Source organism: Streptomyces sp. NPDC058646 (genome assembly GCF_042716875.1).
GTDB lineage: Bacteria > Actinomycetota > Actinomycetes > Streptomycetales > Streptomycetaceae > Streptomyces.
On record NZ_JBHXRK010000003.1, the window covers coordinates 57,359 to 114,473 of the forward strand.

At 72.9% G+C, this 57,115-nt stretch carries 44 protein-coding genes, 2 tRNA genes and 1 riboswitch (2 of these 47 cut by a window edge); of the genes, 19 read left to right on the top strand and 27 right to left on the bottom strand.

All coding sequences use genetic code 11. From position 1 onward, the window contains the following. A protein-coding gene (locus ACFWUZ_RS05350; protein ID WP_384367407.1) for a diaminopimelate decarboxylase crosses the window boundary here: on the top strand, positions 1-412 show its 3' end. 941 nt of this gene lie to the left of the window's left edge; the window shows 412 of its 1,353 coding nt (coding positions 942-1,353); the start codon falls outside the window, past its left edge; it ends in the stop codon at positions 410-412. A gap of 156 nt (positions 413-568) precedes the next feature. Here the strand turns inward: ACFWUZ_RS05350 and ACFWUZ_RS05355 are convergent, their stop codons facing one another. Continuing rightward, complete coding sequence (locus tag ACFWUZ_RS05355) at positions 569-1,414, bottom strand: MurR/RpiR family transcriptional regulator (RefSeq protein ID WP_384367410.1); 846 nt, start codon at positions 1,412-1,414, stop codon at positions 569-571. Between the two features lie 159 nt (positions 1,415-1,573). Here ACFWUZ_RS05355 and ACFWUZ_RS05360 point away from each other — a divergent pair, with 159 nt between their 5' ends. Then, positions 1,574-1,957, top strand: coding sequence for a hypothetical protein (locus tag ACFWUZ_RS05360; protein ID WP_384367412.1), 384 nt, complete (start codon positions 1,574-1,576; stop codon positions 1,955-1,957). Positions 1,958-2,272: 315 nt separating this feature from the next. Here ACFWUZ_RS05360 and ACFWUZ_RS05365 read toward each other — a convergent pair whose 3' ends face one another. Beyond that, on the bottom strand, positions 2,273-3,658 hold the full coding sequence (locus ACFWUZ_RS05365) for a cystathionine beta-synthase (RefSeq protein WP_384368062.1): 1,386 nt from the start codon (positions 3,656-3,658) through the stop codon (positions 2,273-2,275). Between the two features lie 135 nt (positions 3,659-3,793). Between ACFWUZ_RS05365 and ACFWUZ_RS05370 the strand changes: the two genes are divergently transcribed. The 3 genes from ACFWUZ_RS05370 to ACFWUZ_RS05380 all read left to right on the top strand — a co-directional run bounded on the left by ACFWUZ_RS05370 (position 3,794) and on the right by ACFWUZ_RS05380 (position 7,504). Continuing rightward, on the top strand, positions 3,794-4,834 hold the full coding sequence (locus tag ACFWUZ_RS05370) for an SGNH/GDSL hydrolase family protein (protein WP_384367415.1): 1,041 nt from the start codon (positions 3,794-3,796) through the stop codon (positions 4,832-4,834). Positions 4,835-5,084: 250 nt separating this feature from the next. Then, positions 5,085-6,305: an acetyl-CoA C-acetyltransferase gene (locus ACFWUZ_RS05375; protein ID WP_384367418.1), complete on the top strand. Its 1,221-nt coding sequence runs from the start codon at positions 5,085-5,087 to the stop codon at positions 6,303-6,305. 383 nt (positions 6,306-6,688) lie between these two features. Next, positions 6,689-7,504 (top strand): hypothetical protein, encoded by an 816-nt coding sequence (locus ACFWUZ_RS05380; RefSeq protein WP_384368065.1) that lies wholly within the window; start codon positions 6,689-6,691, stop codon positions 7,502-7,504. Here the strand turns inward: ACFWUZ_RS05380 and ACFWUZ_RS05385 are convergent. Then, a complete protein-coding gene (locus ACFWUZ_RS05385; protein WP_384367420.1) occupies positions 7,488-7,829 on the bottom strand; it encodes a hypothetical protein in 342 nt (113 codons plus the stop codon). The genes ACFWUZ_RS05380 and ACFWUZ_RS05385 overlap by 17 nt on opposite strands. Positions 7,830-7,930: 101 nt before the next feature. Here ACFWUZ_RS05385 and ACFWUZ_RS05390 point away from each other — a divergent pair, with 101 nt between their 5' ends. Next, positions 7,931-8,161, top strand: a complete 231-nt coding sequence (locus ACFWUZ_RS05390; RefSeq protein ID WP_384367423.1) for a DUF4287 domain-containing protein — start codon at positions 7,931-7,933, stop codon at positions 8,159-8,161. Between the two features lie 133 nt (positions 8,162-8,294). Here the strand turns inward: ACFWUZ_RS05390 and ACFWUZ_RS05395 are convergent, their stop codons facing one another. Together ACFWUZ_RS05395 and ACFWUZ_RS05400 are read right to left on the bottom strand one after the other, a co-directional pair. Then, positions 8,295-9,149, bottom strand: coding sequence for a Bax inhibitor-1/YccA family protein (locus ACFWUZ_RS05395; protein ID WP_384367426.1), 855 nt, complete (start codon positions 9,147-9,149; stop codon positions 8,295-8,297). Between the two features lie 145 nt (positions 9,150-9,294). Further along, a tRNA-Leu gene (locus ACFWUZ_RS05400) sits at positions 9,295-9,376 on the bottom strand. A 427-nt stretch (positions 9,377-9,803) separates the two neighbouring features. On the opposite strand from ACFWUZ_RS05400, the gene ACFWUZ_RS05405 reads away from it, so the two are divergent. Then, complete coding sequence (locus ACFWUZ_RS05405; RefSeq protein ID WP_384368068.1) at positions 9,804-10,568, top strand: ABC transporter ATP-binding protein; 765 nt, start codon at positions 9,804-9,806, stop codon at positions 10,566-10,568. A gap of 86 nt (positions 10,569-10,654) precedes the next feature. Continuing rightward, positions 10,655-13,198, top strand: a complete 2,544-nt coding sequence (locus ACFWUZ_RS05410; protein ID WP_384367429.1) for an ABC transporter permease — start codon at positions 10,655-10,657, stop codon at positions 13,196-13,198. Here the strand turns inward: ACFWUZ_RS05410 and ACFWUZ_RS05415 are convergent. From ACFWUZ_RS05415 to ACFWUZ_RS05460, 10 genes are all read right to left on the bottom strand, one after another. Next, positions 13,185-13,343: a zinc ribbon domain-containing protein gene (locus tag ACFWUZ_RS05415; protein WP_384367432.1), complete on the bottom strand. Its 159-nt coding sequence runs from the start codon at positions 13,341-13,343 to the stop codon at positions 13,185-13,187. The two genes, ACFWUZ_RS05410 and ACFWUZ_RS05415, sit on opposite strands and share 14 nt — an antisense overlap. Positions 13,344-13,430: 87 nt before the next feature. Next, on the bottom strand, positions 13,431-14,762 hold the full coding sequence (locus ACFWUZ_RS05420) for a class I SAM-dependent methyltransferase (protein WP_384367435.1): 1,332 nt from the start codon (positions 14,760-14,762) through the stop codon (positions 13,431-13,433). Between the two features lie 191 nt (positions 14,763-14,953). Next, complete coding sequence (locus ACFWUZ_RS05425) at positions 14,954-16,339, bottom strand: NAD(P)/FAD-dependent oxidoreductase (protein WP_384367438.1); 1,386 nt, start codon at positions 16,337-16,339, stop codon at positions 14,954-14,956. Between the two features lie 639 nt (positions 16,340-16,978). Beyond that, a complete protein-coding gene (locus ACFWUZ_RS05430) occupies positions 16,979-17,950 on the bottom strand; it encodes an exopolyphosphatase (RefSeq protein ID WP_384367440.1) in 972 nt (323 codons plus the stop codon). Further along, on the bottom strand, positions 17,947-18,489 hold the full coding sequence (locus tag ACFWUZ_RS05435; RefSeq protein WP_384367443.1) for a DUF501 domain-containing protein: 543 nt from the start codon (positions 18,487-18,489) through the stop codon (positions 17,947-17,949). Before ACFWUZ_RS05435 ends, ACFWUZ_RS05430 begins: the two co-directional genes overlap by 4 nt. Before the next feature lie 53 nt (positions 18,490-18,542). After that, on the bottom strand, positions 18,543-19,031 hold the full coding sequence (locus ACFWUZ_RS05440; RefSeq protein WP_384367446.1) for a septum formation initiator family protein: 489 nt from the start codon (positions 19,029-19,031) through the stop codon (positions 18,543-18,545). Between the two features lie 106 nt (positions 19,032-19,137). Then, positions 19,138-20,424, bottom strand: coding sequence for a phosphopyruvate hydratase (gene eno, locus ACFWUZ_RS05445; protein ID WP_384367449.1), 1,287 nt, complete (start codon positions 20,422-20,424; stop codon positions 19,138-19,140). Positions 20,425-20,719: 295 nt separating this feature from the next. Continuing rightward, positions 20,720-21,469, bottom strand: coding sequence for a transglycosylase family protein (locus ACFWUZ_RS05450; RefSeq protein WP_384367452.1), 750 nt, complete (start codon positions 21,467-21,469; stop codon positions 20,720-20,722). Positions 21,470-21,472: 3 nt separating this feature from the next. Next, a riboswitch (cyclic di-AMP (ydaO/yuaA leader) is annotated at positions 21,473-21,644 on the bottom strand. Between the two features lie 279 nt (positions 21,645-21,923). Further along, positions 21,924-23,009, bottom strand: a complete 1,086-nt coding sequence (locus ACFWUZ_RS05455) for a transglycosylase family protein (protein WP_384367455.1) — start codon at positions 23,007-23,009, stop codon at positions 21,924-21,926. A 101-nt stretch (positions 23,010-23,110) separates the two neighbouring features. Then, positions 23,111-24,385, bottom strand: a complete 1,275-nt coding sequence (locus ACFWUZ_RS05460; RefSeq protein ID WP_384367458.1) for a cytochrome P450 — start codon at positions 24,383-24,385, stop codon at positions 23,111-23,113. A 115-nt stretch (positions 24,386-24,500) separates the two neighbouring features. Between ACFWUZ_RS05460 and ACFWUZ_RS05465 the strand changes: the two genes are divergently transcribed. Beyond that, positions 24,501-25,718, top strand: a complete 1,218-nt coding sequence (locus ACFWUZ_RS05465) for a globin domain-containing protein (RefSeq protein ID WP_384367461.1) — start codon at positions 24,501-24,503, stop codon at positions 25,716-25,718. 30 nt (positions 25,719-25,748) lie between these two features. Here the strand turns inward: ACFWUZ_RS05465 and ACFWUZ_RS05470 are convergent, their stop codons facing one another. Further along, the gene (locus ACFWUZ_RS05470; protein ID WP_384367463.1) at positions 25,749-26,750 is read right to left on the bottom strand and encodes a nucleoside triphosphate pyrophosphohydrolase; all 1,002 of its coding nucleotides are present in this window, start codon (positions 26,748-26,750) and stop codon (positions 25,749-25,751) included. A 28-nt stretch (positions 26,751-26,778) separates the two neighbouring features. Next, positions 26,779-27,405 carry a SurA N-terminal domain-containing protein gene (locus ACFWUZ_RS05475; protein ID WP_384367465.1) on the bottom strand — a complete coding sequence of 209 codons (627 nt, stop codon included), beginning with the start codon at positions 27,403-27,405 and terminating at the stop codon, positions 26,779-26,781. A 176-nt stretch (positions 27,406-27,581) separates the two neighbouring features. Here ACFWUZ_RS05475 and ACFWUZ_RS05480 point away from each other — a divergent pair, with 176 nt between their 5' ends. Beyond that, on the top strand, positions 27,582-29,924 hold the full coding sequence (locus ACFWUZ_RS05480) for a YfhO family protein (protein ID WP_384367468.1): 2,343 nt from the start codon (positions 27,582-27,584) through the stop codon (positions 29,922-29,924). Here the strand turns inward: ACFWUZ_RS05480 and ACFWUZ_RS05485 are convergent. From ACFWUZ_RS05485 to ACFWUZ_RS05495, 3 genes are all read right to left on the bottom strand, one after another. Next, on the bottom strand, positions 29,912-31,420 hold the full coding sequence (locus ACFWUZ_RS05485) for a protein kinase (protein WP_384367471.1): 1,509 nt from the start codon (positions 31,418-31,420) through the stop codon (positions 29,912-29,914). The two genes, ACFWUZ_RS05480 and ACFWUZ_RS05485, sit on opposite strands and share 13 nt — an antisense overlap. Continuing rightward, positions 31,417-32,022: a hypothetical protein gene (locus ACFWUZ_RS05490; protein ID WP_384367474.1), complete on the bottom strand. Its 606-nt coding sequence runs from the start codon at positions 32,020-32,022 to the stop codon at positions 31,417-31,419. Before ACFWUZ_RS05490 ends, ACFWUZ_RS05485 begins: the two co-directional genes overlap by 4 nt. A gap of 112 nt (positions 32,023-32,134) precedes the next feature. Continuing rightward, positions 32,135-34,375, bottom strand: a complete 2,241-nt coding sequence (locus tag ACFWUZ_RS05495) for an N-6 DNA methylase (protein ID WP_384367476.1) — start codon at positions 34,373-34,375, stop codon at positions 32,135-32,137. A gap of 195 nt (positions 34,376-34,570) precedes the next feature. Here ACFWUZ_RS05495 and ACFWUZ_RS05500 point away from each other — a divergent pair, with 195 nt between their 5' ends. Continuing rightward, complete coding sequence (locus tag ACFWUZ_RS05500; RefSeq protein ID WP_384367479.1) at positions 34,571-35,425, top strand: hypothetical protein; 855 nt, start codon at positions 34,571-34,573, stop codon at positions 35,423-35,425. 70 nt (positions 35,426-35,495) lie between these two features. Here ACFWUZ_RS05500 and mfd read toward each other — a convergent pair whose 3' ends face one another. Continuing rightward, positions 35,496-39,026, bottom strand: coding sequence for a transcription-repair coupling factor (mfd, locus tag ACFWUZ_RS05505; RefSeq protein ID WP_384367482.1), 3,531 nt, complete (start codon positions 39,024-39,026; stop codon positions 35,496-35,498). A 406-nt stretch (positions 39,027-39,432) separates the two neighbouring features. Between mfd and ACFWUZ_RS05510 the strand changes: the two genes are divergently transcribed. Then, complete coding sequence (locus tag ACFWUZ_RS05510) at positions 39,433-40,839, top strand: DUF2079 domain-containing protein (RefSeq protein ID WP_384367485.1); 1,407 nt, start codon at positions 39,433-39,435, stop codon at positions 40,837-40,839. Positions 40,840-40,956: 117 nt separating this feature from the next. Here ACFWUZ_RS05510 and ACFWUZ_RS05515 read toward each other — a convergent pair whose 3' ends face one another. Beyond that, positions 40,957-43,545, bottom strand: coding sequence for an ABC transporter permease (locus tag ACFWUZ_RS05515; RefSeq protein ID WP_384367488.1), 2,589 nt, complete (start codon positions 43,543-43,545; stop codon positions 40,957-40,959). Beyond that, entirely contained in the window at positions 43,542-44,318 is a 777-nt protein-coding gene (locus tag ACFWUZ_RS05520) for an ABC transporter ATP-binding protein (protein ID WP_384367491.1), read from the bottom strand. Before ACFWUZ_RS05520 ends, ACFWUZ_RS05515 begins: the two co-directional genes overlap by 4 nt. 363 nt (positions 44,319-44,681) lie before the next feature. On the opposite strand from ACFWUZ_RS05520, the gene ACFWUZ_RS05525 reads away from it, so the two are divergent. Both ACFWUZ_RS05525 and ACFWUZ_RS05530 read left to right on the top strand, forming a co-directional pair. Beyond that, on the top strand, positions 44,682-46,277 hold the full coding sequence (locus ACFWUZ_RS05525) for an MFS transporter (RefSeq protein ID WP_384367494.1): 1,596 nt from the start codon (positions 44,682-44,684) through the stop codon (positions 46,275-46,277). Positions 46,278-46,371: 94 nt separating this feature from the next. After that, positions 46,372-46,602 (top strand): hypothetical protein, encoded by a 231-nt coding sequence (locus ACFWUZ_RS05530; protein WP_384367497.1) that lies wholly within the window; start codon positions 46,372-46,374, stop codon positions 46,600-46,602. A 422-nt stretch (positions 46,603-47,024) separates the two neighbouring features. On the opposite strand, the gene ACFWUZ_RS05535 is transcribed toward ACFWUZ_RS05530, so the two are convergent. From ACFWUZ_RS05535 to ACFWUZ_RS05545, 3 genes are all read right to left on the bottom strand, one after another. Next, on the bottom strand, positions 47,025-47,897 hold the full coding sequence (locus ACFWUZ_RS05535) for a cellulose-binding protein (protein WP_384367500.1): 873 nt from the start codon (positions 47,895-47,897) through the stop codon (positions 47,025-47,027). Positions 47,898-48,032: 135 nt separating this feature from the next. Then, entirely contained in the window at positions 48,033-50,561 is a 2,529-nt protein-coding gene (locus ACFWUZ_RS05540; RefSeq protein ID WP_384367503.1) for an SUKH-4 family immunity protein, read from the bottom strand. Between the two features lie 7 nt (positions 50,562-50,568). Then, positions 50,569-51,564, bottom strand: coding sequence for an SMI1/KNR4 family protein (locus ACFWUZ_RS05545; RefSeq protein ID WP_384367506.1), 996 nt, complete (start codon positions 51,562-51,564; stop codon positions 50,569-50,571). Positions 51,565-51,793: 229 nt separating this feature from the next. On the opposite strand from ACFWUZ_RS05545, the gene ACFWUZ_RS05550 reads away from it, so the two are divergent. Together ACFWUZ_RS05550 and ACFWUZ_RS05555 are read left to right on the top strand one after the other, a co-directional pair. Further along, complete coding sequence (locus ACFWUZ_RS05550) at positions 51,794-52,420, top strand: YwqJ-related putative deaminase (protein ID WP_384367509.1); 627 nt, start codon at positions 51,794-51,796, stop codon at positions 52,418-52,420. A gap of 2 nt (positions 52,421-52,422) precedes the next feature. Then, complete coding sequence (locus ACFWUZ_RS05555) at positions 52,423-52,932, top strand: SUKH-3 domain-containing protein (RefSeq protein WP_384367512.1); 510 nt, start codon at positions 52,423-52,425, stop codon at positions 52,930-52,932. 20 nt (positions 52,933-52,952) lie between these two features. On the opposite strand, the gene ACFWUZ_RS05560 is transcribed toward ACFWUZ_RS05555, so the two are convergent. Then, on the bottom strand, positions 52,953-54,281 hold the full coding sequence (locus ACFWUZ_RS05560; protein WP_384367515.1) for a histidine kinase: 1,329 nt from the start codon (positions 54,279-54,281) through the stop codon (positions 52,953-52,955). A 180-nt stretch (positions 54,282-54,461) separates the two neighbouring features. Between ACFWUZ_RS05560 and ACFWUZ_RS05565 the strand changes: the two genes are divergently transcribed. The 3 genes from ACFWUZ_RS05565 to ACFWUZ_RS05575 form a co-directional block, all read left to right on the top strand. Then, positions 54,462-54,533, top strand: a tRNA-Gln gene (locus tag ACFWUZ_RS05565). 110 nt (positions 54,534-54,643) lie between these two features. Then, positions 54,644-56,089, top strand: a complete 1,446-nt coding sequence (gene glmU, locus ACFWUZ_RS05570) for a bifunctional UDP-N-acetylglucosamine diphosphorylase/glucosamine-1-phosphate N-acetyltransferase GlmU (protein ID WP_384367518.1) — start codon at positions 54,644-54,646, stop codon at positions 56,087-56,089. Positions 56,090-56,223: 134 nt separating this feature from the next. Then, positions 56,224-57,115, top strand: partial view of a ribose-phosphate diphosphokinase gene (locus ACFWUZ_RS05575; RefSeq protein ID WP_031138975.1) — the 5' portion only. Its footprint extends 86 nt past the window's final position; 892 of the gene's 978 nt are visible here — the first part of the coding sequence; it begins with the start codon at positions 56,224-56,226; the stop codon falls past the right edge of the window.

The following is a 57,115-nucleotide window of genomic DNA, read 5'->3' on the forward strand; positions in this document are numbered from 1 at the left end:
CGGGGCCCGCCCCATCGCCCTCACCCACGCCGGGGTCCAGCTGGCGACCCGCACGGTCTACGCCCCGGCGGCCTGGCCTCTGCGGATCCTGCCGTACGACGCGAAGGGCGCCCCGAAGACCGGTGCCCCGGTCGCCCAGGACATCGCGGGCCCGGCCTGTTTCGCCGGGGACCTGCTCGCCACCGGCCGGGAGCTGCCCCTGCTGGTCCCGGGCGACCTGATCGCCGTCCCCGACACCGGGGCGTACTTCTTCACCGCCCACTACGCCTACAACAGCCTCCCGCGGCCTGCGGTGCACGGCTTCGCCGTGACCGCGCGGGGCGGGGTCGGCTTCCGCCTCGCCCGTCCGGCGCAGAGCCTCGCGGAGATCGTCGCGGAGGCGGGCGGCGGCTTCCGGGACGCCCTGCGGTGACCGCTGCGCGGGGCCGACGCCGCCGAAGGCGTCCTCGGCCGTCCGCACGGCCCGCTCGCAGCGGCTGGGACACTCCCCGCGCCGCCCCTTCGCCGTGTGCCGGGGCCCCCGGACCGCTGCTCAAACGGCGGGGCCCCCGCAGCGGCGCCGCGGGGGTCACTCCACGAACAGCCCCCGGGCCGCGGCCCTGGCGTCGAAGGCCTCCAGCCGCGCCTGCGCGTCCGGCAGGGCGTCCGCCATCGCCTCCAGCAGCACCCGCCCCAGCAGCATGGGCGCGCACGCCGTGTCGAAGGCCAGCCCGGTCCCGACCGGCGCCGGGATCAGCAGGTCGGAGTGGCGGGCCACCGGGGCGAAGGCCGAGTCGGCGACGGTCACCACGGTCAGGCCCGCCCGGCGCGCGCGCTCCAGCGTGTCCACGACCTCCCGGGGGTGGCGGGGCAGCGCGAAGCAGAGGAGCGCCGTGGCCCCCTCGTAGAGGGCCGCGTCGATCCGGTCCTCCAGCATCGAGCCGCCCTCGTCGAGGAGCCGTACGTCGGGGTGCACCTTGGCGGCGAAGTACGCGAAGCCGCGCGCCTGCGAGGAGGCCGCCCGCAGCCCCAGGACCGGCAGCGGGACCGAGGCGGCGAGCAGCCGGCCCGCCTCCTGCACCGGCGCGGGGTCCGCGAGCACCGCCGCCAGCTGCCGCAGGTTCTCGATCTCGCCCTGGACGGCCTGCTGGTACTCGTTGTACGCGTCCTCGTGCGCGGCGGCCGCCGCCCGCTCGGCCGGGGCCACCTCGCGCAGGTGGCGGCGCAGCGCGGGGTACCCGTCGAAACCGAGGGCCACCGCGAAGCGGGTCACCGAGGGCTGGCTCACCCCGGCCAGCTCCGCCAGCTCCACGCTCGACAGGAAGGGCACCTCGGCCGCCCCGCGCACCATGCAGTGCGCGATCCGCCGCTGGGTCGGTGTCAGCCGGTGTCCCTCGAACAGCTTCTGCAACCGCGCGGCCGGGCTGTCAGTCATCCCGTCCCCTCCGTCCCGGTGTTCCATTCAGTCACGGAGCACTCTGCATGCGGTTATGCAGCTCGGCAAGCCGGTGCCGCTCCGCGAGACGCGGGCGCCCGCGCGATACGGGGGCTACCCCCAGTGCCCCGGCACACGGCGGTTCCTACGGTGGGGGCCATGGACGCCCACGCCCGAGAGCTGAAGAAGGAACTCGACGCCACATTGGACGCCCGGCGGGAGCTGGGGCCGGAGTACGAGGCCGCGCTGGTGGACTCGTTCGTCGAGAAGGTCGACACCCAGGTCAGGCGCCGCCTCGCGGAGGAACGCCTGTCCGCCGCGCGCGGCGGCGGCCCGCCCCGGGAACCGGCGGACGGGAACTTCGGCGAGCGCTTCGGCTTCGCCGTCGTCAGCCTGGTCCTGGCGATCCCGCTCTCGGCCATCGCCGCGACCCAGGCCCACCTCAGCGGCCTCCTCGTCGCCTGGGTGGGCATCGTGGGCGTGAACTTCATCCACGCGGGCAAACGACTGCGGTCAGGCGGAGGCAGGGACGCCTCCGCCTGACCGCAGTCGTGAGGAGCGGGTGGCGCGGGGACCGCCGCACCCCGGTCGCCCGGGGGCGGGACGACGGCGGTCCCCGCGGTGGACACGGCCGGGTCAGGGCCCTCCGCGTCCGTGGCGCCGACGTGGTCCGGGAGCCGCTCCGGGTACACGACGCCGTCGGTGGTGCCGGCCGGGATCCGGTCTCCCGGACTCCCCTGCCGACGACCACCACTGTGCCGCAGCCGTGTTAACCGGGTGCTGCCGCCACGTGTCGGGTCCGTACCGTTCGCGCGACGGCCGCATGCGCCGCCGGTCCCGCGGCGGCCGGGCCCGCTGCTACTTGGAGCCCTTGGCGAGGAACGCCAGCAGGTCCTGGCGGCTGACCACACCGGTCGGCTTGCCCTCGACCAGCACGATCGCCGCGTCCGCCTCGCCGAGCACCGCCATCAGCTCGGACACCGGCTCGCCGGAGCCGACCTGCGGGAGCGGGGCGCTCATGTGCTTCTCCAGCGGGTCGCCGAGGGAGGCCCGCTGCGCGAACAGCGCGGCGAGGAGCTCCTTCTCGACCACGGAGCCGATGACCTCGGCGGCCATCACGTCCGGGTGTCCGGCGCCCGGCTTCACGATCGGCATCTGCGAGACGCCGTACTCGCGCAGGACCTCGATGGCCTGGCCGACCGTCTCCTCGGGGTGCATGTGGACGAGGGAGGGGATGCCGCCCTCCTTGTCGTCGAGCACGTCGCCGATGCGCGCGGAGGGCCCGGCCTCCTCCAGGAAGCCGTGTCCGGCCATCCACTCGTCGCTGAAGATCTTGCTGAGGTAGCCGCGGCCGCTGTCGGGCAGCAGGACGACGACCACGTCGTCCGGGCCCAGGCCCTCGGCGGCGCGCAGCGCGGCGACGACCGCCATGCCGCAGGAGCCGCCGACGAGCAGGCCCTCCTCCTTCGCCAGCCGGCGCGTCATCTGGAAGGAGTCCTTGTCGGACACCGCGATGATCTCGTCGGTGACGTTCGGGTCGTAGGCGGTCGGCCAGAAGTCCTCGCCGACGCCCTCGACCAGGTACGGACGGCCGGTGCCGCCGGAGTAGACCGAGCCCTCGGGGTCGGCGCCGATGACCTTGACCTTGCCCCCGGACACGCCCTTCAGGTAGTTGCCGGTGCCGGAGATCGTGCCGCCGGTGCCGACGCCCGCGACGAAGTGGGTGATCTTCCCGTCCGTCTGGTCCCACAGCTCGGGACCGGTGGTCTCGAAGTGCGAGCGCGGGTTGTTCGGGTTGCTGTACTGGTCGGGCTTCCATGCGCCCGGCGTCTCGCGCACGAGGCGGTCGGAGACGTTGTAGTACGAGTCCGGGTGGTCGGGGTCGACGGCGGTCGGGCAGACCACCACGTCGGCGCCGTACGCCCGCAGGACGTTGATCTTGTCCAGGGACACCTTGTCAGGGCAGACGAAGATGCACTTGTAGCCCTTCTGCTGGGCCACGATGGCGAGTCCTACACCCGTGTTGCCACTGGTCGGCTCCACGATGGTGCCGCCGGGCTTGAGAGCTCCGCTCTGCTCGGCCGCCTCGATCATCCGTACGGCGATCCGGTCCTTCACGGACCCGCCGGGATTGAAGTACTCGACCTTGGCCAGGACGGTGGCCTGGAGGCCTTCGGTCACACGGTTGAGCTTCACCAGCGGGGTGTTGCCGACGAGGCTGATCATCGAGTCGTGGAATTGCACCATGTTCTCCAAGGAGGGGACTCCACGGGTTCTCCGGGAGGTCAGGCCAGAGTATGCGGAAAGGGATTGGCCGACCGTCCGTACGGGGCAGGAAGGTCAACAGGGCCGAGTCAGGGAAGCGAGGTGGCCTGAAGAGTGTCCAGGGCGAGAACGGCCCGCCGGATCGCGGCGGGGGCAGCGTACGGCGGAGGCGGACTCGGGCTGGTCGGGGCCGCCGCGGTGGGTCTGGTGCTGGCCGAGGTGCAGTTCGCCAAGCGGACGGTGGGGACCGGGCTGCCGGACCCCCCGCGCGCGGACGGGCTGTACGGGAGCGAGTTCTCCGGGCCCGAACAGAGTCCCGGCCCCGTGCGCCTGGGGATGCTGGGCGACTCCACGGCGGCGGGGCTCGGCGTGCGGCGGGCGCGGCAGACCCCGGCGGCCCTGCTGGCCTCCGGACTGGCGGCGGTGGCCGAGCGGCCGGTGGAGCTGCGCAACGTGGCCCTCTCGGGGGCCATGTCGGACGACCTGGACCGGCAGGTGAACCTGCTGCTGGACGCGGACGCCCCGGTCCCCGACGTGTGCGTGATCATGATCGGCGCGAACGACGTGACCCGCCGGATGCCTCCCACCCAGTCGGTGCGGCTGCTGACGGCCGCGGTCCGGCGGCTGCGGCTGGCGGGGGCCGAGGTAGTCGTGGGCACCTGCCCGGACCTGGGCACCATCGAGCCGGTGTACCAGCCGCTGCGCTGGGTGGCCCGCAGGGTCTCTCGCCAGCTGGCCGCCGCGCAGACCATAGGGGTGGTCGCGCTGGGCGCCCGTACGGTCTCGATGGGGGACCTGCTGGGCCCCGAGTTCGCCGCGAACCCGCGGGAGATGTTCGGGCCCGACTCCTACCACCCCTCGGCCGAGGGGTACGCGACCGCCGCCATGGCCGTGCTGCCGACCCTGTGCGCGGCGCTCGGGCTGTGGCCGGAGTCGGACCGGCTGGACGTGTCGCGGGACGAGGACATGCTCCCCGTGGCTCAGGCGGCGTCCGCGGCGGCCGGACAGGCGGGTACGGAGGTCACGGCGGCCCGCGGGCCCTGGGCCCTGCTCAAGCACCGCAGGCGGCGGCGGGTGCCCGGCGAGGAGCTGCCGGAGCACCACCGCCGCGAGACGGACGCGGGCCTCGCGGACACCGGGGCCGCCGGCCCGTGAGAGGGCGGGCAGCCGGGCAGCCTGCCGGGGAGGCGGCTGCCCGCAGCCCGGCCCGCTCCCGGCCCGGGGGACCGGGCGGTGTCCACGGGTGTTTGAGGCGCGGGGTCCCGGGCATGGCACCGGCAGCGGCCGGCCACGGCCCGCACACCCCGCGGGAGCGACGGGCATCACACCGCCAGGCCGGTGACCTCGACGGTACGGGGCGGTAACTTCGCATGCGGTCCCGCAACGTCGCACCCTTGGAGCCCCGATGCCCGAAGCCGTCATCGTTTCCACTGCCCGCTCGCCCATCGGGCGCGCCTTCAAGGGTTCCCTCAAGGACGTCCGCCCGGACGACCTGACCGCCACGATCATCCAGGCCGCCCTCGCCAAGGTCCCGGAGCTGGACCCGCGCCAGATCGACGACCTGATGCTGGGCTGCGGCCTGCCGGGCGGGGAGCAGGGCAACAACCTCGGTCGCATCGTGGCCGTGCAGATGGGCATGGACTACCTGCCGGGCACCACGATCACCCGGTACTGCTCCTCCTCGCTGCAGACCTCCCGGATGGCGCTGCACGCCATCAAGGCGGGCGAGGGCGACGTCTTCATCTCGGCCGGCGTGGAGATGGTGTCGCGGTTCGCCAAGGGCAACTCGGACTCGTGGCCCGACACCCACAACCCGCTGTTCGCCGACGCGGAGGCCCGTACCGCCGCCGTGGCGCAGAGCGAGGGCTCCTCCTGGCACGACCCGCGCGAGGACGGCCTGGTCCCCGACGCGTACATCGCGATGGGCCAGACCGCGGAGAACCTTGCCCGGATCAAGGGTGTGACCCGCCAGGACATGGACGAGTTCGGCGTGCGCTCGCAGAACCTCGCCGAGGCCGCCGTCAAGAACGGCTTCTGGGAGCGGGAGATCACCCCGGTGACCACCCCCGACGGCACGGTCGTCTCCGCCGACGACGGCCCGCGCGCCGGCGTGACCCTGGAGGGCGTCCAGGGCCTCAAGCCGGTCTTCCGCCCCGACGGCCTGGTCACGGCCGCCAACTGCTGCCCGCTGAACGACGGCGCCGCGGCTCTGGTCATCATGAGCGACACCAAGGCGCGGGAGCTGGGCCTGACCCCGCTGGCCCGGATCGTCTCCACCGGCGTCACCGGCCTCTCCCCGGAGATCATGGGCCTGGGCCCCGTCGAGGCGTCGAAGCAGGCCCTGAAGCGGGCCGGTCTGACGGTCGGCGACATCGACCTCTTCGAGATCAACGAGGCCTTCGCGGCGCAGGTCATCCCGTCGTACCGCGACCTGGAGATCCCGCTCGACAAGCTGAACGTCAACGGCGGGGCCATCGCCGTCGGTCACCCCTTCGGGATGACCGGTGCCCGCATCACCGGCACCCTGATCAACAGCCTCCAGTTCCACGACAAGCAGTTCGGCCTGGAGACCATGTGCGTGGGCGGCGGCCAGGGCATGGCGATGGTGATCGAGCGGCTGAGCTGAGCCGCAGCGGGGGTCAGGGGTCGCCCGGGGGACGGGGGCGGCACCTGCCCGCAGCGCAGGCGAAGGCCCGTGCGACCAGGAAACGAGCGGCTCGGCCGAGTGACCGGACGACTACGGCAGACGGGTGGGACGGTCGCTGACCTGCGTACCGGCACCGGATCCAACCCTGTCGCGGCCTATCTGTGACCGAATCTCCCCCAGGATGTGACCTTCGTCCTGGGGGAGACGCATTTCCCCAGGTCAGCGTCGTTACGCAGGGGGCGGGTGTGACCAAAGCCCTGTCCAATTCGTGACGTAATGCACTGCACGCCATTCCCAGGTCGGGACACTCTGATGTAGGAAGTCGGGGGATCGAATCAACCGGGAGTTAGTCAGTGAGCGCCATGTCTCTTGCCCTGCTGCTGACCACGGCCGCTGCCACGGCCGTGGGCGCTGCTGCGCTGCACGCCGTCCACGGCCTGCGCAAGCAGGTCACGGCCCTGCGCGGTGACCTGGCGGTGCCGGTCCACCCCCGCGGTGCGACCGTCCCCCACGCCCGCAGCGCCGTGGAGTCCCCCGCCGCGGAGATACGAGCCGCCGTGGCCGAAGCCCTCGCAGAGGAGCGCGAGCGCGAGCTGGCCGAGGCGCGGGCCTTCTGGGCCGCGCAGGAGGCCCGTGACGCCGCCGACGCCCCGTCCCTGCTGGGCGGTCTGCCCGGGCTCGGCGAGGAGGCCCCGGTCTTCCTGCCCCGGCAGGCCGACCTGGTGGGTCTGGAGCAGGTCCTGGGCGAGGAGGCCCTCGACGAGTACCCGGCCTACCCCGAGGATTCGGCCGAGCTGGCCGCCGCCCGGCGGCGCCACCCCTCGCACCCGGACTTCGTACCGGCCCAGGCGACGCACCCCGGTGCGGACCACGAGCGCACGGTGAGCCGCCTGGAGGAGCTCGCGGAGGCCCGTACGGCCCTCGCGGACGTCCGCCCCGGCCCGCTGGGCACCCTGGACGTGTACGTCTTCACCGACGGCACCACCCTGTGCATGACCCCGGGCCACCGGGAGACGGCCGAGCGCCTCGCCGAAGCCCTGCGCTCGGGCACCGCGCCCGTCCTGCTGGGCGGCTCGGGCATCTCGGGCGCCTACGCGCTGACCTTCTCCTGCGGTGACGCCGAGGACCCCGACAGCAACGTCTACATCCTCGCGGACCGCGTCATCGCTTCGCTCTGACTTCCGCCTGTTCCACCAGCCGCACGGCCTCGTCCAGCATCTCGGACGGGGCCGTCGTGCCGTCCCGGCCCGGTGCCGCCCGCAGCGCCTCGGCGAGGTCGAGGCCGGCCACGGCCACCTGGTCCCCGACCACGAACAGGCCGGCGTCCGGCATCTCCCGCAGGTCCGTCCGGGGGTCTTCGAGCCGCTGGGCCCGGACGGACAGCTCGCAGGCCAGGTCCCGTGCCACGGCGGCGGCCCCCTGCTGGAGACGGCTCTGCGGCGCGGCCCGCAGCCAGTCGGCGAAACGTTCCACAACGGCGGTCAGGGGCGCAGTATCAAGCACCCGGCCGACCTTACGCGCCGCCCGGGCACCATTGCCAACGGGCGAACTCTCCGGCACGGTGGCGTGAAGAGAACAGCACGGCGATACCTCCGGAGGCGCCCATGTCCGTAGAGTTCTCCGAGCAGACCCACCGCAACATGATCGACAGAATCCCCCGGACCACCGGTCGTGACATGTCCGACTGGCTCCGCGCCGTCGACGACGGCCCCTCCCTCGTCCGGTTCGAGGAGAAGGTCAGCTGGCTCCTCGGCGCGCACGAGCTGTCGTACGGCCAGGCCAAGGCGATCATCCACGAGTACGACCTGCGCAGAGCCGCACGCCGCCTCGGCTGAGCCGGCTTCCCACCCCCGTCCCCGACCCCTGTCGCCCAGGAACGCGGGAAGGCCCCGCGAGCAGTGTGCTCGCGGGGCCTTCCGGGTGCTGCGGGGCTGACCGGACGCCTGCTGCCGGTCCGGCCGGGTCCTGCTAGTCGTCGCCCGAGAGGATCGAGAAGATGCGCAGCATCTCCATGTAGATCCACACCAGGGTCATGGTGAGGCCGAAGGCCGCCAGCCACGCCTCCTCGCGCGGGGCGCCGTACGTCACGCCGTCCTCGACCTGCTTGAAGTCGAGGGCGAGGAAGCACGCGCCGAGGATGACGCCGATGGCGCCGAACAGCAGGCCGAGGCCGCCGCTGCGGAAGCCGAGGCCGTCACCGCCGCCGAAGACGGAGAACAGCAGGTTCGCGACCATGAGCAGCATGAAGCCCATGGCAGCGGCCATCACGAAGCCGTAGAAACGGCGGGTGACGCGGATCCAGCCCATCTTGTAGGCGAAGAGCACCGAGGCGAAGACGCACATCGTGCCCATCACGGCCTGGACGACCACACCGGGGCCCAGGTAGGTGCTGACGGCGGCGCTGATGACGCCCAGGAAGACACCCTCGAAGGCCGCGTAGCCCAGGATGAGCGCCGGGACAGCCTTGGCCTTGAAGGACTGGACCATCGCGAGGACGAACGCGATGAGCGCCGCGCCGATGGCGATGCCGTACGACGTGCCGATGCTCTCCGGCTTGACCGGCAGCAGGACCCAGGCGAGGACAGCCGTCAGGACGACCGTGCCGAGCGTCATGGCCGTACGGCTCACGACGTCGTCCATGGTCATCGCGTTGGCGCGAGGCGCCGCCTGCGGCATACCCGTGGCCGGGTCGGTCGCGTACGGGTTCGTGGCGTACGGGTTGGTCGCGGCCCCGGCCTGCTGGTGCTGCTGCGCGTCGAACTGCGCGTAGCCGTTGTCGCGGCTGAACCCCCGTCGCGAGAAGACCGGGTTACTGCTCCTCATCTCACTCCTCCATGGCCACCGTGCGCGGCCTTGCAACAAGAGTAATGCGCTCGCAAAGAAAGCACCCTACTGCTGGAGGAGGATCTTAGAAGATGGCACGGCGAAGCGCAGGAGGATAAACGGGGAGCGCGCAGGAGCTGCGGAGTGCCCGGAGCCGGACTTGAACCGGCACGGCCCGAGGGCCAGCGAGGTTTAAGCTCGCCGTGTCTGCATTCCACCATCCGGGCAGGGCGTAGCGGCCCCCGAAGAAAAGCCGTGAACACTGCCCTGAGCCTATCGGGAACGCCGTCGCCGTCAGCGGGCGCTCTATCCGATGTTGTCTGATTTTATTGGCGCTTGAGGGGTCGTCAGACCCGAGAATGCGCGGTCGGCACGTCCGGGGCCGACATCGGCCCCGGTGCGGGAATGACGGAATTTCGATGGCCCGCGCCACCCCGTGCGCCACCCTCCCCGCCACCCCGGCTCCGGCCGGGCCTCAGGGCTCCTGTCATACCAGAGGAGGACGCGGGCGGTCCTGTGATCAGACTCGAGTGGGCCGACGAACGGGCACCTCGGCTGATCCCGAGCGGGGGTGGGCGCCGCGACGATGGGAACGTCCCTCCGATCCGCCGCACCGCAAGCCCAGTCCCGACAGGAGTCGCTCCCGTGACCACCATGAACTACGCCCCGCACACCGCCCAGGCCGTGGCCGCCCGCGCCACCGGCCTCTCCAAGGTGTACGGCCAGGGCGAGACCCAGGTGGTCGCCCTGGACAACGTCTCCGTGGACTTCGCCCAGGGCCGGTTCACCGCCATCATGGGCCCCTCGGGCTCCGGCAAGTCCACGCTGATGCACTGCGTGGCCGGACTGGACACCTTCTCCTCCGGCTCCGTCCGCATCGGCGACACCGAGCTGGGCTCCCTCAAGGACAAGCAGCTCACCCAGCTCCGCCGGGACAAGATCGGCTTCATCTTCCAGGCCTTCAACCTGCTGCCGACCCTGACGGCCCTGGAGAACATCACGCTCCCCATGGACATCGCCGGCCGCAAGCCCGACAAGCAGTGGCTCGACACCGTCATCGCCATGGTGGGCCTCTCCGACCGGCTCTCCCACCGCCCGACGCAGCTCTCCGGCGGCCAGCAGCAGCGCGTGGCCGTGGCCCGTGCCCTGGCCTCCCGTCCCGAGATCATCTTCGGTGACGAGCCCACCGGAAACCTCGACTCCCGCTCCGGCGCCGAGGTCCTGGGCTTCCTGCGCAACTCCGTCCGCGAGCTCGGCCAGACCGTCGTGATGGTCACCCACGACCCGGTCGCCGCCTCCTACGCGGACCGCGTGATCTTCCTCGCCGACGGCCGGATCGTCGACGAGATGCTCAGCCCCACCGCCGACGGCGTCCTCGACCGCATGAAGGCCTTCGACGCCAAGGGCCGCACCAGCTGACCGGGGAAGCACCCGCAAGCTCCGCCCGCCCTCCGGAAGCCCCCGAGGCTCCCTCCAGACTTTCCAGCCCCAGGACTGAGACCCCCATGTTCCGTACCGCCCTGCGCAACGTCCTCGCGCACAAGGCCAGGCTGCTGATGACGGTGCTCGCCGTCACCCTCGGCGTCGCCTTCGTCTCCGGCACCCTCGTGTTCACCGACACGCTCAGCAAGGCCATGTCCAACCAGTCCGCGAAGTCCTACGAGGGCGTCGCGGTCTCGGTCACCGCCCGTGGCGCCACGCGCAGCGAGGACGGCGGCAAGGAGGGCGAGCCGGGCATCAGCCAGCAGACCCTCGACCGGATCGGCGCCGTCCAGGGCGTCGCCTCCGCCTCGGGCCGGGTCACCGGCTTCGCCGGCGTCGGCGACGAGAACGGCAAGCTCATCGGCTCCGGCTGGGCCAACGCCGGCTCCAACTTCGCCCCCGCCAAGGACGGCAAGGACCCGCGCTACACCTTCACCGAGGGCACCGGCCCGGCCAGGGCCGACCAGGTCGCCCTCGACAAGGAGAGCGCGGCCAAGGGCAGGTACGAGGTCGGTGACCGGATCCGCGTCGCCACCAACGGCCCGGTCCAGGAGTTCGTCCTCTCCGGCGTCTTCACCACCGAGGACGGCGCGGTCAACGCCGGCGGCAGCCTGGTCCTGTTCGACACCGCGGTCGCCCAGGAGCTGTACCTCCAGCCCGGCTTCTACAACGAGGTCTCCGTCGCCGCCACGGCCGGCACCGGCGCCGACCAGCTGCTGGCCGGGATCAAGCCGCTGCTGGGCGAGACCGCCGACGCGAAGACCGGCGCGGCCCTCGCCGCCGAACAGGCCAAGTTCATCGAGCAGGCCATGTCCGGCATGAGCCAGGGCCTGCTGATCTTCGCCGGGGTCTCCCTCTTCGTCGGCATCTTCCTGATCTACAACACCTTCACGATGCTGGTCGCCCAGCGCACCAAGGAGCTGGCCCTGCTCCGCGCCGTCGGCGCCCACCGCGGCCAGGTCAAGCGCTCGGTCCTCGCCGAGGCCGCCGTGGTCGGCGTCATCTCATCGGTCATCGGCCTGGTCGCCGGCGTCGGCCTGGCGGTCGCGATGCGCTCCGCGATGGAGCTCTTCGAGGCCAAGATCCCGGCCGGCGCCCTGATCATCTCCCCGACCACGGTCGCGACGGCCCTGGTCATCGGCGTCGTCGTCACCATGCTCGCCGCCTGGCTGCCGGCCCGCCGGACGGCCAGGATCGCCCCGGTCGCCGCCATGGGCAGCGCCCACCTCCCGGCGACCATGAAGTCCCTGGTGCTGCGCAACTCCATCGGCAGCGTGCTGGCCCTCCTCGGCATCGCCGTGGTGCTGCTCGGCGTGAGCCAGAAGAGCGACGGCCGCACGACCATCGCCGCCGGGGCGTTCTTCCTGGTCATCGGCCTGTTCGTGCTGCTGCCGATGCTCGCCCGCCCGGTGATCGCCCTGGTCCGCCCGCTGCTGGAGAAGGTCTTCGGCGTCGCCGGCAAGCTGGCCGCGCTGAACGCGGTCCGCAACCCGCGCCGCACCGCCGTCACCGCCGCCTCGCTGACCATCGGCCTGACCCTGGTCACCGCCATGTCGGTCATCGGCATCACCGTCGGCCAGGCCATCGACAAGGCGACCACGCAGAACATCAAGGCCGATTACCGGGTCACGATGGCCGGCGAGGGCATGAACCTCGACAAGTCCGTCCTCCCCGCGCTGGAGAAGGGCAAGGGCGTCGTCGCGGTCTCCCCGAAGACCAGTGAGATCGTCAAGCTCGGCGACACCTCCCAGATGGTCAACGGCGTCAACCCGGCCGCCCTCTCCCAGCTGCTCGACGTCCGCACCACCAGCGGCGACCTCGCCGCCCTGGGCGAGGGCAAGCTGATGGTCTCCGCCGAGGAGGCCAGGAAGAAGGGGCTCGCGGTCGGCTCCGCCCTCGACGCCCAGTACGAGGACGGCCAGAAGGGCCGGCTCCAGGTCGGCGCCGTCTTCGACGGGAAGGGCCAGCTGTCCGACTACGTCCTCGACAACAAGATCCTGGCCTCGCACAACGAGACCCAGTACCTGCCCGAGGTCCTCGTGAAGACCGAGGGCGGCTCCTCCGCCGCGAACCAGCAGGCCGTCATCGACGCCCTCGGCAAGAACCCGGCCATCAAGGTCGCCGACAAGGCCGGGATCCGCAACGAGATGGCCGGCGAGATGAACACCGCCCTGAACATCATGTACGGCCTGCTCGGCATGGCGCTGATCATCGCGGTGCTCGGCGTGATCAACACGCTGGCGATGTCGGTCTACGAGCGCCAGCAGGAGATCGGCATGCTGCGGGCCGTCGGCCTGGACCGCGGCAAGGTCAAGAACATGATCCGGCTGGAGGCCGTGGTGATCTCGCTGTTCGGCGCGGTCCTCGGCATCGGCGTCGGCGTCTTCCTCGCCTGGGCCGGCGGCAGGACCATCGCGGCCTCCATCCCGGGCTACGCGCTGGTCATCCCCTTCGACCGGATCGCGGTCTTCTTCGCCCTCGCCGGACTGGTCGGCGTACTGGCCGCCATGTGGCCGGCCCGCAGCGCCGCCCGCCTCAACATGCTGACGGCCATCAAGACCGAGTGACGGTGCCCGCCCCCTGACCGGGGTGGCCGGCGTCGTCCTCGTGCCCGCACCGGGTGCAGGCGAACCGCCGGCCACGCCCCCTGCGGGGCTCAGGATCGAGCAGGCCGCAAGCGGCACAGGTCCTAGAGGCGGGGAACGGCGGCACGGCGGCGTGCCTTCGATGTGCCCTTCCCGGCGAGATGCGGTCGGTCCCCGTGGCAACCCCCGGGGACCGACCCTTCGCGTTGCGGACCTACTCGCCCCAGGTCCGCAGCCGCAGCGGCAGGCCCGCGTCGCCTCCCGCCACGGGCCTCACCGCGAGCACCTGGTTGACCCCGAGCCGGGCCCGCTCGAAGCCGAGCGCGGAGGCCGCCATGTACAGCAGCCAGACCCGGGCCCGGCCGGGCGACGTCAGCCGCACGGCCTCGTCCCAGTGCTCCTGCAGCCGCGCCACCCAGGCCCGCAGGGTCAGCCCGTAGTGCTCGCGCAGCGCCTCCACGTCGCGGACCTCGAAGCCGGCCCGTTCCAACTCCCCCACGGTGGCGCCGATCGGGGACAGTTCCCCGTCGGGGAAGACGTAGGCGTCGATGAACGGGTCGATCCGGTACGCCCCTTCGTCGGGTGCCGGGGGCCGGGCGATCTGGTGGTTGAGCAGCCGCCCGCCGGGACGCAGCAGCGCGTACAGGGTGCGGGCGTATTCGCGGTAGCGCTCGGAGCCGACGTGTTCGGCCATCCCGATGGAGGAGATCGCGTCGTACGGGCCGTCCCTGACGTCCCGGTAGTCCTGGATCCGGATCTCGACGAGGTCGGCGAGCCCCTCGTCGGCGACGCGCTTGCGGGCGTACGCGGCCTGCTCGCGCGAGAGGGTGACGCCCGTGACCCGGACGCCGTACTCGCGGGCCGCGTGCAGGGCCATGGAGCCCCAGCCGCAGCCGACGTCGAGGAGCCGGTCACCGGCCCGCAGGCCGAGTTTGCGGCAGACCAGGCCCAGCTTGTCCCACTGGGCCTCCTCCAGGGTGCCCCCGGGGCTCCAGTAGGCGCAGGAGTACACCATCGAGGGGCCGAGCAGCAGCTCGTAGAAGGCGTTCCCGACGTCGTAGTGGTGGCTGATGGCCGCGCGGTCGCGGACCTTGGTGTGCCGGGGCCCGGAGTGCCGCGGGACCTCCTCGGGCGGCGGCGGCGGCGGCGGCAGCGGCCCGGCGAGCGTGACCAGCTCGCGTACGGCCGCCCGGCGCGCGGGATCGCGCATCAGGGCGCCGAGGCCCGCGGGCGGGCGTACGCGGTCCGCGTCGCCGCCGGGGTCCGGGGCGACGGAGGGACGCTCCCACAGCAGGCCCGCCACCCGCTCCAGCACGGCGTACAGGTCGCCCTCCACGCTCAGCTCGCCCGCCACCCAGGCGCGGGCCAGGCCCAGTTCGCCGGGCTTCCACAGCACGCGGCGCAGGGCACGGCGGTCGTGCACGGCCAGGAGCGGGGCCCCGGGCGGGCCCGCCTCGCTGCCGTCCCACGCCCGGACGCGGACGGGCAGCGGGGTGCCCAGCAGGGTCTCGGCAACAGCGGCCAGCCGCGGCGCGGCGTCGGTCATGGCGCACCTCCACAAGGTCCGACAGAACCCTCTACCCACCCGGCGCCCCGGGTAAGCCGACCCGTCCGGCCCCCGCACCCGCTGCCGGGTGCCCCCGCCCCGCCGGGTACGCCGAAGGGGCCGCCCGCACCACGGATGGCGGGCGGCCCCTTCGGGGTCGTGCTCAGTACCTCAGCGGGAGGAACACCGGGTCAGGAGGCCTTGGCCTTCTGGGGGGTGTTCGCGGCGACGGCCGGGGCCGGGGCCGGCTTGGCGGCCTCGTAGAACTCTTCGCGCGGGGTCTCCAGCGCACCGAGGGAGACGACCTCGCGCTTGAGGAACATGGCGAGGGTCCAGTCGGCGAAGACGCGGATCTTGCGGTTCCAGGTGGGCATGGCCATGCCGTGGTAGCCACGGTGCATGTACCAGGCCAGCCGGCCCTTGAGCTTGATCTTCATCTTGCCCATGACGATCATCGCGACGCCCTTGTGGAGGCCGAGGCCCGCCACCGCACCCTTGTTGGAGTGCGCGTACTCGGTCTGCGGGAAGCCCCGCATGCCCGAGATGACGTTGTCGCCGAGGACCTTGGCCTGGCGCAGCGCGTGCTGGGCGTTCGGCGGGCACCAGGCGTTCTCCACGCCGGCCTTGCGGGCGGCGACGTCCGGGACCTGGGCGTTGTCGCCCGCGGCCCAGATGTAGTCGGTGCCGGTGACCTGGAGGGTCGGGGCGGCGTCCACGTGGCCGCGGGGGCCGAGCGGCAGGTTGTAGCGGGCCAGCACCGGGTTGGGCTTCACGCCGGCGGTCCACACGATGGTGTTGGAGTCGACCTCGAGGCCGTTCTTCAGCACCACGTGGCCGTCCACGCAGGAGTCCATGGAGGTGTTGAGGTAGATCTCGATGCCGCGGGACTCGAGGTGCTCCTTGCCCCAGGTGCCGAGCTTGGGCCCGACCTCGGGAAGGATCTTGTCGGCCGCGTCGACCAGGATGAAGCGCATGTCCTCGCGCTTGACCGTGGCGTAGTACTTCGCGGCGTCGCGGGCCATGTCCTCGACCTCGCCTATGGTCTCCGCACCGGCGAAGCCGCCGCCGACGAAGACGAAGGTGAGGGCCTTGCGGCGGACGTCCTCGTCCGTCGTGGACTCGGCCTTGTCGAGCTGCTCGAGGACGTGGTTGCGCAGGCCGATGCCCTCTTCGACGCCCTTCATGCCGATGCCCTGTTCGGCGAGGCCGGGGATCGGGAAGGTGCGGGAGACGGCGCCGAGCGCGATCACCAGGTAGTCGAAGGGCAGCTCGTACGCCTCGCCGACCAGCGGCGTGACGACGGCGACCTTGCGGTCCTGGTCGATGCTGGTGACCCGGCCGGTGAGAACCTCTGCCTTGGGCAGCACGCGTCGCAGCGGGACGACGACGTGCCGAGGCGAGATGCTGCCTGCGGCCACTTCGGGGAGGAAGGGCTGGTAGGTCATGTACGAGCGCGGGTCGACGACCGTGACGGTCGCCTCGCCGAAGCGCATCTTCTTCATGATGCGCTTGGCTGCGTACAGGCCTACGTACCCACCTCCTACAACGAGGATCCTGGGACGCTCCGTGGTGCTCATGGAACGAGTATCCAGCACCCCAGGGGGTGACGCTCGTGAGCCCCTTCACAAGGTGACACACTGCCTCTGCTACACTGCGCGGCCCACGTGACCCACGTCATGGTGCGCAACGGGAACCACGGTGTGGCGGGAGACGTTGTTCACCCGCCCTGAACTGGCCTCCAGGGTTCTGGGGGACCGAACCAGAGCCCTTCGTCCGTACCTCCGATGCGGAACCCGTAGCTTCCGATATTCGTACGAACGCTCGGAGAAACGGGCCCGAGGGCCCCAGGAACACCCCCGAGGACCCCCCTCGTGACTCCACAGACCCTTTTTCCTTGTGAAGAACTTCACGAAGTTCGTGTCGATCACGGGACCGAAGTGCCCCGAAGCCCTCCGCCGGGCAGCGGACCAGGCGATTGCGTCCCGCATCTCCGGTGAACCCGCGCCTCGTTGCGGGTGCGGTGCGCGCGTACCCGGGTGGGCGTACCTGTTCCGCGGGAGCGGGGACGACACGGGCGTGAAAGACGCGGTGGGGGACGGCGAGCTCGTCGTCGTCGAGGCCGGCGACCGCCGCGGCGTCCGGCGCACCGCCTGAGGACGACGGCGGGGCTCGCGGTCAGCTGACCGCGAGCCCCGCCCGTCCAGCGATGCGGCTGGTCAGGACCGCTGCTTGGCCGCCTCGGCCTCTGCTGCGGTCCTGATCGCGATTCCGTCGAGGATGTCGTGCTCCGAGACCACGACTTCGGAGGCGCCGATGCGCTCCATGACGGCCAGCAGGACCAGGGCGCCCGCCCCGATCACGTCCACCCGGCCGGGGTGCATGACCGGGATCGCCGCGCGCTGTGCGTGCGTCGCCGTCAGCATCCGCCCGGTGACCTCGCGGACCTGCTCGTAGGAGATCCGGGAGTGGTGGATCGCCGCGGAGTCGTACGCGGGCAGCCCCAGCGCGATCGCGGCGACCGTGGTCACCGAACCGGCCAGGCCGACCAGGGTGCGCGCCTCACCGAGCGGGACGGACTCGGCGGCCAGGTCCAGCGCCGCCTCGATGTCGGCCCGGACGGCCGCGATCTGCGCCTCCGTCGGCGGGTCGGAGACCACCCCGTCCACGACCAGGTGGCGCTCGGTCATCCGCACGCAGCCCACGTCCACCGAGCGGGCCGCCCGGACGCGGTCGTCGCCGACGACGAACTCGGTGGAGCCGCCGCCGATGTCCACCACCAGGAAGGGCTTCTCCAGGTGGTCGGTGCCGGTCAGCTCCTTGGTGGCGCCCGTGAAGGAGAACTCGGCCTCCTGCTCGCCGGAGATCACCTCGGGCTCGACGCCCAGGATGTCCAGCACGCCCCGGACGAACTCGTCGCGGTTCTCGGCGTCCCGGGAGGCGGAGGTCGCCACGAAGCGGACCCGCTCCGCACCGAGCTCCTCGATGACCTCCGCGTACGCGCGGCAGGCGGTGAAGGTGCGCTCCAGGGCGTCGGGGGCGAGACGGCCGGTCCTGTCCACGCCCTGGCCGAGCCGGACGACGGTCATCCGCCGGTCCAGCTCCACCAGTTCGCCCGTGGCCGGGTCGCAGTCCGCGACGAGCAGGCGGATGGAGTTCGTGCCGCAGTCGATGCCCGCGACCCTGGTCACCGCGCCTCCTGCGCCTTCTTCTCTCCGCACGGGGTGACGCAGGGCCCCTTGGCCCACCACTCGGGCAGCATCGCCAGGGCCTCGTCGCCGAACGGGTTCACGCCCGGGCCGGCCGCCAGGGAGTGGCCGACCAGCACGTGCAGGCACTTGACCCGGTCCGGCATCCCGCCGGCGCTCGGGAAGCCCTGGAGCACCTCGATGGCGTCACGGCGCTGGATGTAGTCCTCGTGCGCGGCCCGGTACGCGGCGGCCAGCTCCGGGTCCTCGGCGAGCCGGGCCTGCATCTCCTTCATCACGCCGTTGGCCTCCAGCGTGCCGATGGCACCGGCGGCACGCGGGCAGGTCAGGTAGTACAGCGTCGGGAAGGGAGTGCCGTCGGGGAGCCGCGGGGCGGTCTCCACCACGTCCGGCCGGCCGCAGGGGCAGCGGTGCACGATGGCGCGCAGCCCGCGCGGCGGGCGGCCGAGCTGCTGCTCGAACGCCTCGATGTCCGCGTCGGTCGGCTCGGTCCGGTCTGTCTGGGGCGGGGGCGTCTGCATGCCTGGAGGAAGTCTCTTCGTTCGCGGTTCGATGAAAGGTGGGTGGTACCCGGTCAGTCGCCGGGGCGGTCGGCCTTGTCGACGCCGTCCCAGACGTTCGAGTACCAGGGCCGGTCGGACCCGGACCGGCCGGTGCGGCGCGGCTCGGAACCGCCCGCCCCGGGGTCGTTCATGATGTAGCCGGTCTCCCCCGGGCGGAGGTAGTGCAGGTGCTTGCGCGCCTGCTGCTCCGCATAGGCGTCGTCCTGCCAGCGGGCCTTCTCGTCGCGCAGCCGCTCGAGGCGTTCGTGCGCGGCGGCCGCGGCCCGCTGCTGCTCCGCGATCTCCGAGCGCTGGGAGACGTACTGGCGCATCGGGTACGCGAGGGCGACGACCAGCGTACAGAGGACCAGCACCAGCAGTGCGGCCCGGCCGGTGAGCCGGCTGCGGCGGACCTGGCGGCGCGACTGCGACCGGTAGACGTGGGCGGCGGTCCGCTCGCCGAGCTGCTTGAGCCTGGTCGCGGTGGAGAAGGTGGAGAACCGGTCCCGGTTCCCGGCCATTGATCCCGCCTCCCCTTCACCCGCACTACGCAATACGTCCCCGCACACGGTACGGGACCGAGTGCGGGGACGTACGGAGGCTAGGCGCAGCCTTCTGCCGGAGCTGTCAGCCCTTGAACCGCGGGAAGGCGGAGCGGCCCGCGTACACGGCGGCGTCGTCGAGGATCTCCTCGATGCGCAGCAGCTGGTTGTACTTGGCGACGCGGTCCGAGCGGGCCGGGGCGCCGGTCTTGATCTGACCGCAGTTCACGGCGACGGCGAGGTCGGCGATGGTGACGTCCTCGGTCTCGCCGGAACGGTGGGACATCATGCACTTGAAACCGTTGCGCTGGGCCATCTCGACGGCGTCCAGGGTCTCGGTCAGCGAACCGATCTGGTTCACCTTCACGAGCAGGGCGTTCGCGGAGCCCTCCTCGATGCCGCGGGCCAGGCGCTCCGGGTTGGTGACGAAGAGGTCGTCGCCGACGATCTGGACCTTGGCGCCGAGCCGGTCGGTGATGACCTTCCAGCCGGCCCAGTCGTCCTCGTACAGCGGGTCCTCGATGGAGACGAGCGGGTACGCGGAGACGAGCTCCTCGTAGTACTCGGTCATCTCGGCGGCCGAGCGGGACTGGCCCTCGAACTCGTACTTGCCGTCCTTGTAGAACTCGGACGCGGCGACGTCGAGCGCGAGCGCGATGTCCTTGCCCGGGGTGTAGCCGGCCTGCTTGATGGCCTCGACGATGAGGTCGAGCGCGGCGCGGTTGGACTCCAGGTTCGGGGCGAAGCCGCCCTCGTCGCCCAGGCCGGTGGAGAGGCCCTTGGTGTGGAGGACCTTCTTGAGGGTGTGGTAGACCTCGGCACCCCAGCGCAGCGCCTCGGAGAAGGACTCCGCGCCGATCGGGGCGATCATGAACTCCTGGATGTCCACGTTGGAGTCGGCGTGCGACCCACCGTTGAGGATGTTCATCATCGGAACGGGCAGCAGGTGCGCGTTCGGGCCGCCGAGGTAGCGGAAGAGCGGAAGGTCCGAGGCCTCGGACGCGGCGTGCGCGACGGCCAGGGAGACGCCGAGGATGGCGTTGGCACCGAGGGAGCCCTTGTTGTCGGTGGCGTCCAGGTCGAACATGGCCTGGTCGATCAGGCGCTGCTCGGTGGCGTCGTAGCCGACGAGCTCCGGGCCGATCTGCTCGATGACGGCGAGGACGGCCTTCTCGACACCCTTGCCGAAGTAACGGTTGGGGTCACCGTCACGGAGCTCGATGGCCTCGAAGGCACCGGTGGAGGCGCCGGACGGAACTGCAGCACGGCCGGTGCTGCCATCGTCGAGGCCCACCTCGACCTCGACCGTGGGGTTGCCTCGGGAGTCCAGGATTTCCCGGGCTACGACGACGTCGATGGACGGCACGAGCATCTCCTTCTGGGATGTGACGCTGGGTGTGCGGTGGCGTGTAGGCCGTGGGATGGCCTTGCCGCCTAGAGCCTAACCGGCTCCGGGCACCGGCCCGGCCGACCGCCCGGGTCCTGGGACGAAAAAGGGCCCGAATACCCCTCTTCCCGGACATAGGACTCCGGATTTCGGGGCGGCCGGGCCGGGGTGGTGAGCGGACACGCCACCGCCCGGCGCGTGGAAGGGACGCGCCGGGCGGGGGGACGTGCACGGGTTCAGCGGCGGGCCGCGAACTCGCCTGCGGTCAGGACCGCAGTGTTCAGCTGAGCTTCAGCTTCTGACCGGGGAAGATCAGGTCGGCGTCCGGGACGACGTCCTTGTTCAGTTCGTGCAGGTGCTCCCAGCCGCCCTGGACGCCGTTGACCTCGGCGATGTTGCCGAGCGTGTCGCCGGCCTTGACCTCGTACGAGCCGTTGCCGGTCTTCGGGGCCTCGGTCTTGGGGGCCTCGGTCTTGGGGGCCTGGGCCTTGGGGGCCTGGGCCTTCGGCGCGGCCGGAGCGGCGGCGGAGCGCTCGGAGCGGGTGGTCGGAGCCTCGGCGCGCTTGGTCTCCTTCTTGACCTCGGCCTTCTTCTCCTGCTTCTTCGGCTCGGCCTTCGGCTTGGCGGGGGTCTCCGCCGCGCCGCCGCCGGCGTACGAGGAGTTGGACAGGCCGACGCCGCAGTGCGGCCAGGCGCCCTTGCCCTGGCCCTTGAGGACCTTCTCGGCAATGGCTATCTGCTGGGCCTTGGTGGCCTGGTTGGCCTGGGCGGCGTACGCCTTGCCGCCGTAGCCGGCCCAGGTGGAGGACGAGAACTGCAGGCCGCCGTAGTAGCCGTTGCCCGTGTTGATGGCCCAGTTGCCGCCGGACTCGCACTGCGCGACGCGGTCCCACTCGGAGGCGGTGGCCGCGCTGGCGGAGCCGGCCGCCATCAGGGGGGCTGCGACTGCCACACCGGTGACACCGGCGAGCGTGACGATGCGAGCGGCCTTGGAGGCGCGGCGGTGCTTGCCCTTGCCGGAAAGCAGCATGGAGTTTCTCCTCACCGACGCCTACGAGGTGAGCTGTCGGGTTCGGGCGAGTGAGTTGCCCGGCCGTGCGACTGGCGCACGTCTTTACCCCTAGCCGGTGGCGTGACCGTCTTTCAACGGCCGCTCCCGGCGCCTACCTTGGTTCCCCCGCTCCTGCCTTCGGCGCTTGACGCGACGACTGTTCCCTCCGTCCGCCGGCAGGATTCGGCGATGCGGTCGAAGGAGCTCGCGGTGGCGAGCGATTCAGAAGGTAGACAGGTCTCTCCCCGATGTTCAACGCGCCGCATCGGGGAGAAACGAGCCCTACTTGCGCCCTCCGCACGGGTGTTTGCGCAGGTGAGGGCGGGGTTTACGACACCTTCGGGGCGGGACACGCCAGTTGACCTGAAGAGACACATGTCTCACTTACAGAAAACAGACAATCAGGCTTTTCCGGGTGTCCGAAGTGCCCCTCTTACTTGGTTAGATCCAGATTCTGCCCCGGCTTGATCAGGTCGGCATCCCCGCCGATGACCTGCTCATTGGCCTGGTAGAGGGCGTTCCAGCCCCCTTCGAGCCCCTTGGCGTCCGCGATGGCGGTCAGGCTGTCGCCCGCCTTCACCGTGTACGTCGGGTCCGACGCGGCATCAGCCGCCGCGGGCGCCTCGACGGCGGGCGCACCGCGGTGCTTGCCTCCGCTTCCGGCCGGGACGGAGGGGCCGGGGGAGCCGGCCGGGACCGTCGAGTCGGTCGGCAGGGCCGGGACGGAGGGGCCGGGGGAACCAGCCAGGGCCGTCGGGTCCGCCGGAGCGGACGTGTCCGACGGGGAAGGCGCGGGAGTCGTGGGGGCGGCGGGCGCCGTCGGGTCCGCGGAGGGGACCGGCGCGGCCGGGTCGACCGGGGCGGTGGTCCCGCCGCCCGGGAGCTGCGGGACGACCGGGGCCGAGGGGTCCTGCGTCGGCGGATAGTCCGGCGCGGGCATGACGGGCAGTCCGCTGGACGGCGCGAGCGGGCCGTCGGGGATCGCGAACGACGGGTTGTCGGACGGGCCCGGCGTCGGAGCCCCGAAGTCCGTGGCCGGCGCCCCCTGTCCGGCGGGCGGCACGGCGTCGTCCGGGCGGGACGGGGAGGCCCCGACGGTGCCGGAGCCGCCGGGCCGGCCGGCGTCCACGTCGGCGGCGGGGCCGTCCTGGGTCAGTCCGGCCGAGGCCGCGCACAGCGGCCATGCCTGCGGCCCCTGCGAGGCCAGCACCCGCTCGGCGACGGCTATCTGCTGGGCCCTGCTCGCCAGGTCGGCCCGCTCGGCGTAGTCGAGCCCGCCGGCGTTCTGCCACTGCTCCTGGGTGAACTGGAGCCCGCCGTAGGCGCCGCTGCCGAAGTTCGCGCTCCAGGTGCCGCCGCTCTCGCACTCGGCGACCCTGTCCCACGTGGAGGTGTCGGCGGCCGTGGCATGGGTGGCGGCAAGCAGCGGCAGGGCCAGTGCGGAGCCAGTGACTCCGGCTGTGACAACCAGCGCGGGGACCTGACGGGGGCGTCTGTGGCGGCCGTTCCCGGAACGCATGAGTGCACCTTTCGCATAACGGCGGGGTAACGGCAGAACCTAGCCCGCTTCGAACGGTTGTCACAAGTTCCGCCGGTAACTGACGCGAGGTCAGGGCGCCTTCAGGTGTTTCGGGGTGTGAAGCGGACCGGAAGGGTGCGCAGGCCACGCATGATGAGCCCGCCCCGCCAGCGCAGGTCTTCGGGGGGAACGGCAAGTTCCAGATCCGGCAGACGCGTCAGCAAACTCGCGAGCGCCGTCTGTCCTTCCAGTCGCGCGAGCGGAGCACCCAGGCAGTAGTGGATGCCGTGCCCGTAACCGAGGTGCTGGTTGTCGGTCCTGGAGAGGTCGAGGGTGTCGGGCTCGGCGAACCGCTCGGGGTCCCGGTCGGCGGCCGCGAGGACGACCAGCACCGGGTCGCCCGCGGCGACCCGGCGGCCGCCGAGGGTCAGCTCCTCGGTGGCGAACCGCCAGGTGGCCAGCTCCACGGGGCCGTCGTAGCGCAGCAGCTCCTCGACGCCGGTCTCCAGCAGGGCGCTCTCGCCGGCCGCGAGGGAGCGCTGGAGGCGCTCGCGCTGGCCGGGGTTCATGAAGAGCGAGTGGACCCCGTTGCCGATGAGGTTCACGGTCGTCTCGAAGCCGGCGAAGAGCAGGATGAAGGCCATGGCGGTGGCCTCGGCCTCCGTCAGGTGGTCGCCGTGGTCACTTGCCCGGATCAGGTCGGAAATCAGGTCTTGGCCCAGATCATCCCTTTTGCGGTGGATGAGTTCGCCGAGGTAGGTGCGCATCTGTTTGACCGAGCGGGCGACCCCGCCGCGCGGTCCCCCGCCGTGGCGGATCATCATCCCGGCCCAGTCGCGGAAGTCGTCCTGGTCCTCGCGCGGTACGCCGAGCATCTCGCAGATGGCGTAGATGGGCAGCGGGAAGGCGAACTCGTGGATGAGGTCCGCCTCACCCCGGCCGGCGAACCGGTCGATGAGCTGGTCGGTCAGCTCCTGCACGCGCGGAGTGAACTCGGCCACCCGGCGGGGGGTGAAGGCCTTCGACACGAGCCGCCGCAGCCGGGTGTGGTCCGGCGGGTCGATGTTGAGCAGATGCGTCATCAGCTCCGCCTTGCGCTCCCCCGGGATCCCGGTCCTGCCCTTGGCGTGCGCCGATCCCTCGTGGTGCGCCGGATTCTTGCTGAGCCGCTGGTCGGCGAGGGCCTGGCGGGCGTCGGCGTACCGGGTGACCAGCCAGGCCTCGACCCCGCTGGGGAGCTCGGTGCGGTGCACCGGGGAGTGCTCGCGCAGCCAGGCGTACGCCGGATAGGGGTCGGTCGCGAACTCCCAGTCGAAGAGGGTCGGGCCCTCGGGTCCGGGGGCGTCGGCTGGGGCTGCGGGAGTCTGCTCGTGCACCCGACGACCGTATCCCGGCCCGCACCCGGCACCCCATATGGGGTGTTCGTCGCGGCTGTCCGCAGATCTTCCCTTCCTTGACCTCGCCTTCCCCGGCGTTCCTACATTCGGTTCCGTGGATGTGAGGATCTTGAAAAGCAGCTTCGCGGTGGTGGAGAGACGGGCCGAGCACGCGGTCAAGTTCTTCTACTCGCACCTCTTCTGGCACAACCCCGGCATCCGAGAACTCTTCCCGGCCCCGGCCGAGGACATGGAACGCCAGCGGGACCGGCTCTTCGCCGCCCTCACCCACGTGATCGCCCACCTGGAGGACGACGGCCTCCTCCCCTACCTCCGCGACCTCGGGCGCGACCACCGCAAGTTCCTGGCCGGCCCCGAGCACTACGCGGCCGTCGGCTCCAGCCTGCTCGCCGCACTCGCGGAGACCTCCGGCAGGGCCTGGACCACGGACGTGGAGAAGGCCTGGGCCGAGGCGTACCAGGTGATCGCCGATGCGATGACGGCCGGCGCCGCCGCGAGCGAGGACCCGCCGTGGTGGGACGCGGAGGTCGTACGGCATCTCCGGTACGGGCAGGACATCGGCGTGCTGACCCTGCGCCCGCACGCGCCGCTGCGCCATCTGCCCGGCCAGTACCTGAGCGTCAGCAGCGACCGCGTCCCGACGACCTGGCGCACCTACTCGATCGGCAACGCCCCGCGTTCGGACCACACCCTCGACCTGCACGTCAGCCGGATCGAGCGGGGGCGGCTCAGCACCGCCCTGGTCCGCGAGGTCAGGCCGGGCGAGGTGCTGCGCCTCGGCGCACCCGGCGGGCGGCTGACCTTCCGCCGCGAGGACCGTCCCGTCAGCTTCATCGCCGCGGGCACCGGCTGGGCGCCGGTCCGGGCCATGCTGGAAGAGCTCGCGGCGCACCCCCACGACCAGGACGTGCGGCTGTTCGTCGTCGCGCGGGACGCCGCGCACCTCTACGACCGCCCGTTCATCGACGCGTACGCGGCCGCCTGCGACTGGCTCGCCGTCACCTACATCGCGCCCGCCCCGGGGCAGCACCGCAACCAGGCCACCGACCGGCTCGCCACCGCGCTCGGCCACCGGGGCCTGTGGCCGGACCAGGACGTCTACCTCAGCGGACCTCCGCTGTTCATCGAGGAGACCGCCGGCCTCCTGGAGGAGCTGGGTGCCCGCCCCGGCCGGATCTTCCACGACTCCGTGCCCGCCGGCGTCCGGGACACCGGCCCGGGCGCCCGCCCGCTGGGCTTCGGGGAATGGTTCCTGAACCGGCCCTCCCCGCACTGGCACAACCCCGCGGACCGTGCGCCGAAGGGCTGCTGACGCCGGTCCGTCCCGGCCGGCCCGGGCCCGTCAGCTCCGCGGTGCGACGCCCTCGGCGGCCCGGATCGCGTCCCGGTAGGCGCGGGCCGCGGCGCGCAGGGCCGTCTCGGGGTCGGTCCCCTCCGCCTCGGCGCGCGCGGCCAGGGCCAGCAGCTCGTAGCCGATGCCCTCGCCGCGGGGCAGTTCCACGGCCACCCCGCCCGCGCGGACCCGCCCGGCGAGCTTGGCCGCCAGCGCCAGACCGGGCTGGCCCAGCGGGATGCCGTCGGTGAGCGACTCCCGCTGCTTCTCGACCGCCTTGGTGCGCTGCCAGTGCGCGTGGACGTCCTCGGGGGTGTCGGCCTGCGCGTCGCCGAAGACGTGCGGGTGGCGGTGGATCAGCTTCTCCACGAGGGCCCCCGCCACGTCGTCGAGGGAGAAGGCCTCCGCCTCGTCCTCGCCGTCCCCGGCGCCCTCCTGCGCGATGCGGGCGTGGAAGACCACCTGGAGGAGCACGTCCCCCAGCTCCTCGCGCAGTTCCTCCCGGTTCCCGTCCTCGATGGCCTCGACCAGCTCGTACGCCTCCTCGATCGCGTACTTGGCCAGGCCCCGGTGGGTCTGCTGCGAGGTCCAGGGGCACTCCCGCCGGACCCGGTCCATCACCTGGACGAGGTCGAGCATGCGGGCGCCCGGCAGGTCGTAGGAGCCGGGCAGGAGTTCCAGGTCGGGCATCGCGACCCGCCCCGAGCCGGCCAGCCGGGCCAGCCCGTCGGTCAGCCGCTGGTCGCCCTCCCCGCCGGGCAGCACCACGACGGTCCGGCCGCCCGCGCAGGCGTCGACCAGCGCGTGCGCGTCCGGGCTCTCCTGGACCACCTCGATGCCCGCCTCGCGCAGGTACGGCAGCTGCGGGTGGCCCGGGTCGGCGCACAGCACCCGGTCCGCGGCGTGCAGGGTCTGCCACGCGGGCCAGGACAGCACCCCGGGGGCGACCCGGTGGCTGGTGGTCAGCAGGACGATGCGGCCGGTGGGCCCGGCGGGTGCGTGGTCGTTCACCCTCCGAACCTACCCCCGGCCACCCGTGTCAGGCTCCGGCGGGGGGCGCCTGCTCCGGTGCGGTCCGCTGGGTGATCCAGGGGGTCTCGCCGGCCCCGAGCTTGATCTGCTGGACGTCCCAGGCCCCGTAACGCGGGTTGACCTCGATGTCCAGGGCCTTCGCGGCGGCCCGGGCGGGCTCCTCCAGCTTTCCGTTGCCGTACTTGGCCGTCAGCTTGGTGAGCAGCACCTGGTTCGTGAGGAACCGTTCGGCCTGGCCGGGGGCGATGGCCCCCTTCTGCAGGAGCAGGGCCTCGAACTGCTCGGCGCCCTGGTTCTCGTCGACGTACGCCTTGCGCTCGTCCTCGATCTCCTTCTCGGTGGCCGTGATCCCGGCCGTCTCGGCCATCTTGTCGATGACGCGGCTCTGCAGGATCGCGTCGAGTTTCTGCCGCTCCAGGTTGGGGGTGCTCGCGATGAGTTCGGCGGCCGCCCCACCGGTACGGTTCTGGGCGGCGCGGACGTCGTTGACCTGGGCCTGGAGGGCGGAGGTGGTGATCCGTTCACCACCGACGACGGCCGCGGTGCCGGGGCGGGCCTCGCCCGAGCACGCGGACAGGAGGGGCGCCGCCACGAGCAGGGCGGCGGAGACGGAGAGCGCTGTGCGACGGTGCAAAGGAGCCTCCAGGGCCGGGAGATTGTGCGTTCTTGCACAAGGCCGTGCGGTGATCGATGGTATGAGGTCGGGGTGGTCCGGGCCACCGGTTCGACCAACGATTCCCGGGGTGTCGGGGTTCGCGTTCACCTGCCGGCCATCCTTCGGACCCCCGGTACTGCCAGGGTCTCCCCACCATGTCGACACCGCACCGCTCGCCGCGCCGCCGGAGCCTGTCCGGCTCGGCGCTCGCGGCCCTGGTCACGGCGGCGGCCGTGTGCGCCGGGGACGCCGCTGCCCGCGTCTTCCCGTACGGACCGCGCCACCGCAGTGTCAACGACCTCGGCAACCAGTTCGTCCCGTTCCACGCCCATCTGTGGGACCTCCTGCACGGCCGTGCGGCGGGCGGGCTGCTGTTCAACTGGCAGTCCGGGTACGGCACCAGCTTCCTGCCGGACCTGGGGACCTACCTGGCCAGCCCGTTCGCGGTGCTCGTCGCCCTCTTTCCGCGGGCGGACGCGGACCTGGCGGTGTACGTCGTCACCGTGCTGAAGACGGCCGCCGCGGCGGCCGCCATGGCCTGGCTGCTGCGGACCCAGCGGCGCGGGCCCTGCTGGGCGGCGGGGCTGCTGGGGGCCTCGTACGCGCTGTGCGGGTGGTCGGTGGTCGAGGCCTCCTACAACCCGATGTGGCTGGACGGACTGATCGCCTTCCCCCTGCTGTGCCTGACGGGCGAATGGGTCCTGCGGGGACGGCGGCCGGTGGCGGGGGTGCTGGTGGTCGCCGTGTGCTGGACGGCGAACTTCTACACCGCCTACATGGCGACCCTGGGCGCGGTGCTGGTGCTGCTGGTCCGGGTGGCCTTGACCCGGGAGGGCGCGGTGGCCCGGCTGCGGGTCGCCGGCCGGGCCGCCGGGACCGCCGTCCTCGGCATCGCGCTCGCGGCGCCCGTCCTGGTTCCGCTCTTCCTCAGCTCCGGACAGGCCTACCCGGGGTGGGTCAAGGAGTTCCGGCCGGTGCCGTGGGCGGACCTGTTCGCGCGGCTGCTGCCGGGGACGTACTCCTTCTCCTCCCCCGCCGTCTTCGTCTCCACCGGGACCCTGCTGATGCTGGCCGCGCTGCCCTTCCACCGGGCCGTGCCGGTACGCACCCGGCTGTGGTGGACGGGTCTGACCGCGGCCGTCGCGCTCTCCCTCCAGTGGGAGCCGGCCCACCTGGCCTGGCACCTCTTCGCCACGCCGAACGGCAGCCCGTACCGGCAGACCTTCGTCCTGGCCGGCATCGCGGTGATCGCCGCCTGGACCGCACCGGCCGCCGGACCGCCGGGGGTACGGGCGCTGGCGGCGGGCGCGGGCCTGCTCGTGGTGGCCGCCTGGTGGGCGCACGGCAGCACCCTGGCCACGGCCCCGGCGTACGTCCTGTTCTGCGGCGGGCTGGTCGCCGCCGCCGCGGCCTGGCGGGCGCTGCACCGGCGCGCCCCCGTGCTCCCCGCGGCCGCCGCGCTGGCGCTGGTGCTGGTGGTGCAGGCGGCGGCGACCGGCGCGTACGGGCACCGGGGCAAACTGGACGGCCTCGACGACTACCCCTCCTGGGGTGCGGCCCACACCGCGCGCGCCGGGGCCCTGGCGGCGGCCCGGGGCTGGCCCGCGTACCGCACCGACCCGGGCCGGCCGGCGCTGTCGGGCAACGACCCGCTGCTGCTGGGCGGGGAGGGCGGCTCGTACTACAGCAGCCACACCCCCGCGGTGTTCACCCGCACGATGGTGGCCCTGGGGGCGGGCTGGACCTCGCGCGGACGCAGCGTCCAGAGCCTCGACAACCCGGTGACGGACGCCGTCTTCGCGGTCGGCGCCCGGCTGCGGCCCGACGGGACGGTGGCCCGGGCCGAGGTCCCGCCGCTGGTCACCGTCCGCCCGCCGGGTCCGGTCCCGGCCTACGGGGACTCGCCGTTCGCCAACCAGGAGCTGCTGCTGGGCGCCCGCGTGTACGAGGACCCGGTCGCCCCCGGGGCCTGCCGCGCGGGCACGGAGGCCTACCTGTGGGCACCTGAGTACGACGCGACCGCCCGTCTCGGCGACGGCGCCGCCTTCCGGCTGAACGGCAGCCCGCCCCGCAACCGCGCGGCCCTCCAGCCGATGGGCGTCTCCCGGGGGCCGTCCTCGGCCCTGGTCTTCGACGCGGCCCCGCCCCCGCGGTGGACCATGTCCTGCCTCGACCGGGTGCGGCTCGACGCGGCGGTGGCCGCCCTGCGCTCCTCGGCGGCGACCTCCCTGCGGGTGGGCACCTCCGAGGTCCGGGCCGAGCTGCCGCCGGGCGCGACGGGCACGGCGGTCCTGTCGGTCCCCGCGATCGCGGGGTGGAGCTGCAACGGCCGCCCCGCCGCGGCGCACCTGGGCCTGGTCGCGCTCCCGCTGGACGGCCGCACCCCGCGCCTCGCCTGCGTCTTCCGCCCGCCGGGCCTGCTCCCGGGCGCGGTAGCCGCCGGGGCGGCCCTCGCCGTCCTGCTGGGCAGCGCAGTCAGGAGGCGTCAGCGCACCTGACCCAGCCACTGCAGGGTGCGGCGGATCTCGGCCGGGAAGGGGTGCGCCGGACCGTGCAGCCGTTCGGCGTCGAACAGCAGCCGGGCCAGGGTGTCGTGGGCGGCCGGGCGGTCGCCGAGGGAGAGCAGCAGGTGCGCTATGCGGCGGCGGACCTCCAGCGGGAGACCGGGGTCCGGGTTGGCGTAGTGGTTCTCGAAGAGCGGCAGCAGCGAGCGGTACTCCGCGAGGGCGGCGGCCGGTTCGCCGAGTTGTTCCAGGCACTGCGCCGAGTCGTAGCGGAAACGCAGCGACTGCGGGTCGCCCGCCGGGAACTCGTCGGCGAGACGCCGCAGTTCGGGCAGGGCCCGGCGGTACTGGCCGTCGTCCATCAGCGTGGCGGCGTACTGCTTGCGCAGCGAGCGGACCACCGGGGAGTGCTCGCCGTGCTCGGCGGCCGCCGCCGGGAGGATGCCGCCGAGGATGTCCACGGCCTGGGTCAGGCGGCCCTGGTCCAGGAGCGTGCGCGCCTCGTCGACGGCGCCCGGGATGTCCGGCTTCGGCGGCGACGGAGGCATGGTGGGCTGCGGCGGGATGACCGCGGCCCGGTCCGGCCAGGGGGCCTGGGGGCGCAGGAAGGGACGGGTCGGGTCGAGCGGTCCGGCCGGGGCGGCGCTGCCGCGGGCCGGCAGCAGCGGGTACAGCGCCTCGTACACCTCCTGCGCGGAGCCGGGCCGGTCCTGCGGGTCCTTGGCGAGGAGCCGCAGCAGGAGCGCCTCCAGCTCGGCCGGGACCTCCGGGCGCAGCCGGCGGACCGGGAGCGGCGGCTCGTACAGGTGGCGGTGCAGGACGCCGAGGGCGGTGGATCCGGCGAAGGGCACGTTGCCGCTGAGGAGTTCGTGGAGGAGCACGCCGAGCGCGTACAGGTCGGTGTACGGGCCCACCGCCCCGCCCATGGCCTGCTCGGGGGCCATGTACGCCGGGCTGCCGATCGGTGAACCGGTGCTGGTGAGGCGGGTGGTGTCGGTGTCCATCACCGAGGCCACGCCGAGGTCCAGGACCAGGACGGTGCCATCAGGGCGGACCATCACGTTGCGCGGCTTCAGGTCGCGGTGGACGATCGGCACCGCGTGCACGGCCGACAGCACCGCGCACAGCTGCGCGGCGATCGCGACCGCCCACGGCCAGGGGTACGGGTCGTGCTCGGCGAGGTGGTCGGCCAGGTCGGCGCCCTCGACGTAGCCCATGACGAGGTAGAGCTCGTCGCCGTCGCTGCCCGCGTCGTGCACGGTGACCAGCCCGGGGTGGTCCACCTGGGCGGTGACCCGGCACTCGCGCACGAAGCGGCGGCGCAGCTCCTCGGCGACGGTGCCGGGGCCGGCGACCTTGTCGGGGCGCAGCAGTTTGACGGCGACCCGGCGGTCCAGGCGGCGGTCGTAGGCGGTCCAGACCTGGCCCATGCCGCCCTGGCCCAGGACGGTCGCCAGCTGGTAGCGGTCCCCGATGAGGCGGTCGGTCACCGGTTCCCGTCCTGGTCGCGGGGCGGCTGGTTGCGCAGCAGCTCACTGAGCTCGTCGAGTTCGGCACGGACCTGTCCGATGCGCGGCGGCGGGGTGGCCTGCTGCGGCGGCAGGGGAGGCTGCGCCGGGGCCGGGGCCGGCGTGTGGTGCTGGGCCTGCGGGTACCCGTAGCCCTGGACCGGCGTCTGCGGCCGGGGCTGCGGGGCCACGTACGGTGCGGGCTGCTGCGCCGGGTACCAGTGGGCGGGCGGCGCCGTGCGCTTGTTCTCGTAGTGCTTGATGTCGGCCACGAGGAAGTACACGCAGATCGCGACACCGGTGAAGAGCGAGCCGCCCGCACCGAGGTTGCCCTGCCAGCCGCTGGTGTCCTCCGTCGGGTCCATCCCGATCAGGACGAGCCAGGCCACGCCGAGCGCACCGCTGAACAGCGTCAGCACCCAGTCGTGCGTCTTGCGGGTGACCAGCGCGAGCCGCAGCATCGTCCCCCAGGCCAGGAAGCCGCAGCTCAGGATGGGCAGCAGCATGAACAGCACGCGCAGTGCCACCACGCCCCCGGTGCTGGGCTGGTGACCGTGCTGCGGCGGGAGGCCGGGGCCGTGCATCGCTGCTCCTGACGGGCCGTGCGGGAAGGATTTTCGGGTCTGAGCGTATACAGGCTTACCGGCAGCCGGTGAGGGGATGGCCCCAACCGTTGCACGGTCGCCGCACAGCAGCTCATTCCGGCCGGACCGTGCCGTCCGACAGACCGTCGTAGAGGCCCTGGACGAGCTGCTCCCCGAGCCGTCCCGCGAGCCGCAGCGCGTCCTCGAACTCGGCGAGCGCGCGGAAGCGGACACCGTAGCGCTGCTGCTCGGGCAGCGGCAGCCGGGGCAGCTGGAGGCGGCGTACGTCGAGCCGGCTGGTGGTGGAGGCGTGGCTGCTGGCGCGGCGGTTGTTGGCGGTGCCGCGCAGGAATCCGGCCAGGAACCACGGGTCGAGCGCGGCCGGGTCGGGGCGCAGCAGGGCCAGGCCCCGGCCGGGCACCGCGCCCGCGGTGGACGCGCAGACGACGCGGGTGAGGGCGGAGCCGCCGGCGACGGGGACGAGGACGTCTCCGGGGGCGGTGAGCACGGGCTCGCCGGAGGCGGCGGTCAGGGTGCCGGAGGGTCCGGTGGCGGCGTACACGTCCTGTTCGGTGAGGACGGGCGCCGTTCCGGTCCCGCTGCCGGTGCCGGTGTGCAGTACCAGCGCTCCGGCGCGCAGGAGTTCGGCGACGGTGACGAGCGGCGGCCGGGCGGCTGCCGCGCCCGCGGGTGCGGCAGCGGCGCCGGGGTCCGCGGGGGTGGCGGGCAGCGGGGTGAGCCGGGCCGCCCGGGCGAGGCTCGCGTCGAGCCGTTCCCGTACGGCGCTCAGCCCGGCGGGTCCGCCGCCCGCTGCGGGGGGCGGCAGGTGGCGGGCGGGGGTGAGGTCCACATCGTCGTCGAGGAGTTCGATGACGGGCACCAGGCGGCTGACGCCCGGGACCTCCTCGACCGTGCCCGTGCGGTCGTACGCGGCCCAGGTCTCCTGCACCGCGCGGTGCACGGCGGACCACCGGGTCCGGGGGCGGCCCTCGGCGGTGGGCCCCGCGCCGGCTGCGGCGGAGGCCGCGCCGGTGCTGTCGATCAGCAGCAGCCCGGCCGGGGGCGCCGCCTGCGGGGCGGGCCGGCGCAGCACCCACAGGTGCAGCGGGACCCCGTACGGCGGGGCCGTGCCGGCCGGGAGCGCGACGACGGCCCGCAGGGCGCCGCGGCGCAGCAGGTCGGCGCGGATGCGCCGGCCGGAGCGGCGGGCGGCGACGGCGGGCGGCAGGAGCAGGACGGCGGTGCCGCCTTCGCGGAGGTGGGCCAGGGCGTGCTGGACCCAGGCGAGTTCGGATTCGGCGCGGGCCGGGAGGCCGTACTCCCAGCGCGGGTCGTAGGCCAGTTCCTCGTGGCCCCAGTTGCGTTCGTTGAACGGCGGGTGGCTGAGGACGGCGTCGACGCCGAGCCCGGCGAAGGCGTCGGCGCGCAGGCTGTCGGCGGCGGCGGCGCGGATCCGGGCGGAGCCGTGCAGGGCCAGCCGCAGGGCGGCGAGGGCGGCGAGTTCGGGCGAGGAGTCCTGGGCGCGGAGGTCGGTGGCGGCGGGGACGGCCCGCAACAGGGTGCCGGTGCCGCAGGCGGGGTCGAGGACGGTGCGGGCGGCCGGTCCGGCGAGGGCGGCCATCAGCTCGGCGAGGCCGTCCGGGGTGCGGGTGTACTGCCGGGGACCGGCGTCGAGGTGGCGGCCGAGCAGGAACTCGAAGGTCTTGCGGGCGCCGAGTCCGGCGGCCAGTCCGGCGGCGGCGCGCAGCAGGGGGACGGCCGAGGGCGGGACCGGGGCGGCGGCGAGGGGGTGGCCGGGTCCGAGGCGCGCGCCGACCACCTGGTCGAGGACGGGGCGCAGCAGGAGGGCCATCCGTTCGTCGGAGACGGCGCTCAGCTCCAGCCAGTCGGTGGGCCGGTCCCGGACGACGAGGAGGGCTCCGCCCACCGCCACCAGTGCGGCGGCGGCCCCTGCGGGATGGGCGGCGACCTGCTGCCAGACCCGCTCGCGCAACGGGACCTCGGGGAGCTTGCCCTGGCCCCGCAGCCAGTGCTCCACCTCGGGCAGGGAGAAGGAGGGGCTGGTCCCGGTGCCGCCGACGGGCCGGGGGAAATCGGCGTGGCGGCGGCGCCAGTTGCTCACGGCGGCGCGGCCGACCCCGGCCAGGCGGGCCACCTCGGCCGCGGTGACCACGGCGCCGGCGGCGGTCGGCGCGGTACCGGCTGCGCCCGCCGCGGCGCCGGCCGGGACGGTCGCCCCGGGGGGCGCCGCGGGGGCCTGCGCCGGGATCGGCGCGGTGATCGGCGCGGTACCGGCCGGCGTACCCACCCCGGCGCTGGCTGCGGCGTTCGCGGCGCCGGTCTCCTCGGACATGCCGGGGAGCATACCCGTACACATACGAGAGACCGCTTCACAGCGTGAACTCCCGTCCATCCGCCCCATACGATTGACTCGGTTCACACGCATCCGCGTCGGGGCGGGCGGCGCTCCGGGAGGCAACCCCCGCGCGCGCGAACGGCGCTGGCGGCTAGGCTCGTGGGCTGACGTTGTTCCAGGGGGGAATGGTCCATGCGTAGTCGAACGATCGCCGTGACGGCGCTCGCCACAACGGCCCTGTGCGCCCTGAGCGCCTGTGCGCCCGTCGGCGGCGGGGACAAGGCCGCGGAGATCGGCAGTGCGGCCCGCGCCTCGGCGGGGGCGACGGCCGGGACGCCCGCGCCTTCGGCCTCGGCCTCCGCGCGGGCCGGCGGCCCGGGCGACTTCTCCGACCTGTCCGCGGCCGAGATCCTCACCCGGTCCCACGAGGCCACGAGCAAGGCCGAGTCGGTCCACGTGAAGGCCAAGGTCACCGAGGAGGGCAAGCCGATGGAGATCGACCTCTCCCTCGACAAGAAGGGCAGCTGCAACGGCGTGATCCGGCTCGACGGCATGGGTGCGCTGACCGTCATCAAGTCCCCCGACCTCATCCACTTCAAGGGCGACGCCGCCTACTGGCGGGGGGCGGCCAAGATGGAGAACGCCCCGCGCAAGCAGACCGACCAGATGGTGGCGACCCTCGCCGACCGCTGGGTGAAGGTGCCGACCTCCGACCCGCGCGCCGCCGCCATGACCACCAGCTGCGACCTGGACAAGCTGACGGGCGGCACGGGCAAGGCCAGCCCGCTGGCCCGCAAGGGCGCGGCGACGGTGGTCGACGGCACCCCGGCGATCACCATCACCTCACCGGTCCGGCAGGGCACCGCGGTGGACTGCGTGGCCACCCAGGGCACGCCGTACCTGCTGAAGTCCACGGTGTTCGGGGACAGCGACGGGGAGATCCTCTTCTCCGACTACGGCAAGCCCGTCGACACCACCTCCCCGAAGGACGCCGACGTGCTGGACCTGTCGAAGCAGGGCGGCGGCGTCCCCGGCGAGGCCGCCTGAGCCCGGACCGGCGGCCGCGGTGGGAAGCCCGTCCGGGCTTCCCACCGCGGCCGTCAGCGACCGGGGAGCGTCACGAACCGAGGATCGTGGCGAGGAACTCCCCGGTCCAGGCCAGCAGTTCCCGCCCGACCAGCGGCTTCCCGCCGACCCTGGCCGTCTTCGGCCGCGGGATCAGCACCTGCGAGGTCGCGGGCTTGAGCACCGCACCCGGGTAGAGCCGCTTGAGGCGAAGCTCCTGCGACTCGCGCAACTCCACCGGGCCGAAACGGATGTTGGGACCCTGCAGGGTGATGTCGCCGACCCCGCAGGCCCGGGCGAGCATCCGCAGCCCGGCCACCAGCAGCAGGTTCTCCACCGGCTCCGGCAGCTTGCCGTAGCGGTCGGTGAGCTCCTCCCGGACGGCCTTGACGTCCTCCTCCGAGTTGGCGGAGGCGATGGACCGGTAGGCCTGCAGGCGCAGCCGCTCGCCCGGTGCGTAGTCGTGCGGGACGTGCGCGTCGACCGGCAGCTCGATCTTGACCTCCAGCGGCGGCTCCTCCTCCACCCCGCCTTCCACGGCCGCCCGGTAGTCGGCCACGGCCTCGCCGACCATGCGGATGTACAGGTCGAAGCCGACCCCCGCGATGTGACCGGACTGCTCGCCGCCGAGCAGGTTGCCCGCTCCGCGGATCTCCAGGTCCTTCATCGCCACGTACATGCCGGCGCCCATCTCGGTGTGCTGGGCGATCGTCGCGAGCCGCTCGTGCGCGGTCTCGGTCAGCGGCTTCTCCGGGGGGTACAAGAAGTAGGCGTACCCGCGCTCGCGCCCGCGGCCGACCCGGCCGCGCAGCTGGTGCAGCTGGGAGAGGCCGAAGTTGTCGCCGCGCTCCACGATCAGGGTGTTGGCGTTGGAGATGTCGATGCCCGACTCCACGATCGTCGTGGAGACCAGCACGTCGAACTTCTTCTCCCAGAAGTCCACCACGACCTGCTCCAGCGCCTGCTCCGACATCTGGCCGTGGGCGGTCGCGATCCGCGCCTCGGGCACGATCTCGCGCAGCTTGGCGGCCGCCCGGTCGATGGACTCGACCCGGTTGTGGATGTAGAAGCACTGGCCCTCGCGCAGCAGTTCCCGCCGGACCGCCGCGCCGATCTGCTTCTCCTCGTACGGGCCGACGAAGGTGAGCACCGGGTGCCGCTCCTCCGGCGGGGTGGTGATCGTCGACATCTCGCGGATGCCGGTCACCGCCATCTCCAGGGTGCGCGGGATCGGGGTCGCGGACATCGTGAGCACGTCCACGTTGGCGCGGAGCTTCTTGAGCTGCTCCTTGTGCTCCACGCCGAACCGCTGCTCCTCGTCGACGATGACCAGGCCCAGGTCCTTGAACTTCGTCTCCTGGGAGAAGAGCCGGTGGGTGCCGATGACGATGTCCACCGAGCCCTCCCGCAGCCCCTCCAGGGTGGCCTTGGACTCGCTCTCGCCCTGGAAGCGGGACAGCGCCTTCACCTTCACCGGGAACTGGCTGTAGCGCTCGGAGAAGGTCCCGAAGTGCTGCTGCACGAGCAGCGTGGTGGGGACGAGCACGGCCACCTGCTTGCCGTCCTGCACCGCCTTGAAGGCGGCGCGGACCGCGATCTCGGTCTTTCCGTAACCGACGTCGCCGCAGATCAGCCGGTCCATCGGGACCGACTTCTCCATGTCCTCCTTGACCTCGGCGATGGTGGTGAGCTGGTCGGGCGTCTCCGCGTACGGGAAGGCGTCCTCCAGCTCGCGCTGCCAGGGGGTGTCCGGGCCGAAGGTGTGCCCGGGGGCCGCCATGCGCGCGCTGTACAGCTTGATGAGGTCGGCGGCGATCTCCTTGACGGCCTTCTTCGCGCGCGCCTTGGTCTTGGTCCAGTCGGCGCCGCCGAGCCGGTGCAGGGTCGGGGCCTCGCCGCCCACGTACTTGGTGACCTGCTCCAGCTGGTCGGTGGGGATGTAGAGCCGGTCGCCGGGCTGGCCGCGCTTGGCGGGGGCGTACTCGACGAGCAGGTACTCGCGGGTGGCGCCCTGGACGGTGCGCTGCACCATCTCGACGTAGCGGCCGACGCCGTGCTGCTCGTGGACGATGTAGTCGCCGGCCTCCAGGGTCAGCGGGTCGATGGTCTTGCGGCGCCGGGTCGGCATCCGGCCGAGGTCCTTGGTCGCGGTGCGCTGCCCGGTCAGGTCGGTCTCGGTGAGGACCGCCAGGCGCAGGGCCGGGTCGACGAAGCCGTTGTCGAGGGAGCCGCACGCCACGTGGACCAGGCTCGGCTCCAGGGTGCGCAGGTCCGCCTCCAGCCGGGCGGGGATGCCCTCGCCGCCGAGCACCTCCACCGTGCGGGCGGCCGGGCCGTGTCCCTCGGTCAGGTAGACGGTGTGCCAGCCGTCGGAGATCCAGCCCTTGGTGTCGGCCAGGGCCCGGGCGGTGTCGCCGCGGTAGGCCTCGGGGGCGTGCATGCCGAGCTTGAGGGTGTCGCCGCCGGCGGTCTCGTCCGCGGCGAACGGGGAGACCGACCACCACATCATGTTCAGCTCGCGGGCCCGGTCGCGTACGTCGGCGATCCCGCGCAGCGAGGCCGCACCGACGTCGATGGGGGCCTCGCCGCCGCCGGCGGTGGCCGCCCAGGAGGCCATCAGGAACTCCTGGCTCGTCGCCACCAGGTCCGAGGCCCGGGTACGGACCCGCTCGGGGTCGCAGACGACGGCCATCGCCCCGGCGGGCAGCACGTCGATCAGCAGCTCCATGTCGTCGACCAGGACCGGGGCGAGGGACTCCATGCCCTCCACCGCGATCCCCTCCGCGATCTTGTTCAGCAGCTCGCCGAGTTCGGGGTGCTGCTCGGCGAGGGCCGCGGCCCGCTCGCGCACCTCGTCGGTCAGCAGCAGCTCGCGGCAGGGCGGGGCCCACAGACCGTGCTCGGCGATCTCCAGGGACCGCTGGTCGGCGACCTTGAAGTAGCGGATCTCCTCGACCTCGTCGCCCCAGAACTCGACGCGCAGCGGGTGTTCCTCGGTCGGCGGGAACACGTCGAGGATGCCGCCGCGCACGGCGAACTCGCCGCGCTTCTCGACCAGCTCGACGCGGGCGTACGCGGCGGCGGCCAGCGCCTGGGTGATCTCGCCGAGGTCGGTGCTCTGCCCCTGCCGCAGGCTCACGGGTACGAGCTCCCCGAGCCCCTTGACCTGCGGCTGCAGCACGGACCGGATGGGGGCGACCACGACGGACACGGGTCCGGCGGCGGGATCGTCCCCGGAGGGGTGCACGAGCCGGCGCAGTACGGCGATCCGGCGGCCGACGGTGTCGCTGCGCGGGCTGAGCCGCTCGTGCGGGAGCGTCTCCCAGGACGGGTAGTCCACCACTTCGTCGGGCGGCAGGAACGAGCGCAGCGCGGCCGCCAGGTCCTCGGCCTCACGTCCGGTGGCGGTGACCGCGAGCACGGTCCGGCCGGTCTCCCGGGCCAGCGCCGCGATCGCGAGGGGCCGTGCGGCGGGCGGGCCGACCAGGTCCACGTGCATCCGGTTGCCGTCCCCGGCCGCGGTGACCGCCTCGGCGAGCGCGGGGTCCCGGGTGACGGCGTCGAGCAGTCCGTGCAGGCTCATGAAGGGGGCTTTCCGTCCGGTGAGGGCGCCGCGAGGGGCGTGGAGGGCAACGCGAAGGACCCGACGCGTCTCACGGGCCGGGGGCTTCCCACCCTACGACGCGCCCGCGGCCCCCGCGCGGGGGATAGCGGTCCCCGTAGGGGTGAAGGAGACCTGCCCGGGCGGGCCCGGGACCGCCGGCTGCGGCCGCGTCCCTCGCCGCCCTCCACGGCACCAGGGGGCCGGCTCCCCTTCCACCACCGGGACCTTCGACCGGATGCCGCCGCCCGGGCCCGGTCCGACGGGCCGGCCTTCGTCACGCGCGACACGTTCGTCCCGCTCTACGATGTGGACGTACTGACCGTCTGAGCTCGCCGCGCCGCGTCCGCAGGAGTTCACGCCCGCCCGGACGAGGAGCCAGACCACCGTGACGAGCGATGCGATAACCCGCCCTGCCCCCGCGGCCCCGCCCGCGGCACGGCAGGGGCGGTTTCCGTGGCCCGGGCCCTATGCGGTGGCGGCCGGACTGTTCCTCGTCTACCTCGTCCTGTCCGTCGGGCGCTTCCGCCGCATGGAGTGGGCCTCCTGGGACCTGGGGATCTTCGAGCAGGCCATCCGGGCCTACGCGCACCTCCAGGAGCCCGTGGCCGACCTGAAGGGCCCCGGCACCAACATCCTCGGGGACCACTTCAGCCCGGTCATCGCACTGATCGCCCCCCTCTACCGGGTCTTCCCCGGGCCCCTGACGCTGCTCGTCGCCCAGGCCGCACTGTTCGCGCTCTCCGCCGTCCCCGTCACCCGGGCGGCCGCACGGCTGCTGGGCCGGGCCCGGGGCGTCGCGCTGGGGGTGGCGTACGGGCTCTCGTGGGGGGTCCAGCGGGCCGTGGAGTTCGACTTCCACGAGATCGCCTTCGCCGTGCCGCTGCTCGCCTTCGCCCTGGAGGCGCTGCTCGCCCGGCGCTGGCGGGCCGCCCTGCTGTGGGGGCTGCCGCTGCTGTTCGTCAAGGAGGATCTCGGTTTCACGCTCGCGGCCCTGGCCGTGGTGGTGGCCTGGCGGGCGCGGCCGACCGACCGGCGGGCCGCCTGGGGCGCCGTCGCCGTCGCCGTGGGGGCCTCGGTCTTCGCCGTCCTCGTCTTCACCGTCATCGTCCCGGCCTTCGCCGCCGACGGGTACGGCTACTGGGACAAGATCGACGGCGCGGGGCCGCTCGACGGCATCGGCACCAAGCTCACCACCCTGGGGTGGGTGCTCGTCCCCACCTCCGGGCTGCTCGCACTGCGCTCCCCGCTGCTGCTGGTCGCCGCCCCCACCCTGGGCTGGCGGTTCCTGTCCGGGGACGACCACTACTGGTCCACCGACTGGCACTACAGCGCCGTCCTCATGCCCGTCGTGACCCTCGCCCTCGTCGACGCCATCGACACCGTCCGGCGGGGCGATCGGCCCTGGCTGCGCGCGTACGCCCTCCAGCTGCCCACCGCCGTGCTCGCCGCCGGCCTCGCCCTCAGCGCGACGGCCCTGCCGACCGAGAAGCTCGGGCGGGCCGGTACGTACGCGAAGCCGGACCGGGTCGTGGCCATCGAGCGGCTCCTGGACCGGATCCCCGACGGGGCGACCGTGGAGGCCGACACCGGCCCGCTGACCCGGCTCACCTCCCGCTGCCGCGTGTTCTGGATCGGCGGCAGCCGCGGCGAGGTACCCGACTGGATCACCATCGACAACTCCTCCGCGTGGGCCGGCGAGGACCCGACCGCCTACGCCGCCCAGCTGCACCCCGGCCGCCGGTGGGAACTCGTGGGCCGGGCCGAAGGGGTCGTGCTGATCCGCCGGCGGTGAACGACGCCGGCCCCGGACCGCCCTCTCGGACGGTCCGGGGCCGGCGCCCTCCCCCGTTGGTTCCCCCGTGGGTCCCCCGTTGCCCCCGTGGGTCCCCCCGTACGACCGCGGCGGTCGTTACTCGCTCGCGATCGCGTTCAGTACGTTCATCCGCCCTGCCCGGAAGGCCGGGACCAGTGCGGCGAACAGGCCCACGAGGGCCGAGGCGGCGAACACCCCGAGGATCGTCGGCCACGGGATCTCCAGCACCTTCAGGCCCTCCAGCGCCAGCAGCTGCTGGGCGGCGGCCCCCCAGCCCATGCCCAACCCGAGCCCGAGGAGGGCGCCGAAGAGGGCGATGACCACCGACTCCAGGCGGATCATGCGGCGCAGCTGGCGGCGGGAGAGGCCGATGGCGCGCATCAGGCCGATCTCGCGGGTCCGCTCGACCACCGACAGGGCGAGGGTGTTCACGACACCGAGGACCGCGACGACGATGGCGAGGCCGAGGAGCCCGTAGACCATGTTCAGCAGCTGGCCGACCTGGTCCTTCAGCGCCTGCTTGTAGTCGGCCTGGTTGAGCACCTTGTACTGCGGGTACTCGGCGAGCGCCGCCTTGACCCCCTTGTACGCGGCGGCGTCGGACTGCCCGTCCGCCGCGGTGGCCAGCAGCATGAAGGGGCGCGGCATCCGCTCGGCCGGGACGTTCGCCTCGGCGACGGCGGTGCTGATGTACTTCATGCCCTTGTCGAGGTTGCCCTCGTCGCTGGTGATCGCCGCGACCTTCAGCTTGACGGTACTGCCGCCCGTGAAGGCGACCGTCAGCTCGTCGCCGAGCTTGATCCCGCGCTCGGTGGCGTACTGCGATCCCACCGACATGGAGTCCTTGCCGTACGCCGCCGCGTGCTCGCCGGCGACCATCTTGCGCCGGATGTCCTTGGCGTACGTCGGGTCGGTGGCGCCGAGGCCCTCCCCTTCCAGGGTGGTGCCGTCGGGCGCGGTGATCTTGGCCTCGACCTCGCGGTAGGCGGTGACGTGGTCCAGGCCGGGGGTGGCGCGCAGGGCCTGCTCGGCCTGGGGCAGGACCGGCTGCCCGGTCATGGAGTTGACGATGTAGTCCGCGCCGACCGACTTGTCGAGTTCGTCGGTGGCGGAGGCCACCATGGAGGAGCCGACCACCGACAGGCAGGCGACCAGGGCGAGGCCGATCATCAGCGCGGCGGCGGTGGCACCGGTGCGGCGCGGGTTGCGCAGGGCGTTGCGCTCGGCGAGCCGGCCCACCGGCCCGAAGGGGCGCAGGACGGCCCCGGAGAGCACCCGCACGACGCCCGCGGCCAGCAGCGGGCCGATCACGATGAAGCCGATCAGGGTGAAGACCACGCCCAGGCCCAGCCACAGCGATCCGGGGCCGGCCTCCTCCGCGGTCACGGCGAGGAAGAGCCCCGCGGCGCCGATGCCGGTGAGGACCAGGCCGAGGACGGCGCGGACGGCGCCGGCCTTCTTGTCGCCGGGGGTGCCGGACTCGCGCAGCGCCGCCATCGGGGAGACCTTGCCGGCCCGGCGGGCCGGGACGTAGGCGGCGATGGCGGTGACCTTGATGCCGAGCAGCAGCCCGGTGACCGGGGTGGTCCAGGCGACGGTCAGGTCGTCGGTGGACAGGTGCATGCCCATCTGGCCCATGAGTTCCATGAGTCCGACGGCCAGCCCGATGCCTGCACCGACGCCGAGGACCGAACCGACGAAGCCGAGGAGGTAGGCCTCCAGGACGACGGACTTGAGGACCTGGCCGCTGTCGGCGCCGATGGCACGCATCAGACCGATCTCACGGGTCCGCTGGGCCACCAGCATCGAGAAGGTGTTGAAGATCAGGAAGATGCCGACGAGGAAGGCGATCCCGGCGAAGCCGAGCATCACGTACTTCATCACCTTCAGGAAGGAGCCGACGTCCTTGCGGTTGGCGTCCGCGGCCTCCTTGGCGGTCTGCAGCTTGTACGCGTCGGCGCCGACGGCGGTGGCGACGTGCTGCTTGAGCTGCTCGTCGCTCACCCCGTCCTTGGCGGTGATGTTGACGTGCGTGAACGCACCCGGATCGCCGAGCAGCCGGTGCTGCGCGGTGGCGGTGTCGAAGTAGACGACGGCCGCACCCGGGTTGGTGACGGTGAAGGTGGCGATACCGGTGATCCGGGCGCGGATGTCGCCGGTGATGGCGATGGTGCGCAGTTCGTCACCGAGGGCGAGGTGGTGCTTCTTCGCGGTGTCGGCGTCGACCATCACCTCGGTGGGCCCGCGCGGCGCGTGACCGGCGGTGATCTTCATGGACTTGAGCTCGTTGTCGCTCCAGTTGCCCGCGATGGTCGGGGCGCCGGTGGTCGAGCCCATGTTCTCGTTCTTGGCGTTGACCACCGTCACGGACATCGACACGACGGCGCCCTCGGCGCTCTCGACGCCCTCGGCGCCGGCGGCCTTCGCCACGACGGAGCCGTCCAGCGACTCGGGCCGGCCGCTCTGCGGGACCTCCTCGCCGCTCTTCGCCTCCTTCGGGCTGAGGGTCACGTCGGAGCTGGTTACGGCGAACAGCTTGTCGAAGGTGGTGTTCATGGTGTCGGTGAACACCAGCGTGCCGCAGACGAACGCGACGGAGAGCATGACGGCGACGGCGGAGAGCGCCATCCGCCCCTTGTGCGCGACGAAGTTGCGCCGCGAGGTCTTCAGGACCATGTTGCTCATGAGGTCCGTCCGCGCGCGTCGAAGTCCTTCATCCGGTCCAGGACCTGGTCCGCGGTGGGGTTCAGCATCTCGTCGACGATCCGGCCGTCCGCGAGGAAGATCACGCGGTCCGCGTAGGAGGCGGCGACCGGGTCGTGGGTGACCATCACGATGGTCTGGCCGAGCTCGTCCACCGAGCGGCGCAGGAAGCCGAGGACCTCGGCACCGGCCCGGGAGTCGAGGTTTCCGGTCGGCTCGTCCCCGAAGATGATCTGCGGGCGCGCCGCGAGCGCGCGGGCGACCGCCACACGCTGCTGCTGGCCGCCGGAAAGCTCCGTCGGGCGGTGCTTGAGGCGCCCCGCGAGACCGACGGTCTCCACCACCCGGTCCAGCCACTCCTTGTCGGGCTTGCGGCCCGCGATGTCCATGGGGAGCGTGATGTTCTCCAGGGCGTTCAGCGTGGGCAGCAGGTTGAAGGCCTGGAAGATGAAACCGATCCGGTCGCGCCGCAGCTGCGTGAGCTTCTTGTCCTTCAGCCCGGTGATCTCGGTGTCGTCCAGGTGGATCTGCCCGCTCGTCACCGTGTCCAGGCCGGCCAGGCAGTGCATCAGCGTGGACTTGCCCGAGCCCGACGGGCCCATGATCGCGGTGAACTGGCCGCGCCGGATGTCCACGTCCACCGCGTCCAGGGCGACGACGCGCGTCTCGCCGGACCCGTAGGCCTTCACGACCTTCCGCGCCCGGGCCGCGACGGCTTCATGGCCACCAGTGCCCCCGTGCCTGGTCTCGGTCATAGCCGTTGTCACGGTGTTTCCCCTCGTTCGTGTGCGTGCGCCGCGTGCGCCACGGGCACGGTCGTGCCCGTACGTCGCCGTCATGGAGTCTGCTGGCCGGGGATGCCCGGCGCCCTGGTGCTCATCGCCGTATCCACCCGGGGGTTAACCCCACCCCCCTGGGTGCCCCGCCCGTAGGAACCAGTTAAGGACCTGGCCGCACCCCCCACCTCCTCCGCCGGAACGAAAGACCCCTGGCCCCAAATGCGGAGCAGCCCCTAGGGGTTCTCCACCTTCCGGGGGAGGGGACCTGGGGGATACCGCCCGGCGGACCCGTGGTGAGAAGGTGTTCCCCGCAGTTACGTGCAGGGGGAAGGAATCTCGGTGACCTCAGGGGAGAGCGGCGGCAGCGCTCCGGACGGGGCGTCCGCGGTGGGCTCCGGCGCCCCCGGCCCGGCGCCGCGGACGCCCGGCGAGGCCCCCGGCACCGGACGGCCGCCGGGCGCCGTGGTCGCCTCCCTGATGCTGGGCATGGCCCTGGTCGCCCTGGACAGCACGATCGTCGCCACCGCCGTCCCGCAGATCGTGGGCGACCTCGGCGGGTTCTCCGTCTTCTCCTGGCTGTTCTCCGGCTACCTCCTGGCCGTCACCGTCAGCCTGCCCGTCTACGGCAAGCTGTCCGACACCCTCGGCCGCAAACCCGTACTCCTCTTCGGCATCGCGCTCTTCCTCTTCGGCTCCCTGCTGTGCGCCCTCGCCTGGAACATGGCCGCGCTCATCGCGTTCCGGATCGTCCAGGGCCTGGGCGGCGGCGCTCTCCAGGGCACCGTCCAGACCCTGGCCGCCGACCTCTACCCGCTCAAGGACCGCCCGAAGATACAGGCCCGGATGTCCTCGGTCTGGGCCACCGCGGCCGTGGCCGGCCCGGCCCTCGGCGGGCTGTTCGCCGCCTACGCGCACTGGCGCTGGATCTTCCTCGTCAACCTGCCGCTGGCCGGGCTCGCCCTGTGGATGGTGGCCCGCCACCTGAAGGAACCCGCACGGTCCCCCGGCCGCCGGGGCCCCGTCGACTGGGCCGGAGCCCTTTCGATCTTCGCCTGCGGCGGCGTCCTGCTGTTCGCCCTCGTCCAGGGCGGGGTCGCCTGGCCCTGGCTGTCCGCGCCCTCCCTGGCACTCCTGGGCGCGAGCGCACTGCTGGCCGCCTGGGTGGTCCAGGTGGAACGCCGCGCCGAGGAACCCATCCTGCCCGGCTGGGTCTGGCGCCGGCGCACCATCGCCGCCGTCAACCTGGCCCTGGGGGCCCTCGGGCTGCTCATGGTCGCCCCCATGGTGTTCGTGCCCACGTACGCCCAGTCCGTACTCGGCCTCGACCCGATAGCCGCCGGACTCGTCATGTCCGTGATGACGCTGAGCTGGCCCATCAGCGCCGCACTCAGCCAGCACGTCTACCGGCGTATCGGCTTCCGCAACACCGCCGCCGTCGGGATCTCCCTCGCCGCCGTCATCCTCTTCTCCTTCACCCTGCTCCCCCACCCCGCCCGCCCCTGGCAGCCCGCCCTGGTCATGCTGCTGCTCGGCGCCGCCCTCGGCCTCTTCCAGCTGCCGCTGATCATCGGGGTGCAGTCCACCGTGGGCTGGGCGGAACGGGGCACCACCACCGCCTCCGTGCTCTTCTGCCGCCAGGTCGGCCAGAGCGTCGGGGCAGCCCTCTTCGGAGCCGTCGCCAACGCGACCATCGCCGCCCGGCTCGCCCACGCCCCCATACCCGGACTCCCCGACAGCCTCGACGAGGTGGCCCAGGCACTCGAACGGCCGGGGGCACTGTCCCGGGCAGCCGCCGACTACCTGCGCGACGCCGTGGCCACGGCCGTGGACCACGTCTTCCTCGGTGCGACCTGTGCGGCCGTGGCCGCGCTGCTGGTCCTGCTGCTGACGGCGCCCCGGAAGTTTCCCGTCCTGCCCGAGCACCGGGGGGAATGACCGCCCCCGGCGGTGCGGCTCCTCATGACCCCGGCCCATGGGTGACCCTCTGACCCAGGACCGTTTCTCCGGGGGGGGACGACGCGGTTTCCGCATGGTCGGCGCCCGCGCTGCCGGCCGCCGTGGCCGGACCGTCGTCCTGCGGCTGCGCCGGAACCCGGCCTTCGTCACCGGCCGCGACGGCCGCCCCTCCACCTCGACGGCCCTGGCCCTGGCCTGGACCGTGATCCTCCTCCGGCTGCTCCTCACGGTGCCGGCCTACGGGCTCACCGCGGGCGGGGGCGCGCACCGGTTCCGGGGCGGGCACGGCCCCCTCTCCCCCTGACCTCGGTCGGTCTGCCGCTGCTCGGCGGCCCGTACGTGGCCCTGATCGCCCGCGAACGACAGCGGGCGCACCGACCTCGTCGGGTGCGGCTGCGGGAAGCCGCTCCTCTCCCCCGCCCCGCCCTTCCCCCGTATCCCGGCCTCCCCGGAGACGCCGGGAGGTGCCCTCCGCAGGAGCACGGCGCAGCCGGAGCCGAGGGGACGGGGCGGGGTCGGCCGGGACGTGGAACGTGATGTGTCGGCGCACCAACAGGCCGCACCGCCGAAGCCGAGCCGGACCCCGCTCAGCCCCCCGTCGGAGCCCGCAGCCGGAGCCGGGCCGAACCCTGATCAGCCCCCGCAGAGCCCGCGCGACCGGACCCCAGCCGGACCCCGCTCAGCCCTCCGCAGGAGCCGCACAGCCGAAGCCGGGCCCGAACTCGCTCAGCCCTCCGCAGGAGCACGGCCCGTCAGGGCCGCCAGGCTGGCGCGGACGTGGTTCATGTGCGCCCGCATCTCGTCCTGGGACTCCGCGTGCTCCCGCAGGACCCGCTCCGTCTCCCGGCCGGTCCGCTCCTCCTGCACCCTGGCCGCCGCGAGCAGCTCGCCCGCCCGCGCCTCCGCGTCCTCCTGGCCGTGCCGGGCCGACTCCTCGGCCTCCGCGAAGCCCCGGCGGGCCTCCGCCAGCCGCGCCTGCGCGTACTGCTCCAGTTCCGCGTGGCGCGCCTCCAGCTCCGCCTCCCGCGCCGCCAGCTCCCGCTCCGACGCCTCCCAGCGTTCCGCCTGCTCCTGCTCCCGCTCGGCCAGCAGCACCTCCGCCCGCCGCCGGGTCTCCGCCAGCGTCGCCTGCGCCTGCGCCCGCCAGGCCGCCGCGTCCTCCCGGGCCCCCGCACGCGCGTCGTCCGCTTCCCGCTGCGCCCGCAGCAGCCCCTGCCGGGCCCGGACCTCGGTCTGCTCGCGCACCGCCTCCGCGTCACCCCGCGCCAGCTCCGCCACCCGGTCCGCGTGCGCCTCGGCGGCGCCCAGGGTCGCGGCCGCGTCCGCCCGCGCCTCCATCCGTACGGAGTCCGCCTCCTCCTGCACCAGCAGCAGGATCCGGCGGGCACGCTCGCTCAGCTCGTCGTACGTCTGCGGGGCCAGCGCGGCCACCGCCTCGCGCAGCCGCCCCGCCTCCTCCTCCATCTGCTTCGCCAGGACGGTCAGCCGCGCCACACGCTCCCAGGCCTCGTCACGACTGCCGGAGAGCCGGGCGAGATACCGGTCGACCTCTTCCGTGCGGTAGCCGCGGCCGCGCACGGTCGCAATGGGTGCACTCATCCTGGAAGCGCCTCTCTCGCGGGGATTCCTGTCAAGGATGCGTCATTTGCTCCCAGAAGCCGGAATGGCCGGGCCGGGACCCCGTACGAGGGGTCCCGACCCGGCCATCCAACTGATCATGCGATCAGCCGCACATCACAGCAGTCCGTCCCACATCTGCTCCAGCAGCACCGACCACCAGTTCTCCGGCGAAGCCAGCGCCGCCGTGTCCAGCCCCGCCAGATTGGCCTGGAAATCGACCGTCCAGCGCCCCGCCTGCTCCGGCGTCAGATGCTGACGCAGCCGCCACATGTGACCCAGCATCGCCAGGGACCGCGCGAACTGGGGCAGGCTCGAATTCACGAACTGCGGAGGCACCGGCGCACCGCCCGGACCGCCCTCCACCGGTACCGCCACGATGTGCGCGGTCCCGTACTGCACGCAGAGCGCCTTGCCGAAGTCACTGCCGACCACGAGGTACGAACCCGCGTCCGACGCCGGCTGCACCTGCCGCTGCGCCGCCATCTCGGCCAGCGTCGGCACCGGCTGACCCGGCACCGCCTGCGCCCAGAAGAACGGCCCGAAATCGACGGGCAGCCCCGACACCATCAGCGTCTGCGCCACGATCTCCGGCACGCCCTGACGGGACACCGCCCGCTGGTCGAAACGGAACACGCCCTGGGGGCCGAACGCCCCCGCCAGCTCCTGCGCGATGGACTCCAGCGGAATCGCCGGCTGCAGCTGGACCTGCGGCAGGGGCGCCCGTACCGGCGCGGGGCGCGCCGGACCGTCCGCCACCTGGTGCAGCTCACCCTGGTGCGTCAGCAGGTGCCGCATGCCCTGCTGGCGGCCCGCATGGTCCTTGCCGTACGGGGCCACGCTGGTGATCCGCACCTGCGGCCAGGTCTCCCTGATCATCCGGGCGCAGTACCCACCGGGCAGCTCGCACGACTCCAGCTCCGTGTGCAGCTCCAGCACCTGCTGCGGCGGCACGTTCATGGCCCGCAGCTCGTGGAGGATCTGCCACTCGGGATGCGGCGTACCCGGCGCCGAACGGCGGATGAGCTGCTGCTCGGAGCCGTCGGGAGCCCGGTAGCGCAGCACGGCCTGGTAGCCCGGCCCCACAGTGGGCGCACCCGTCGGCACGGGCGGCTGCGCCACCGGCGCCACGGGCCCGCCCGGCGGCGGACCGGGAGGACCGGGCGGACGCCCCGCGGGCGGACCCGCCAGCATCGTCGCGGCGTGGTCGAGCCCCCCACCGGGCGCTCCGGGAGCACCGGGCGGACCGGGAGGCTGGGGTACGCCGGGACCCGCGAGCATGGTCGCGGCATGGTGCGCCCCGCCGCCGGGCGCCCCCGGCGGGCCGGGGGGCGCGGGCGGCCGACCCACCACGGCGGGACCCGCCAGCATCGTCGCGGCATGGTCCAGCCCCCCACCCGGAGCACCGGGCGGACCAGGAGGACCGGGCGGCTGACCCGCACCCGAACCACCCGGCACACCCGGCGGACCAGGAGGCGCGGGCGGCCGACCCACCACGGCCGGACCCGCCAGCATCGTCGCGGCATGGTCCAGCCCCCCACCCGGAGCACCGGGCGGACCAGGAGGACCAGGCGGCTGACCCGCACCCGAACCACCCGGCACACCCGGCGCACCGGGAGGCGCGGGCGGCTGCGGGACACCGGGTCCGGCCAGCATGGTCGCGGCATGGTGCGCACCGCCGCCGGGCGCACCGGGAGCCCCGGGCGGGCCCGGAGGCGTCCCCGGCCGCTGCTCCACGCCGGAACCCCCCGCGGAACCCGGCAGGCCGCGCGGCGGAGTGACCTGGGCCTTGCTCGTCGGCGCGTCCGCGATGTCCCCCGCACGGGAACCCGGAGCGGGAGCCGGAGCCCCGCCCGGGCCCGGAGCGTGCCCGAGCGCCGGGGACACGGCCGTCTTCGGGAGCTGACTGCCCCCGGCCATCAGCGTGGTCTTCGCCTCCGGGGCCACCCCGGGCGACGGCGCGTCCTCCAGGTCCGAACCCGACAGGGGCGGCGCGAACACCGTCGCCGGCAGCGGCACGGACGCGTCGTCCGCGTTCGCGTTCACATCGGTACCGGCCCACGGCGTGGACCCGGCCGGGACCCCGTCGTTGGCGGTCGGCTCGTACGGGATCTCACCCCCGCGCCGCAGCGGCACCGCCTCCACCGCAGCCGGAGCCGGAGCAGCCGGCGCGTCCACGGGCTCCGCCGCCGCGGAGGGCCCGGCCTCCGCCGCCTCCCCGGCCGCCGGACCCGCAGCCCGACCCGCAGCCGGACCCGGCGAACCACCGGGAATCCCCGCCCGGTCCGCCGCCTCCTGCAACCACTCCGGCGGACTGAGCATGAAAGACGTCTGCTCGGAGTCGATCCGCGGCGGAGGCACCGAGGCCTCCGCCACCGGGACGGCCGCCGCCCCGTACTCCTCCTCGTACCGGCGGATCACCTCACCCACCGGCAGACCCGGCCACAACGTCACCTCGCCGCTGTCCCGCGCGATGACCAGACGCTGCCGCCCGCCCCCCGACACCGGACCCGCCGCACGGTCCTCCGCCCACACCACGAACCCGAGCCCGAACTCCCGTACACGCACCTCACGGTGCTGGTACGCGGGCACGTCCCCGTTGATCCACTCCTCGGCGCGCTCCTGCGCCTGCGCAAAGGTCACCACCGCGCCGTCACCCCTCATCCGAACCGGAACGCGTCACCGGAACCGAACGCGCGAATCCGCCGTCCACCATCAGACCGGCCACCGTCTCCAGTTCCGGCGGGTTCCCCGCCAACCGCTCCAGAAAGGCGTCGAAATCACCGCCGCACGGCAGCAACAGCCGCTCCACGCGCTCCTGCACCGACCAGCCGTCCTGGTCGCGCGCATCGTCGTAAGGGGAGAACCACACCGAGCCGAGCGCCTCGCCCTTCACCTTCAGCGCCAGCAGACCGCCCTGCACGAAAGCCACGCACAGGTAGTCCTTCGTCAGGTGGTCCCGCAGACACTTGTTGACGTACACCAGGTCGTTGACCGCCGCCTCCTCACGCACCGTGAAGAACGGCTGGTCCACCAGCAGCCCGAGGTCCACGTCCAGGCCCGCACCCACCGGCGCGCAGCCCCCCGAGGCCTTCAGGAACGAGCGGTACGCCTCCGGCAGCCGGTAGCCGAGATCCTCCTCGACCCCCTGCACCTGGCCCTCCGACACCGACACCACCGACTTCGGCAGCCCCATGTGCACCGGCCGCACCTCCTGCAGAGGCCGCGTCCCGCGCTTGTCAGGGTCCACCGGCGCCGTCGCCAGCCCCGCGTGATGCCGCAGCAACGCCTTCACCTCGACGGGCACCAGCTCCATCCGCCGGCCGCCCGCCACGTGGTGCCAGGTCCAGCCGTGCGGGGTCGCCACCGGGCCGACGGTGTCCCACAGTTCATGGCCGGCCTCCCGCATCGCCGCGTTCGCCGACACGTAGTCCGTCAGCCGCAGCTCGTCCACACCGAAGCCCTCGGGCGGCTCGGCGATCTCCACCGCCGCACGCGCGTACCGGGAGAAGTCGGGATATCCGCTCCCGTCGATCCGTACTCCATGGGGATGCCGAGCGGCCCGGACCGGGTCCGGGAAATGCACGACCTGGCCCGAGTAAGCGGCGTTGGGTGGCGCGGCCTGCTGCCCGAGCCGACCTGTCGTCATGGCGGTAGCCCCCTGCTGGATCTGGCTGGTTCACCACAGCCTATGTGCTCGGGCAAGAGCCTCACCCGCGCCTGACCCCCACGCCCCCACAAGGGCCAGGAACATCCGAATTGATACGAATATTCGACCCCGCTTCCACACGACAGGTGACATTTGGCAGGCTGTCCCCGCAGCACGGGGGCGTGCGCGACAGCGGCACCACCGCGGCCACGGGAGGGAAAGCGCGACCATGCAGAACACGGCAACACGCACAGATCCGGCCGACACCGGCCCCGGAACCCCGGGAACACCCGGCCAGCCCGGAATCACCGGCCACACCGGCCACACCGGCCATTCCGGAGGCGCCGCCACCACCGGCGACCCCGCCCCCGGCCCCGTCGGCGACCCCCGCCTGCGCTGGAGCAGCACCGACGGCCGCCCCACCGCACCCGTCCTGCGCTTCCGCCGCGACGGCATCCTGCCCACCGTCGCCGCCGCCCTCTCCGTACGGGGCGAAACCCTCACCGGCACCGCCGGCAAGGGCGACCAGCCCCCCGTGCTCCACCCCCTCGTCCAGGACTTCCTCGACACCCTGACGAGCGGCCAGCGCGAACGGTTCACCGGCCGCTGCCCGGAAGCCATCCTGCTCTCCCGCCACCTCACCACCGTCGAAGGCGCCCGCAGCAGACGCGCCTCCCGCAAACCCCTCACCCCCAGCGAAGCCAGGCGCTCCCTCAAGCACGCGAAGATCACCGCCCGCCGCATCCGCGAGGACGGCGACCCCCTCCACGGCAGCTACGCACCCCCCTGCCGCTCCTGCGACGCCCTCCTCGCCCACTTCGGCGTACGCTCCGTCGACCTCACCGCATCCGAGTAGCCATGACCACCACTTCAGCCTCCTACGACCGCTCCTCCGCCACCCGGTTCCCCACCGCCGTGGACTCCGCCCTGCGCACCGCCGGCTGGGAGCCCGGCCGCTGGGACATCAAGCAGGCCGAGTACTGGGCCGACGCCCTGCGCGACCACACCACCCCCGCCGGACACCGCCACACCGTCTTCCCCGCAGCCGTCGAAGCCTGGGCCGAATTCGGCGGCCTCACCGTCACCGCACCCGGCCCCGGCCGCCAGATAGCACCCGCCCCCGTCCGGATCGACCCCCTCACCGGACTCCACCTCGCCCGCACCTTCGCCGACCTCGGCCGGGCCCTGTCCACCCAGCTCTGCCCCCTCGGCGTCGAAACCGACGGAAGCTCCCACCTCGCCCTCGACGCCGAAGGCCGCGTCTACGGCATCGACCACACCGGCGACTGGTACCTCGGCTCCAGCCTCGACGAAGCCCTCACCCTCCTCCTCACGGGCCTCCAGCCGACCCGCCTCACCACCGGCTAGCCCCCCCAACGCCCGGCCGGTCAGGCGGTCAGGCGGGCAGGCGGGGCGGCGGGGAGCACCGCCGACACCCGGAAACCACCCGCATCCGTCGGACCCGACACGAACACCCCGCCCAGCCCCAGCACCCGCTCCCGCATGCCGACCAGCCCGTTGCCCCCGCTCGGCAGCCCGGCACCGCCCGCCTCACCGTCACACGGCCCGTTCTCCACCTGCATCGCCACCTCCCCCTCCCGATGCGCCAGCCGCACCACGACCCGCGCCCCCGGAGCGTGCTTGTGGCAATTGGTCAGCGCCTCCTGCACCACCCGGTACGCCGTCTGCTCCACCTCCGCCGCGTACGCCGGCCGCGCCCCCTGCACCACCATCTCCACGACCATCCCCGCCGCCCTCGACTGCCCCACCAGCACCTCCAGCTCGGCAAGCGAAGGCCCGTCGTCGAAGCTCCCCACCAAGGCGGCCGCCGCCGGCGCAGCGGACACCCCGGCCCCCGCCACCGCACGCACACCCCCGGTACCACCGGAACCGGCCGCAGCCGCAACCGCCTGCGAAGACCCCGACCGCAGCACCCCCAGCATCTCCCGCAGCTCCGTCAACGCCTGCCGCCCCATGTCCCCGACCAGCGCCGCGTTCTTCGCCGCCCGCGCCGGATCCTTGAGGGCCACCGCCTCCAGCGCCGCCGCGTGCACCACCATCAGCGACACCCGGTGCGCCACCACGTCGTGCATCTCCCGCGCGATCCGGGTCCGCTCCTCCGTCCGGGCCCACTCGGCCCGCTCCTCGGCCCGGTCCGCCAGCAGCGACAACTCCCGCTCCAGCGAATCCGCCCGCTCCTGCAAGCTCTCCATCAGCCGCCGCCGCGCCCCGATGTACAGCCCGAACAGCACCGGCGGCACGGTCAGCGCCACCGCCACGAACCCGGACAGCGCCACCACCAGCGCCGTGTCGGCCTCCACGTCCCCGCGGGTCCGCAGGTACATCACCACGTACGTCGCCGCCAGCGACATCGAAGCCAGCGTGGCGGTGATCCGCCGCGGCACCTCGGACGAGGCCAGCGTGTACAGCCCCACCACCCCGAGCAGGAACCCCATCGCCGCCGGCGCCACGGCGATCCCCACCAGCACCACGGCGATCGGCCAGCGCCGCCGCAGCACGAGCACGGAACCCACCACGAGCCCGAACAGCACCCCGACCGCGGTCGGCACCCCCGCCTCGCGGGCGAAGGCGACCCCCTCCCACGCGCACTCCAGGGCGGAGACCCCGCCGAGCGCGACGTCCACCACGACATCCCGCCGCCGCACCCACCACAAAGGCGGCCCAGCGCGGCCTTCCACTTCCCCCGAACTGGTCATGCCGTCCAGCGTACGCAGCGCCCCCACCACAGCCGCGACCGGAATTCCGGCAAACCCCGGCCGGTGAGCGTCCTCCAGGGCACGGGGCTTTACCGTCGCGTCGAAGGCTGGTGGTGCGGCATAGTAGGTGCCGTCGACTCGATCAGCAGTGGCGAATGTCCGATTTAGTCGGCCTTACCATCCCCTGTGGTGTAATTGGCAGCACTGAGGCTTTTGGTGCCTTATGTCCGGGTTCGAGTCCTGGCGGGGGAGCGAAGCAGGATGCGGGTCCCGACCTCCGCGGTCGGGACCCGGCTTCGTTTCCGGCCCCGGAGCCACCGGTATCCTGCACGGGTCCACCCCCGAAGCCGAAGGGCATCCCCGTGAGCGCCAACCGCCCGGCAGCCGTCGTCGTACTCGCAGCGGGTGAAGGCACCCGCATGAAGTCGGCCACTCCCAAGGTCCTGCACGAGATCTGCGGGCGCTCGCTCGTCGGTCATGTCGTCGCCGCCTCCCGCGAGCTGGACCCCGCCCACCTCGTCGTGGTCGTCGGGCACGCCCGGGAGCAGGTCACCGCGCACCTCGCCGCCGTCGACGCGGAGGTCCGCACCGCCGTCCAGTACGAGCAGAACGGCACCGGCCACGCCGTCCGGATGGCACTCCAGGAGCTCGGCGGCCCGGTCGACGGCACGGTGATCGTCGTCTGCGGCGACACCCCGCTGCTGACCGGCGAGACCCTGCGCGGCCTGGCCGCGACGCACGAGGCCGACGGCAACGCCGTCACCGTGCTCACGGCCGAGGTGCCGGACTCGACCGGCTACGGGCGCATCGTGCGCGACGCCGGCGGGGCCGTGACGGCCATCGTGGAGCACAAGGACGCCTCGGACGCCCAGCGGGCGATCCGGGAGATCAACTCCGGGGTCTTCGCCTTCGACGGGGCGCTGCTGGCCGATGCGCTCGGCAAGGTGCGTACGGACAACAGCCAGGGCGAGGAGTACCTCACCGACGTCCTCGGCATCCTGCGTGAGGCCGGGCACCGGGTGGGCGCGGCCATCGGCAGCGACCACCGTCAGATCCTCGGCATCAACAACCGCGTCCAGCTCGCGCAGGCGCGTGCCCTGCTGAACGCGCGCCTGCTGGAGCAGGCCATGCTCGCGGGCGTGACCGTGGTCGACCCCGCCAGCACCTTCGTGGACGTGACGGTCACCTTCGGGCAGGACGCCCTGGTCCACCCCGGCACGCAGCTGCTGGGCGCCACCCACGTCGCCGAAGGGGCCGAGGTCGGTCCGAACACGCGCCTCAAGGACACGCGGGTGGGTGCGCGGGCCCGGGTGGACAACACGGTGGCGGACACGGCGGTGATCGGTGAGGCCGCGAGCGTCGGCCCCTTCGCGTACCTGCGTCCGGGTACGGAGCTGGGTCCCAAGGCCAAGGCCGGGACCTACGTGGAGATGAAGAACGCGAAGATCGGCGAGGGGACGAAGGTGCCCCACCTGTCGTACGTGGGTGACGCGACGATCGGTGAGCACACGAACATCGGTGCGGCGAGCGTCTTCGTGAACTACGACGGTGAGCACAAGCACCACACGACCGTCGGCTCGCACTGCAAGACGGGTTCGGACAACATGTTTGTGGCGCCCGTCACGATCGGGGACGGGGCCTATACGGCTGCCGGTTCCGTGATCACCAAGGATGTCCCGCCCGGTGCGCTGGCCGTGGCCCGTGGCCAGCAGCGGAATATCGAGGGCTGGGTGGCCCGCAAGCGTCCCGGAAGTGCTGCCGCGACGGCGGCCCAGTCGGCGGTCCAGGTGGACCCCGACGGCCGTTGAGGTGAACTGACCGGAAACAGGTACGTCCGGGACGGCGTACCGTGATAGGTGCACGCAATTCGGCTGGCTCACCGTGTGCGGGACGGACGCACAGGGGGGCGAGCAGCTTTCAACACGTCTGAGGAGACAGTGCTGTGACCGGGATCAAGACGACCGGCGAGAAGAAGCTGATGCTCTTCTCCGGCCGCGCCCACCCCGAGCTGGCCGAGGAGGTCGCGCACCAGCTGGGAGTCGGCCTCGTGCCGACCAAGGCTTTCGACTTCGCGAACGGCGAGATCTACGTCCGCTTCCAGGAGTCGGCTCGTGGCGCGGACTGCTTCCTGATCCAGAGCCACACGGCTCCGATCAATAAGTGGATCATGGAGCAGCTGATCATGATCGACGCGCTGAAGCGCGCGTCGGCACGCTCCATCACCGTGATCGTGCCGTCCTACGGGTATGCCCGCCAGGACAAGAAGCACAAGGGCCGTGAGCCCATCTCGGCCCGCCTGGTGGCCGATCTGCTGAAGACGGCGGGTGCGGACCGCATTCTGACGGTGGACCTGCACACGGACCAGATCCAGGGTTTCTTCGACGGCCCGGTGGACCACCTTTCGGCGCTGTCGGTCCTCGCGGACTACGTGGGTGCCAAGGTGGACCGTACGAAGCTGACGATCGTCTCCCCGGACGCCGGCCGTGTGCGCGTGGCGGACCGGTGGTGCGACCGGCTGGACGCGCCGCTGGCGATCGTGCACAAGCGCCGCGACAAGGACGTCGCCAACCAGGTGACGGTCCACGAGGTCGTGGGTGAGGTCCGGGGTCGGGTCTGCGTCCTGGTCGACGACATGATCGACACGGGTGGCACCATCTGCGCCGCGGCCGATGCCCTGTTCGCGCACGGTGCGGAGGACGTGATCGTGACCGCGACGCACGGCATCCTGTCGGGGCCGGCGGCGGACCGTCTGAAGAACTCGAAGGTCAGCGAGTTCGTGTTCACGAACACCCTGCCGGACCCCTCGGACCTGGAGCTGGACAAGATCACGGTGC

Excerpts from the sequence above, each read along its gene's own strand:
- ACFWUZ_RS05355 (WP_384367410.1), bottom strand. The coding sequence starts at position 1,414 with ATGACTGACAGCCCGGCCGCGCGGTTGCAGAAGCTGTTCGAGGGACAC.
- ACFWUZ_RS05360 (WP_384367412.1), top strand. The coding sequence starts at position 1,574 with ATGGACGCCCACGCCCGAGAGCTGAAGAAGGAACTCGACGCCACATTG.
- ACFWUZ_RS05375 (WP_384367418.1), top strand. The coding sequence starts at position 5,085 with ATGCCCGAAGCCGTCATCGTTTCCACTGCCCGCTCGCCCATCGGGCGC.
- ACFWUZ_RS05380 (WP_384368065.1), top strand. The coding sequence starts at position 6,689 with ATGTCTCTTGCCCTGCTGCTGACCACGGCCGCTGCCACGGCCGTGGGC.
- ACFWUZ_RS05390 (WP_384367423.1), top strand. The coding sequence starts at position 7,931 with ATGTCCGTAGAGTTCTCCGAGCAGACCCACCGCAACATGATCGACAGA.
- ACFWUZ_RS05395 (WP_384367426.1), bottom strand. The coding sequence starts at position 9,149 with ATGAGGAGCAGTAACCCGGTCTTCTCGCGACGGGGGTTCAGCCGCGAC.
- ACFWUZ_RS05405 (WP_384368068.1), top strand. The coding sequence starts at position 9,804 with ATGAACTACGCCCCGCACACCGCCCAGGCCGTGGCCGCCCGCGCCACC.
- ACFWUZ_RS05410 (WP_384367429.1), top strand. The coding sequence starts at position 10,655 with ATGTTCCGTACCGCCCTGCGCAACGTCCTCGCGCACAAGGCCAGGCTG.
- ACFWUZ_RS05420 (WP_384367435.1), bottom strand. The coding sequence starts at position 14,762 with ATGACCGACGCCGCGCCGCGGCTGGCCGCTGTTGCCGAGACCCTGCTG.
- ACFWUZ_RS05425 (WP_384367438.1), bottom strand. The coding sequence starts at position 16,339 with ATGAGCACCACGGAGCGTCCCAGGATCCTCGTTGTAGGAGGTGGGTAC.
- ACFWUZ_RS05435 (WP_384367443.1), bottom strand. The coding sequence starts at position 18,489 with ATGCAGACGCCCCCGCCCCAGACAGACCGGACCGAGCCGACCGACGCG.
- ACFWUZ_RS05440 (WP_384367446.1), bottom strand. The coding sequence starts at position 19,031 with ATGGCCGGGAACCGGGACCGGTTCTCCACCTTCTCCACCGCGACCAGG.
- eno (WP_384367449.1), bottom strand. The coding sequence starts at position 20,424 with ATGCTCGTGCCGTCCATCGACGTCGTCGTAGCCCGGGAAATCCTGGAC.
- ACFWUZ_RS05450 (WP_384367452.1), bottom strand. The coding sequence starts at position 21,469 with ATGCTGCTTTCCGGCAAGGGCAAGCACCGCCGCGCCTCCAAGGCCGCT.
- ACFWUZ_RS05455 (WP_384367455.1), bottom strand. The coding sequence starts at position 23,009 with ATGCGTTCCGGGAACGGCCGCCACAGACGCCCCCGTCAGGTCCCCGCG.
- ACFWUZ_RS05480 (WP_384367468.1), top strand. The coding sequence starts at position 27,582 with ATGTCGACACCGCACCGCTCGCCGCGCCGCCGGAGCCTGTCCGGCTCG.
- ACFWUZ_RS05490 (WP_384367474.1), bottom strand. The coding sequence starts at position 32,022 with ATGCACGGCCCCGGCCTCCCGCCGCAGCACGGTCACCAGCCCAGCACC.
- ACFWUZ_RS05495 (WP_384367476.1), bottom strand. The coding sequence starts at position 34,375 with ATGTCCGAGGAGACCGGCGCCGCGAACGCCGCAGCCAGCGCCGGGGTG.
- ACFWUZ_RS05500 (WP_384367479.1), top strand. The coding sequence starts at position 34,571 with ATGCGTAGTCGAACGATCGCCGTGACGGCGCTCGCCACAACGGCCCTG.
- mfd (WP_384367482.1), bottom strand. The coding sequence starts at position 39,026 with ATGAGCCTGCACGGACTGCTCGACGCCGTCACCCGGGACCCCGCGCTC.
- ACFWUZ_RS05515 (WP_384367488.1), bottom strand. The coding sequence starts at position 43,545 with ATGAGCAACATGGTCCTGAAGACCTCGCGGCGCAACTTCGTCGCGCAC.
- ACFWUZ_RS05520 (WP_384367491.1), bottom strand. The coding sequence starts at position 44,318 with ATGACCGAGACCAGGCACGGGGGCACTGGTGGCCATGAAGCCGTCGCG.
- ACFWUZ_RS05530 (WP_384367497.1), top strand. The coding sequence starts at position 46,372 with ATGGTCGGCGCCCGCGCTGCCGGCCGCCGTGGCCGGACCGTCGTCCTG.
- ACFWUZ_RS05535 (WP_384367500.1), bottom strand. The coding sequence starts at position 47,897 with ATGAGTGCACCCATTGCGACCGTGCGCGGCCGCGGCTACCGCACGGAA.
- ACFWUZ_RS05545 (WP_384367506.1), bottom strand. The coding sequence starts at position 51,564 with ATGACGACAGGTCGGCTCGGGCAGCAGGCCGCGCCACCCAACGCCGCT.
- ACFWUZ_RS05550 (WP_384367509.1), top strand. The coding sequence starts at position 51,794 with ATGCAGAACACGGCAACACGCACAGATCCGGCCGACACCGGCCCCGGA.
- ACFWUZ_RS05555 (WP_384367512.1), top strand. The coding sequence starts at position 52,423 with ATGACCACCACTTCAGCCTCCTACGACCGCTCCTCCGCCACCCGGTTC.
- ACFWUZ_RS05560 (WP_384367515.1), bottom strand. The coding sequence starts at position 54,281 with ATGACCAGTTCGGGGGAAGTGGAAGGCCGCGCTGGGCCGCCTTTGTGG.